The following is a 55,471-nucleotide window of genomic DNA, read 5'->3' as shown; positions in this document are numbered from 1 at the left end:
CAAGAACTTGCGTTATTCCGCAAAAGAACAGGCCTTCATGGCCTCTGTTGATATTGAACGTTTTGGACGGGTGTTCCGCTATCCTTGCGCGGTACATGGTCCGAAAAACATGGACCCGTCAGCTGTCGTGAAACGCCTGCGCCACAAAGCGCTGCAAATGTCCGACACCCAAGTCTAATTCCCTTTGATCAAAGCGACGGCGCCTGTCCTGTCCCCAAGACGCTGAAACCTGCTTGATCACAACTGGCCCGGCACATTACGCGCCGGGCCTTTTTTATCAGTCGTTAATATCCGTATCCCAGATTTTCACCTGACCGGTACGCAGGCCAAACACCTTGCGCATTACCAGATATGAAGCCAACGAAAGTATGGCAAATATCACGAGCGTCAGGGCAAGACCTTTGGCGGAAATCCCGACAAGGATGAGTAACCCCATCACTGCGGCGCCCAGCGCAAAGCCCAAAAAGATGTAACCGGGTACGAGAACTTCTAGCGTAGCAAGGACGACTGCAGCAGACATCCAAACCCACCATTGTGTCCAAAGCGGCATATTATCGTCCTTTCAACATTTTGAAGGCATCGCCAAATGCCTCGACAGCGTTCGCAGGTAACACGATTGTTTGGTTGCCTTGTTTCGATGCAACGGCTTGGAATGCCTCAACCTGCTTTAGCGCAACTTGGTACTGCGCAGCCTCTAGACCGTTTTCAGCGATCGCAACGGCAACAACTTGGGTCGCATATGCTTCAGCGTCGGCACGTACACGACGCGCTTCTGCTTCTTGTTTTGCAGCGTATAGCTCACCCTCGGCCTGAAGTTCGACGGCACGTTTGGTACCTTCGGCCTCGGTTACTTGCGCACGGCGGGCACGTTCAGCGTTCAACTGCTGCAACATCGCCGCACGGGTCGCAGCATCAAGGTTCACGTCAAGAATTTCGGCACGGGTTACTTCGATGCCCCAGTCATCAACTTGCTGGGCAACCTGTTCGCGCACAGCATCAATAAGCGTCGCGCGGTTTGCCTGCACTTGATCCAGTTCCATCCGGCCAATTTCCGAACGCACGATACCAGCAACGGTCGTCGAAATCGCACCATCAACATCGCGGATACGGTACACTGTCTTTTCAGGTTCAATGATCCGATAGAAAACCGATGTTTCGACCTGCACTAGCACGTTGTCCGACGTAATTGCGTCTTGGGTCATGGCTGGCAGCTGGCGTTCTAGAATCGAAACCTTATGACGAACGCGGTCCAGAAACGGCACGATAAAGTTGATGCCAGGCCCAAGCACGGACCGCAGACGGCCAAGACGTTCAACAACGAATTTTTGCGACTGCGGGACGATCCGCACGCCTGCCAAAATGCAGACGACGATGAACACTGCTAATAGCAGGAACAGCACGTTCTGACCGATAAATTCGGCTATTAAATCTTCACTTTGCATATGATCTATCCCTCTTTGTTATAAAGGATAGATAGTTATGCATTAGGCCGATTTCAATGTATGCTGTTGTATACCGTGGGAATTTTTCGCACGCATACGTTGTTCCACAGCGTCACCCAACAAATCCGCAGTCGCTGCTGACAAAGTCCAACCGAGGTGCCCGTGGCCTGTGTTATAAAAGACACGCGCGTGACGGCCATTTCCAACCCGTGGCATCATGTTTGGCATCATCGGACGCAAGCCAGCCCATGGCACACAGCTTTCTGTGCTGACCTTTGGAAAGTGGGATTCGCACCAATCAACAAGCGGCTTTACACGATCCGCACGGATGTCCCGGTTAATGCCGTTAAACTCTGCAGTGCCGGCAATCCGGAAACGATCACGACCCAAACGTGACGTCACAATCTTGGCCTTATCATCAAGCAGCGAAACAGTTGGCGCACCATTCTGCGACGCTTCATCACGCAGGTTCACAGTGATCGAATAACCTTTGACCGGATAGATATTCACCCGGTCGCCCAGCATCTTTGCAAACTGACGCGACGCGACACCGGCGGATACCACAATACCATCAAACCGGGCTTCGGTTGATGTCCGTACAGTGACGCCGTCATCGTCCGCTGACACCTGCTGCACATCTTCGCCCAGCGCGAATTTCACGCCTTGTGTCTGCAACCATTCAGCCAAACCAACGGTGAACTTGTGAATGTCGCCAGTGCTATCGCTTTCGGTCCAGAAACCGCCCAAGATGTCGCCGCGTAGGTTTGGCTCTTTCGCGAATACCTCATCGACGGTCAGCTCGCGGCGGTCCAATCCGCCTTGGCCCAATAGGTCATTTACGCGGCGGGCGTGATCCAGATCCTTTTGGCTTTGATAGAAATGTAAAATACCCGCCGGCGTGAAATCAAAGTCGATCCCGGCCACATCCGCCATTTCGGCCAGACCAGCACGGGCCGTGACAGCCAAACGGGCGGTTTCAATCGTGTTTGCCTTGTAACGGGGGATATTCGCCAAAAACTCGGCCATCCAGCTGGCCTTGTGCCATGTCGGTCGCGGGTTCACGGAAAGCGGCGCATCGCCTTGCAGCATCCACTTAATCCCCTTCAGGACCGTAGACCACTGGTTCCAGACTTCGGCGTTTGACGCGCTTAACTGCCCACCGTTTGCGAAACTAGTCTCCATAGCGGCATAGCGATGACGGTCAAAAACCGTCACATCAAATCCGCGTTTCATCAATGAATAAGCAGTGGTTACACCGGTAATCCCGGCACCCAGAACAGCAATCGAAGGCAAGGCATCTCTCCGCCAATGGCGCTTTCGCGCGTCGCCCCCACCGTCACTGGGCCTGAGAGATTCACCGCATCGCGGCTTGCTCCTTCGGCGGGCATTGCTGCCACTCTCCGGTGTATTGCACCCCAACCGGTCCCTACTGCCTGAGAGTTACCGGGGCGGTTGCTCCTTCGGCGACGGACCGAACCGTTCTCTCCCGGTCGGCATGTTTCCTATAAGAAACTCATAGAGCAAAAACGAAATATAGCAATCAAATTTCCTACATAATGATTATGTTCATCATAGAAAAAACCGAACCTTAATCCGGCAGACCACCAGTTTGCTGCTGCCAAAGCGCTAGTCGTGCCCCAAAAGACGGCACACGGTTCGGCAATGCAATGAAACTAGGCAGATCAAACAAGGCCCAACGCTGCCCCTCATCACCGAATTTAACCTGCGTGACTGTGTTAGCGGGCAATCTTGCGACAAAGAACGCAACCCAAGCACCGGGTTTGTAATTCGCCTCGAACTTTGCTTCCCACAAAACCGCATCCAAAGGCAAAGGCAGTCCCAGTTCCTCATTCAACTCCCGGGCCACCGTCTCAAACGGTGTCTCATCGCCCTCGCGTCCGCCACCGGGGAGGTCCCATAAATTCGGATAGGTGATGTGATCAAAATCATCGCGCAAGATGCTGATCAGCTTGTCCCCTAAAAACAGCGCAACCTTCGCACCATCATGTTGCCCTGTTGTTCTCATCCTTGCGCCCCTTTAGAATACGACCATGCCCGCCCTTTGCCGCGATTGCCTTTGCACATTTGACAGCGAATCCCGCTGTCCTCAATGCCGCAGCCCACGGGTCACGCGGCACCCAGAGCTGTTCGACCTGACCATCGCTCATATGGATTGTGACGCATTCTATGCCTCGGTCGAAAAGCGCGACAATCCTGAACTCGCTGATAAACCCGTGATCATCGGCGGCGGCAAACGCGGGGTGGTATCGACCGCATGCTATGTCGCCCGGATCAGGGGCGTCAAATCCGCTATGCCGATGTTTCAGGCGCTAAAACTCTGCCCTGATGCCGTCGTGCTAACACCACGGTTTGACGCTTATACCAAAGCATCCCGTGCGATCCGTGCGATGATGGATGAACTCACTCCGGTCGTTGAACCCTTGTCATTGGACGAGGCATTTATGGACCTCACCGGCACCGTCCGCCTGCACGGCGCGCCGCCTGCTGTCATGCTGGCCCGCTTAATCAAACGGATGAAGACTGAATTGGGATTAAGCGGATCAATCGGGCTATCGCACAACAAGTTCTTGGCAAAAGTCGCGTCAGACTTAGAAAAGCCGCGTGGTTTTTCGATTATCGGCAAGGCTGAGACGACCGAATTCCTGCGCCCTAAATCCGTACGTCTGATCTGGGGTATCGGCCCCGCCGCCCAAGTCAGTCTGAACAAGGCAGGCATCCAGACATTCGATGACCTCCTGCGCTGGGATCGCCGCGACCTGCATGATCGGTTTGGCGGCATGGGTGAAAGGCTCTATTCGCTTGCCCGAGGCGAAGATGGTCGACGGATTTCGACACACGCACCCGTTAAGACGCTATCGAACGAAACGACATTCTCAGAAGACACTGCCGACCCCGAAATCCTAGACGGGCACCTGTGGCGAATGTCGGAAAAGGTCAGCGCACGCGCAAAGGCGACCGATAAGGCAGGCCGCGTCATTACGTTGAAACTGAAAACCTCTGACTTCAAACTGATCTCAAAACGTTTAAGTCTGCATCACCCCACCCAGATGGCAGACACCATTTACCGAACCGCGCACGGGCTATTTGAACAGGTCAAAACACGTGGACCGTTTCGGTTGCTGGGTGTTGGCCTATCGGAAATCACATCAGCCGATGATGCCGACCGCGAGGGTGACCTACTTGACCCTGACGCAGGAAAACGCGCCCGTGCCGAGCTCGCAACTGATAAGATCCGCGAAAAATTCGGCAAAGACGCCATCATCAAAGGGCGGTCGCTTCGGTAGGGTGGGTCTTGACCCACCACCTGCGTCGCCGCTACGCTTCCATATCAGTCACATGCACACAACAGGAGGACACAAGCTGAACATGCGTATATTCCGCCAACTTCAGCATGGTCCCCGTACCGCCCTGCGAATCCGTTTGCAGGGCTGATCATCGGCATTTGCCCACGGTCTGCCCTTGTCGCTGCGCCATGCGCGGCCAACACGATATCTGACAAGAGACCAAAATGATCCTTTCTATAAACTCCTTAGGCGTGACGCTTGGCGATCCGCTATTTTCTGACTTGAACCTGACGATTTCCAAAGGCGACCGTATTGGGCTAGTCGCCGCAAACGGCCGCGGAAAATCAACGCTGATGGGCTGTATGGCAGGCACGGTTGAACCCACAACCGGCGAAATCACATGCGCACGCGGTCTGCGCATTGGGCACGTTGAACAGCATATCGCGCCAGAACGCCTTTCGCAGACACTATATGACTTGGTGCTCTCCTCATTGCCGCCTGACCAAGCAGATTTCGAAGCATGGCGCGTTGATGTCGTGCTGGGCGATCTGCAGGTGCCCTATGAGCTACAACAAAAACCACTGTCAGAGCTTAGTGGGGGCTGGCAACGCACAGCGTTGTTGGCGGCTGCATGGGTGACTGAGCCTGATTTGCTGTTACTTGATGAACCGACCAACCATCTGGATCTGCATCGCATCGGGTTACTGCAAAACTGGCTGGGTGCATTGCCACGCGATACGCCGGTTTTGATCACCAGCCATGACCGGGCTTTTCTAGACGCGACAACCAACCGAACGCTTTTCCTGCGGGCGGAGCGGTCACGCGTGTTTCAGCTACCTTTCACAAAGGCGCGCGTCGCATTGGATGAGGCAGACGAAGCCGACGAACGGCGCTTTGCTAACGACTTGAACAAGGCAACCCAATTGCGCAAGCAGGCCGCGAAGCTAAAGAACATTGGGATCAATTCAGGCTCTGATCTGTTAGTCACAAAGACCAAGCAGCTAACCGAACGCGCAGCCAAGATTGAAGCAGCAGCAAAACCCGCCCACCAAGACCGCAGCGCCGGCGACATCAAGCTGACCAACAGCGGCACCCACGCCAAGGCACTTATCACCTTGGATGATGTGGCGGTGACCACGCCCGACGACCGTTTACTATATACGACTGGCAAGAAATGGATCACGCAAGGCGACCGCATTGTGCTGCTTGGCACCAATGGAACCGGCAAAACCCAACTGGTTAAGATGATCCACCGCGCGTTATTGAACGAAGAACCCAGCATCAAATGCGCCCCTACCGTTGCGCTTGGGTATTCGGACCAACATCTTAGTCAGTTGGACGACGCAGACACTCCGATGACGGCTGTCGCCGGACAATTCGACGTGGGCGATCAACGTGCCCGCGGATTGCTTGCGGGTGCTGGCGTGAACATTCAGATGCAGGACACCAAGATCGGTGCGCTTTCTGGCGGACAAAAAGCACGGCTCGCAATGCTAATCCTGCGGCTACAGCGACCAAACTTTTACCTACTCGATGAACCTACAAACCATCTCGATATCGAAGGACAAGAGGCGTTGGAGGAGGAACTGATTGCCCATGGCGCATCGTGTCTGCTGGTTAGCCATGATCGCAGTTTTCTGCGAAATGTCGGAAATAGGTTTTGGCAGATCGAACGCAAGCGATTGATAGAGGTAGATGACCCAGAGGCGTTCCTAAACGCGGAACTCGGCTAAGGCACAAACTGGTCGCGAATACCGCGCATGTAGGGCACCAACATTTCACGAAACGCTGCGACCTTGGCCGAGGCCCAGATATCACGGTGCGCGACCACCCAAATCTCAGGGTAAGGCTGCGGTGGCAGCACGGGCACCTGAACCAATCCGTCACTTGCACGGCCCAAAAACAAGGGCATCCGCGCCACCCCTAGCCCCGCCTGCGCAGCGGCGCGGATCGCGACCATATCGTCGAATGTCATGCGTATCCGATGGTGGGGATAGGCCGGATCGACGTTCTTTGGCACAGTCGTATAATCAGCATAGACAATCCAATCGACCATCCCATGCGGATCGGCTTTGATCTGTGCAGCAACCTTCGGCGATGCAAAGCTAGCCGAGTATTGTGGCGTCAGCCGTAACCCCTTGAGTGTATCACCCGGATCGCGGCTGATCCGGATAGCAAGATCCGCCTCTCGACGGTTCAGATCAAGCAAATCATTGGTGGCCCGCACATGCAGATCGACATCGGGATAGGCGGCACAGAACTGATCAATCACTGGTGTGAGTATATGCGCGATCAATAATTGTGGGGCGGTGATGGTAAGCGATCCATGTAAAGCCGCGTCCTGCCCTTGCAGCTGGCGCATCAACGCATCGGTTTGATCCGCCATCCGCGCCGCGTGATCCGCAACCAGCAGCCCTGCTTCAGTTGGTCGATAGCCATCGGTCAAACGCTCAAATAGCGCGACACCCAAGGCACCCTCTGCACGGGCGATCCGGCGGGCAACAGTTGTGTAGTTCAGTCCAAGCATCTGCGCTGCGGCGGATAACGATCCAGCCCTCACGAGGCACATAACCGTGCGCATATCATCCCATGAAACCGTCATACTATGCACTTTTGCATACATATGATGCGCATGCACGCATTTTCGCACGGGCAAGCGGCGTCTAATTACATGGCATCAACAAAGGAGAAGCCAATGATCTACGCATATGCAAGCCTAACCCTGACGAACCCAGACTCACTCGCCGCCTACCGCGAAAAAGCGGCTGACGCCTTAAACAAATACGGTGGGAAGGTCGAAGCAGCGACCAACGCTGCCCGCGGCATTGATGGGACGCCACAAATCCCGGACGTCGTCGCCTTGCTTTCTTTTCCTGATGCCGATTCCGCGATGGGATGGATCAACGACCCCGCACTCGCAGAGATTCACGCGCTGCGCCGCAGCGCAGGTGGGTCGGACATCGTTTTGCTTGGCTAATTCAAGGTGGGGTGGATCAAGATCCACCCTACTCAGCCGCGACAGGTTGGTCTTTAGCGAATCCAATCGCGGCAATCATGGCGATAGCCGCGCTGATCTGCTCCTTAAACGCTGCAAAGTCGGACTTAGGCTCTAGGGTCCGCTCATCCATATAAAGTGCACGGTCCATTTCGACCTGAATCGCATGCTGATTCCGTGAAGGCCGGCCATATTGCTGAACAATATAGGCACCTGCAAATGGTGCGTTTCTCGCGACGCGTAGGCCAGCTTCGGTAAATGCGGCCTCGACCTGATCCATGATGTGCCCGGCTGCGGTGCTGCCAAACCGGTCGCCCAATACAATATCGGGGCGGGGTGCGTTTTGTAGATTCATCGTCGCCAACGCCTCGTGCGGCATCGAATGACAGTCGATTAAGATTGATTCGCCGTAGGCGCGGTTGCTTTCATCCAACAAGGTCTGAAGCTGGTCATGATAGGGCCGCCAATATGTGGCTATGCGATCGTGTGCTTCGTTCAATGAAATCTTACCGCGATAGATATGCCGGCCGTTCGCCACAACGCGAGGAATCACACCCAGCCCGCTCGCGATTCGCGGGTTGTGGGGCTTGCGACGCACCCCTTCGATCAATGCTGGATCCAATTCGTCAGGTCCGCGGTTCAAATCAACAAATGCCCGTGGCGCCAATGCCTTGATGAATGGCGCACCAAAACTGGGTGCGTCTTCATACAGGCGATCAATAAACGCATCTTCAGATGAACGGATTTCAGCAGCGTCTAAATCTGCTATACTAAGAAAAGAAGACGCGTAATCACGCCCACTGTGTGGAGAGGCGAATACAACGCTCGTGCTGCGAACAGCAGGAAGCGAAAGATCAAAGGTTGTTTCTTGCAATAAAATGCTCCTTCTGGCGAAGAGGATAGCCTGAATTTTGTTTTTTCCGAAAGCCCTTGATCCCCGGTTCGACTCCTTTTATAGACCCCACACCTGACGCGGTTTGCCCGCGTCCTATTTCGTTATAGGACGGACGCGAACACGTTGGAAAATGGATGATTAGCTCAGCGGTAGAGCACTTCGTTGACATCGAAGGGGTCACTGGTTCGATCCCAGTATCGTCCACCATGAATTCACCGGTCCATTCTGGGCCGTACTGCAACCCAAGGCGCAATCCGCGCGCCGCGACATGAAGGACACGACCATGAAGGTACGTAACTCCCTCCGCTCGCTCAAGCAGCGCCACCGCGATTGCCGCATCGTGCGCCGTAAGGGCCGCGTCTATGTTATCAACAAGACGCAACGCCGGTTCAAAGCCCGTCAGGGCTAAAACCTTCTAAAAGCAAATACTTAAAAGGTCGCACCCTTTCGGGCGCGGCCTTTTTTCTTTGGTGGCACCTGTTGGATGGGTCATGAATCGTTGACTTGATCGACATAGTGTTCTGCATTTCATGAGGAAGCCGCGTCACGTACAAATGCCTCATGCAGCAAGCATTGCTGACCTAAACCAGACTTTCTTCGCAATCGGCACATACGGCACTTTTGCAGGACGAAACGTATTTTCGCTACGCCAGCACCAATGACTGCTTCCAGAAAACCCACCGTTCAACAAGTGGTGGCTTTGGCGACGTTCCCTGTTATCGTATTCTGAGGGCTGTATACGGGAATGACGCTATGGATCGGGTGCAGATTTTTGCATATGTGTTGGGATGGATTGTTTTACTCAACACGGCATGGGTGACGTTTTACGCAGTGTTTAAGCCAGATATTTTCTACTGGATGAACAAAAACCCAGAAAACTTTTATTTATCAGACGGCTCGGCTTCCCCTTTCAGCAAAAGGCGGGCCTACATCCATATCATCGGTGCCATTATTGGTTACTTCTTGTTGTTCCTAATAATGTTTAATTTAGCATTCTCGTTCATTCCCGGTAACTGGGGCAGACTAGATGAAGATGGTGATTTTGTTGCGATGAGCGTCAGCCTTACTGGTCTTGCGTCGGTCTTTATGACTGCTTTGGTCTGGTCGACCATTGGCCACGCGGGCGCTCGTTCAGCTAATGAAATAGCCGCGAAGGAAAAACTCGATAGCGCGCTGAGTGAATTGGATGACGCGCGTAAAGGTCGTTCCCATGCTATCTTTGAAGCAGAAAGGCTGCAGGAAGAAGTAAAAGGAGCTGAGCTAAAAGCCTGGCGCGAGAAATACGAGTATGAGAATCACATCAAGAATTTGAGGTCACTTATTTCGCCTGAGGCACTTGATGAATATGACCGAATTCAGCGCGAAAAGGCCGCTATGGGTCCAAGAACTTTCTATAGCTGAGCGGACTCCCATAGCGCTCCAACAACGCTTCTTTTTGACGCGCCCGAAAATCACCTAGATTTTTGCGGTCAAAAATCCCGTTCAAAACCGAACAAGTTGGTAAACGTTTTTGGGCCCTTGATAGCGGCCATTCGTTCATCGCGCAGCATTAGTTAGACTGGGCTCAAACCCGACATTCGCGGCGCCTCGTCGGAATGTCCGGGTCTAAGCGTATAGGTCAGTTGAGGATGCAAAGCTAAGGGCCACCTGACGCTCAACACCTTACTCCCCAATGGCACCTAGCGATGCTTCGGTAGGGCATCACTCACTTTTTACCGTTTGGTCTAGTCATCAGGTTGGCATTCCGATTATCGTGACCCCGAAACGATTTTCGAAAAGCTAAAGGAACAATTTTTATGAATTTTCTGAATACTAGATCAAGCGCACTTGCGGTCGCGATGCTAGGTCTTGCTGCCCCTGCGTTTGCCCAGGACGCAATTTGCGGTGGCGCTGGCGCTGGCGGTCAATGGATCGGCGGCGACGAAGCATCCTCTGACATCGCGACTGCTGGATCTTACCAAGAGCAAATGGCGCTGGTTCTAGGTGGAAATGACTATGTTTCACTTTTCTCGCTTAGCGAAGGTGCCGACGTGCGTATCGAAGCAGCTGGTCGTGGCGCAGGCGACACTATCATTGATGTGCTTGATAGCAGCGGCGGTGTGATTATTTCGGACGATGATTCCGGTGGCAACGCGGCGTCGCGCGCTGAGACTTATCTAGAGGCGGGCACCTACTGCATGTCCCTTCGCAGCTATGACGGCGGGCCGATGACGGCGTTTGTGCGTGTTGGGTTACAAGAACATGAACCGCTCACCGAAGGTGTGATGGAAACAGCCGGCGGCAGCGATGCAGGTAGCTGTGACACCGCGACACCGATGGGTGGCCTTGGAAGCACCGTTTCTGCCCCCGTTAGCGAGACATCGAACTGGAGCTTCACTCTCGATGCGCCAGCGCAGGTCAGCGTCACTGCAGAAAACGAATCCGCTGATCCTGTGATCACGCTGTATGGCCCGAACGAGATGTACATTGATGAGAACGACGACTTTGATGGTCTCAACTCGCGTATTGATGTCACTGACACTTTGGACGCCGGTACTTATTGCATCGCAGTGTCCGCGCTTAGCGACGAAAACGCGCCGATCACTGTCAGCGTCACTGAATACGATGCCGAGGAAGCGCTTCAGTCGCTTTATGCCCGTGGCGAAGCAGCCCCACCACTGGATGGCAGCATCCCATTCACCGAGCTGGGCGTCCTGGAGTCTCGTATTCGCCAAGATGTCCAAGCGAACGATGACGTGACTTGGTTTACACTGGAAGTCGAAGATAACAGCCTATTGGTCGTCGAAGCGATCGGCGGCGGAAACAGTGACCCGTGGTTGGTCGTATATGATGACCTTGGCCGCGAAATTGGCCAGAACGATGACTACGGCGACGGCCTTGATAGCCTTGTGATGGCCCGCGTTCAGTCGGGGGTCTATATCGTCGGCGTACGCCAATACGACAGCAACAGCGGGCTGATCCGTCTGCTTGCTGAACGCTACGTACGCGCGCAATAATCAATTCGAAACGAAATACGGGCCCGGCTGCACTTCAGCCGGGCCCGTATTCTATTGAGACATCGAAATTAGCGACCGAACGTATCAGCTAGCAATCGCGCCAGCGTTGGTTCATTCAAGTAACCCGTTGCTGGCAGCCCGCTACGCGTTTGATACTGGCTGATTGCACTGCGCGTATCGCTATCAAAACGACCATCTACACGACCAGGATTGAACCCCATCTGCGCAAGGCGGCTTTCGATCAGCCGCGCGAGCACCGGGTTAATATCTAATCCCGCCTCAATCGCCGCCGCGTTTTCGTTCTTATCTTGCTCTTCCTGCTCTTCTTCAGCCAAAGCAGCCTTTGCTTCATCTGAGAAAAGCCCATCAGGGTAGCGGTTCAGATAGGCACGATAGCCAGCCGTATCGCCACGTGCGCCAGTCTCTTCCCAATATGCACGATCAAGGCGCTCCGCAGCCAAACGCTCACGCTCTTTCTCGGCTTCAATCTCGGCCTCGCGACGACTTGCTTGTGCGTCGATGCGGCTGATCTGCTCGGCGGTTAGGTAAGACGTTTGCGCAAAGCCGTTGGACTGCTGCCAATTCCGTATCGCGCGGCGACTACCCGGCCCAAAGATACCGTCAACACCACGCGTGTCATATTCCAACAACGTCAGGTTTCGCTGAATATCACGACGGTCATTGCGGGTCAGCGACAGTTCGTTCTCAGCAATCTCTGCCATGCGAATAGGATCGTTTTCGATCTCATCCAAACGGCGACGGGCTTCTTGAGCGTATGGGCTATTGGGATAGTTCAACGCAAAATCGCGGTAAGCGTCTGCAGTGTCCGCTTGCTGCGCTTCTGTCCAAAATTGCAGTGTAGGGTCAACCGTAGGGGCAGACACATTGCCTGTCTCAGACGTCACCTGCATAACTAACTGATTTGGTTGATAGCCATCCGCACGCAACCAACGCACATCACGTACAAACGCCATAACGTCCACACCTGGAACCGCAATCGCATCCTCAACCACATCATCAGTCGCGTTTGGCTCACCGTATAGAACCGTGACGCCCTGAGGGATCTCCAGATTGCCAACTCCTTCGCGCAGGAACGCCCCAATGTCACCGTCAGCGTCTAAATCGTAGCCAAGGATCAACACCGCCTGTCCCGGTGTTTTGCTAAGAACATCCAAGACACTGTCGATTGAAACTGCATTTGCTAGTCCGAAGTATGTCGGCGTTTCTGTGTCAGCGGCCAGCAGCCAGCTCCGTTCGCCATCGGTCACAAACCGCCCGGACAGTCCGACAACAAGCCGATCAGCATCCGTTGCCTTGTCAGCAAGGCGATCCAACAGGCGTGCCATATTAGCAGAGGTACCGTTTGATAATGTGCTGACGTTGTACCCCGCCTCGCGCAGGCTTTGCGCTCCATCAAGAACATCGGTCGCATTAGAGACGCGCCGCAAATTCTGATAGCGTTCCACCCCCATCAACAGCGCAGCATCCTCTGCAAATGCAGGAAGGGCAAAGGCCGAAAGGGCCGCAATCAGACTTAGTTTACGCATCGCGCGTTCCTCCAAATATCACGTCGCATCAGTTCAAGAACCAATGCTTTGTCGCGTCAAAGGTTGCGCGGATGGGGCTGCTATTCAATAGCGTGGTCGCAAACCCTTATTCAGCGGCGATTTCAGACCCAATCTTTTCAATCCGTACAGCTGCGAATTTGAATTCAGGAATTTTGCCATATGGGTCTATCGCCGGATTGGTCAGCGTGTTCGCTGCCGCCTCGACATAGGCGAAGGGAACAAAGACCATATCGGGCGATACAGCGCGATCAGCACGCGCCATAATGTCGATACTACCGCGCCGTGTTGTCAGCCTGATCATGTCACCGGGCGCCGCCCCAAGCTGCCGCAGCGTTGACGGGTGCAGTGAACAGTTTGCCTCGGGTTCGACCGCGTCCAGTACTTTGGATCGGCGCGTCATAGACCCAGTGTGCCAATGCTCTAGCTGACGGCCCGTCGTCATGATCATCGGATATTCCGCATCGGGTGTTTCATCGGGCGCGATCAGATTTGCGGGTGTGAACTTTGCGCGTCCATTTTCGCGTGGGAACCCATCTGCGAACACAATGGACTGCCCGGGATCCGTGGGCGACAGTGATGGGTACGTTACCGCATTCTCTGTCTCTAATCGATCCCAAGTGATGTTATCAAACGACTCCATCACCATCGTCATTTCCGCGAATACCTCGCGTGGGTGGGCGTATTCCCAAGCCAAGCCAAGCCGCTTTGCTAGCTCAACTGTGATCCACCAGTCTTCGCGTGCGTCACCCGGCGGCGGCACAGCAGGGCGACCCATTTGCACCTGACGATTGGTGTTGGTCACGGTCCCGGTCTTTTCCGCAAAGGCGCTAGCGGGCAGGATGACATCAGCAAAATTGGCCGTCTCAGTAAGGAAGATATCCTGCACGACCAAGTGATCCAGCTTAGCCAAAGCATCACGCGCATGATCGACATCAGGGTCAGACATCGCCGGGTTTTCGCCCGAAATATACATGCCCCGAATATCGCCGGTGTGAACGGCATCAAGAATTTCCGTGACAGTCAGCCCCTTTTCAGGGTTCACACCTTCGTCTTTCCAGACCTCTTGGAACGCGCTGCGTACACCATCATCACCGACCGGTTTGTAGTCAGGTAGGAACATCGGGATCAGACCAGCGTCAGACGCCCCTTGTACGTTGTTCTGCCCACGCAACGGGTGAAGCCCCGCGCCCGGACGACCAACCTGCCCGGTCATTAGCGCAAGGCTGATCAAACAACGTGAATTGTCGGTGCCATGAATGTGTTGGCTAACACCCATTCCCCAGAAAATCATCGCCGACTGTGCGCCCGCAAAGGTCCGTGCAACATCGCGCAAAACGTCAGCGGGAATACCGCAAATACCTTCCATCTTTTCTGGTGAAAACTCTGCCAGATGCGCTTTCTCGGCTTCCCAGTTTTCGGTGTAGGCTTCGATATATTGCTGATCGTAAAGGCGTTCTTCGACGATCACGTGCATGATAGCGTTCAGCATCGAGACATCAGCGCCGGGCCGAAATTGTAGCATGTGCGACGCAAACCGCTTTAGCGCCTGGCCGCGGGGGTCCATCACAATCAGCTTGCCACCACGTTTGGTGAACTGTTTGAAATAGGTTGCAGCAACTGGGTGGTTTTCGATTGGGTTCGCGCCAATCACAATTGCCACGTCGGCATTTTCGATCTCATTAAAGGTCGCGGTGACGGCACCCGACCCCACGTTTTCCATCAGCGCAGCGACCGATGACGCGTGACAAAGCCGCGTGCAGTGGTCGACGTTGTTATGACCAAAGCCCTGACGGATTAGCTTTTGAAACAGATATGCCTCTTCGTTGGTACATTTCGCTGAGCCAAAGCCCGCGACGCCCGTTCCGCCAATGTCTTTCAGGCCCTTGGCCGCGACTTCCAGTGCCTCGTCCCAAGTCGCCTCTCTGAAATGGGCCTGCCAGTTTCCGGGATCAACGTTTAGCCCCTTGGCCGGCGCATCGTCACGGCGGATCAACGGCTTGGTCAGTCGGTGTTCATGGTGGATATAATCGAACCCAAACCGGCCTTTGACGCACAAACGCCCTTCATTCGCTGGGCCATTGATACCTTCAACGAATTTGACCTTATCGTCTTTGACCTTAAGCGAAACCTGACAACCGACACCGCAGAATGGGCAAACGCTTTTGACTTCGCGATCATAATCCGCAGTGTCGCCAATTTGATTTTCATCAGTGACCGTCGCAGGCAGTAGTGCCCCCGTTGGGCAGGCCTGCACACATTCACCGCACGCCACACAAGACGACGCACCCATTGGGTCAGACATATCGAACACCGGATAGGCCTCATGCCCGCGCCCAGCCATTCCGATCACGTCATTTACCTGCACCTCACGACAGGCCCGGACGCAAAGACCGCATTGAATACAAGCATCCAAGTTCACCGACATCGCGACATGGCTATCGTCGAGCAGCGGAATGTGATCGGCGTCCATTGTTGGAAAACGACTACTTTCAACGCCTTGGACGGCAGCCATATCCCACAAGTGGCTGGATTTGTCATGGGCGACGGGTTGCTCTGGCTGATCTGCGACAAGCAGTTCCATCACCATTTTACGGGCTTGGACCTCGCGCGGTTGATCGGTCGTTACGACCATACCTTCGGCGGGTTCACGAATACACGAGGCAGCCAACGTGCGTTCACCTTCAATCGAAACCATACACGCACGACAGTTACCGTCAGACCGATAACCGGGCGCGGGTTTGTGGCACAGATGCGGGATCTTTAGACCGCGACCATTCGCGACCTCCCAGATCGTTTCACCCGGCTGCGCGGTGACTTCTTTGCCGTCCAAAGTAAACGTGATGGGTTCTGACATCTGATTTCTCCGCCGCTTTCGACCATACTAAAGCATTTGCCGCTGTTACGCGAAAGTACGTCGATGGTCGTAGGTCGAATTATCCAAAAGCGACACAATAGTTGACTCGATTCAATATTTCTATATTTCTAGTTATATCGAATCATTATTCAAGGCATCAAGAATGGACAACGTTACAGCAGCGCAGGGGTTTTCTGCACTTGGATCAGAATCCCGTATCGAAGTGTTCCAGACCCTTGTGAAAGCAGGCAAAAACGGGCTGCTGGTTGGGGACATCCAGCAACGCACTGGCATCCCGGCATCGACGCTCGCGCACCATCTAAAATTTCTCAGCACCGCGCAGTTGATCCTTCAGGAAAAGAAGGGGCGCACCATCGTGAACCGCGCCAATTTTGACCATCTTGAAAGCCTTGCCGCATTTATTCTTGAGGAATGCTGCTCTGAACCGGGGCCGCAGTCATGACACAGATCAACACAACACCGGCACCGCGCATCGCCGACTATCTCAAACGGCTCAAATCCCCTTGGACATTAACCCTGCTTATTCCGGTGGTGGTTGCGATCCTTGATCAACCCAATACCGTCCCGGTCATAGAATTCGCGATACGCGCACTTTTAGGTACATTACCCTACATCGTTTTTGCGGTGATCATGATTGCGAGCCTCAAGGCGGCGGGCGCGGAATCGGTCATTGCGGGCATATTCAAAGGGCGCGAAATCCGGATGATTATCCTCGCAGCATTATTTGGCGGGCTAGCACCGTTTTGTTCCTGCGAAGTCATTCCGTTTATCGCAGGCCTGCTTGCGCTTGGGACGCCGCTTGCCCCCGTGATGGCGTTCTGGCTGGCGTCGCCTTTGATCGACCCGCCGACACTCTTGATCACCGCAGGTGCGCTCGGTTGGCCATTCGCCGTTGCCAAAGCCTTTGCCGCTGTTGGCCTTGGGCTGATGGGCGGCTTCGCGATCAAACTGCTGCAATCTCGCGGTTTCTTGTCTGCACCTTTGCGCGCATCAACCGTGTCGCGTTGCGGCTGTGGTCCTGACCCTTTTAGCGGCAAACCCGTTTGGGCGTTTTGGAACCACAGGTCCCGTGTCCAAACATTTAAGCATGAGTTTGCCCACAATGCGCTGTTCTTGCTCAAATGGCTGGCCTTCGCATATGCACTCGAAGCCTTGTTGATCACTTACGTGCCTGCATCCCTGATCGCCGGCCTTGTCGGCGGTGAAGGTGTCGTGCCTATTGCAATTGCTGCATTGGTTGGTGTGCCTGCATATCTGAACGGGTTTGTTGCCCCTCCTCTGATCGCCGGGTTGATGGAACAAGGCATGAGCAGTGGATCAGCCATGGCATTCGTAATCGGTGGCGGGGTTAGCTCTATTCCCGCAATGGCAGCGGTTTGGTCGCTGGTCAGACGCCAAGTCTTTGCAGCCTACATCGGTTTGGGCATCACTGGCGCCATCTTGTCAGGGGTCGTGTTCCAGCTAGTCGTTTAACCACCGAGTTCCGCTTCGACGTGTGCCAGATTACTACGAATTTCGGGAACATCAGGGGCAATCGCGCGGGCGTGTCTTAGGGCCGCCCGCGCACCACGTAAATCCCCTTGAGCGTATAGTGCATTGCCAAGACCAAACTGCCAAAGCCAACTATCAGGCCATTGTTTTGCGCCCGTTTGATACAGCGTTTCTGCTGCACGCAGTTGATCAACACGCTCTAATGCTGCAGCGGCAGACAAGACCCGGGTCTCTGCCACACTGACAGGCAAATCATCGGGGGGTAGAACGACCAAAGCCCAATTTCCAACGCGCTGCCAAGTGCGTTGAAACAGATCAAAGGGAAGAACCATTTGGTCTTCTTGCCCGGAATTCAGGTAAACAGCATCACGTTCAAGATCATACCCTGTCACAACGCCGTAATGCCAAACGGGTGCGATCCCAAGGCCAAGGTTTTGAAACACAATAACCGGATGACCAGCGGCTACTTCAGCCAATAACTGGTCAAATGTCGAAATCTCGACGGCAAGTTGACCGAGCCTGCGACTGCTCCCAATCATATCTGCTTGGTATGTGCCCTTAGCGCGGGGGCTAAACGCGAGTTCGGCAATCTGGTCCTGTTGGATGTCAGAACCCGCCCACTGCATGACCATCGCAATTGCGGTTGGGCCACAAAAAAATGCGTCTTGCTGAATACGTGGTACGCCTTCGACGTGCGCACGGGTGGCTGCGCCCGGAAACGTGGCGATCGGGTCCATTGGGACCGCGCAACCTGCCAGCCAGCAAAACGCTAGCAGGCAGGCTAATCGGTTTAGCGTACGCAACGTGTAAAGTTGAAGATCCGCGTAAAGCAAAGGATGTCAGTGACGAGCAAAATTACGAACACGGTGAACAACGTCCCGACAATATCCGCACCGGCCGTGTCGTTCTGCATTTGCACGACAAGTGCTTCGACTTCAGCATCGGAAAGCGCCGCAAGGCGGGCCTCGGCCTCGGCCGGATCAACGCCTTCTTCGATCATTGCAGCCTGCACATCGTCACGCTGCAACGCATCCATCAAATAACCGCGGTCGGCATGCGTTGCGTATTTATCAATCGCGTTTTCAGTCGCCAGCATTTCGGCCTGCGCCATCGTCGCGGTTTGCGTCGCAAACAAAAGCTGCGTCGTCAAAACCAGCGCAACGCCTTTTTTGGAAATCCCGAGAATACCCATCCATCAAATCCTTTCGTCAGGCGGCCCCGCACCGCCTTCTATGCATTTGACATATAGTGCTCAGGAATTCCCTATCATTGCAAGCGTTTGGTCAAATACTGCGCCAAAGCCCGCGTATTGCTAGTGCAAGAATGCACCGGCGTTATTGTAGAGAAAGATGCGCAAAATCTCGAGGCCAACCAGCACAACGATTGGCGACAAGTCGACGCCACCAAGATCAGGCATAAAGCGGCGGACCCGGCTATAGATCGGCTCAAGAATGCGTTGAAGCGTGTACCAAACCTGGCCCACGAATTCTTGCCGTACATTCAGCACCTCGAAACGGATCAGCCAGCTCATGATAAAATGCGCGATCACGAAGAAGCGGACTACACTGATCAGCAAAAGTAGAGTTTGAATAATAGTTAGCATCGTCTCAGAGACCCTTTGATTGGTTTGCCCTGAATTAAGCGCTCCACCAGCAGCCTACAAGGCCGCCGTTTCCCTTAGGTCAAAGTTGACGCTAACGTCAATCTGGATCATCCCAGACGCGAAACATAATTCGAGGCGCTCATGTACCCTGTTGTTCGTGTCATAAAAGAACTGGTCACCAACCGTAAGGCGCCCAAGCTGCACCCGCTGGATACACATGTGTCGTACCATCGCTGCTGGCCGCAGGACATTGATACATATTTCGAAATGAACAATGGACGCATTCTGACGATCTTTGACCTTGGACGCACAGGCCTAGCGGCGCGTGTCGGGCTTTTAGATGTCCTAAAGAGAAACACCTGGGGCCTTACGATGGCTGGCGTTTCCGTGCGTTACCGCAAGCGCATTCGGCCCTTTGCAAAGTTCAGGATCGTCAGCAAAACTGCGGGCTGGGATCATCGGTTTGTGTATATCGACCAATCGATTTGGATAGGCGACGGATGCGCGACCCAAGCAATGTATCGTTCCGCAATCACCAGCACGAATGGCATCGTGCCACCCGATCAAGTTTTTGCCGCGTTGGGTCACGAGGGTTCATCACCCGAATTGCCTGAGTGGATCAAAAATTGGATCGACGCGGATGCGACGCGCCCATGGCCACCAACCGATAGCGGCACCTAACCGCTTGCTTTTGCCCTGCGTAACGGTGTCTTATCGCCGCAAAGAATACGCAGGGGCAGGCACATGACAGTCGAAAAGAAACGCATCTGGGGATGGATGGCTTTTGATTGGGCGTCACAGCCCTATTACACGCTTGGCCTGACCTTTATCTTCGGACCGTACTTTGCGTCTGTCGCCACCGACTACCTGCAAGGCGGCGGATTAGACGCAGACACTGCAAACGCACAGGCCCAGTCCATCTGGTCGACAGGTCAGATGGTTGCCGGGTTGTTTATCGCGCTCACCGCGCCGTTTCTTGGGGCTTTCGCTGATCATTCGGGGCGAAAAATTCCGTGGATCGCAGCGTTTTCGGTCGTATATATTATCGCCGCCTTTGCCCTTTGGGGGCTAGTGCCCGATAGCAGTTCGGTCTGGCTATACATGGGGATCTTCTTTGTCGGCTTTATTGCTGCTGAATCCGCCTTGAACTTTGTGAACGCCATCCTGCCCAGCCTTGGGAACGACGAAGACGTTGGACGCATTTCTGGATCCGGCGCTGCATTTGGGTATTGGGGCGGCGTACTATCGTTGATCCTCATTTTGCTTTTGCTTGCTGAAAACGGTGATACCGGTAAGACTCTGATTGGGCGTGATCCGTTGTTTGGGCTGAACCCCGACCTGAAGGAAGGCACCCGCGCGGTCGGTCCATTCATCGCGATTTGGTTTGCGATCTTCATGATCCCATTTTTCCTGTGGGTTCGCGACGCACCACAGCCAAAACCTGAAAAAGTGCGCCTTAGCGCAGTGGCAAGCGACTTAGGGCAAACCCTAAAAAATGTGCTCAAACGCAAAAGCCTCCGTAGCTTCCTGCTTGCCTCGATGTTTTACCGTGATGCCGTGAATGCCCTGTATGCTTATGGTGGGATTTACGCCAAATTGGTGCTGGGATGGGAAATTACCCAAATCGGCGTATTCGGCGTGATTGCCGCGATTGCGGCCGCGATTACAACTTGGGTTGGCGGGCTCGCTGACAAAAAATTCGGCCCAAAGCCTGTAATCATCACTGCCGTTTGGGCCATGATCGCTGTGTCTTGTATCATCGTCGGGATGTCCCGCGAGGCCGTCTTTGGCGTGCCTCTCGACCCGTCATCATCATTGCCTGACATCATTTTCTTTGTCTGCGGTGCGGTTATCGGTGGTGCCGGTGGCGCGGTTTATGCAGCGTCTCGTTCTCTTATGGTACGCCACAGCCACCCTGACCGCCCGGCCGAGGCATTTGGCCTATTCGCGCTATCCGGCAAGGCGACTGCGTTCCTTGCGCCAGCGCTGATCGGCCTTGTTTCATGGCTGTCTGGTAACGTACAAATTGGTTTTTCTCCCGTTATTGTACTATTCATTGTGGGGCTTTTGTTGCTACGATGGGTTAACAAAGACGGAGATCGCGCAGAATGGTCCGCATAATCGCAGCAGTATGTATGGTTCTTGGGCTGGCAGCATGTCAGCCAGAGGAACCAACAGTTTCGATTTCATCCCAAAACGCCGGTGACGGCCGTATTGCCAAACATTTGTTTGGGGCGATGCAATCCGGATCGAACCAACGGTCGCAATCGTTCGGGGGATATGCACGTGGCTGTCAGGCCGGTGCTGAACAACTCCCTGAAACCGGCCCAACGTGGCAAGCGATGCGCCTTTCGCGAAACCGCAACTGGGCACAGCCTGTCACTGTCGATTTCGTCCAAGACCTTAGCCGCTTTGCCGCCACCCAATCCGGGTGGGAAGGTCTATATATAGGCGATATGAGCCAACCGCGCGGCGGCCCAATGCTGACAGGACACGCGAGCCACCAAACCGGGCTTGATGCTGATATCTGGATGCTACCACCTGACCGTCTGAACCTGACTGCGGCTGAACGCGAAAGCATTTCATCGATCTCAATGCGGCGGAACGCCGGGGCATACACAAACGACAAATGGACGCCCCAGCATGAGGCAATCTTGCGCGCTGCGGCATCGGACCCGCGTGTTGCACGCATCTTTGTATTCCCAGGGGCAAAGGTCGCCATGTGTAATAGCGCAACGGGTGATCGTAGCTGGCTAAACAAGATTCGGCCATGGTGGGGGCATCACTATCATTTTCACGTGCGACTGAACTGCCCAGAGGGCGCGACTGACTGCACCAATCAGGCTCCTCCGCCAGCTGGTGACGGTTGCGCAGATGCTGCGCGTTGGGTGAACAACATTCTTAACCCACCGCCCCCGGATCCCAATGCCCCTCCACCCACTCCACGTGCAGAGCTGACAATGTCAAACCTGCCCGGCCAATGTGTTGGCGTACTGAGCGCGAACTAAGTGGGTTGGGTTTACGCCCTTGTGGCGATTGGTTGGGCACTACCTGCTGCGGCAGATACCAATTGGATTAATAGTTTTCACTGGAAAGTCGATGACCCGTCATTTGGCGGGTTGTCTGCGATCGAAGTATCACCAGACGGCAGTCAATTTACCGCAGTCAGCGACCGCAGCGCATTTGTCACGGGTACGTTTGTTCGGTCCGACGGTGTTATTACCGGGATCGAAGACTACGCCTTCGCCGAAATGATCGGGACTGGCGACCAAGTCGATAGCGAAGGCATTGCCATCGCACCCGACGGAACAATTTATGTCTCGTTCGAGGGTTTCCACGGCGTTCGACAGTTCAGCAACACCCAATCAGGCTCGACTCTGCTGCCCTTGGCCAGTGCATTTGACGCTATGCAAAACAATTCGTCACTTGAATCGCTTGCGATAGGGCCGGACGGCGCGCTCTATACTATTCCGGAACGATCCGGGCTCGCCACACGACCTTTTCCGGTTTACCGCTTGAAGGACGGCAGTTGGGATCAGACATTCGACATCCCTCGGCGTGGGGCATTTCTGATTGTTGGATCGGACATTGGTCCTGACGGAAACCTATACATCCTTGAACGCGACTTTGTCGGTATCGGTTTCCGAAGCCGTGTCCGGCGGTTTGATCTGACCGGAAACAACGAAAAAACCCTTCTTCAGACGCACACAATGACCCACGACAACCTAGAAGGCATTAGCGTTTGGGACGACGGAACGGGGCTAAGACTAACGATGGTTTCAGATGATAACTTTAGAGTGCTCCAGCGAACCGAGATCGTGGAATATCGGATCGACGATTGACAGGGCACGGCGCAAAGGGCTAAGGCGCTGCGTCCCCGGATGAACCGCGGGGCCAAGTGCCGCACCCTTGTCAAAACGGAAACCTGACATGACACGTATTCTTCCCGGCGTTATCGCCATGGCCACCATCGTTGTGGCGTCCAACATTCTTGTACAATTCCTGATCCTTGACGGGCTGCTCACGTGGGGGGCGTTCACCTATCCGTTCGCGTTCCTTGTGACCGATGTGATGAACCGCGTTTACGGCGTGTCCGCTGCGCGCAAGGTTGTGTTCGTGGGTTTGATCGTTGGGATCGTCTGTAGCCTTATCGGTTCGCAGATCATGCTGGAGTTCGGGCCGGCCGTTCCGGTGCGTGTCGCGATTGCGTCAGCGACGGCATTCATCATCGCGCAATTGCTGGATATCGCTGTATTCAACCGGCTGCGTGAAGGGTCTTGGTGGAAGGCGCCGCTGGGCAGCACTCTCGTAAGCTCTTCTTTTGACACGGTTATTTTCTTTTCGATTGCGTTTGCGGCGGCTTTCAATGGGTTTAGCGCGGCTGCGGCGGATCAGATTATGTGGGCGCAGGACGCTGTGCCGTTCCTGAATGCTGGGCCGCTTGTGCCGCTTTGGGTGTCTTTGGCTGTGGCGGATTGGGGTGTGAAGCTGACTATCGCATTGGTTGCTTTGGTGCCATTTCGCATCATTGTTGGGCGGATCACGCGGCAAAACACTTAAACGCGACCAGTGGTGTTTTTTTTGTTGAAATATACAAAATCTGTGCGAACCTACCTTTAGGCGAAATTTTTGAAAGGAGGTGATCCAGTGCATCATGAGGTATTGGAGAAGTGTGTCGGGACAACTTGTGGGGGTCGCAGCTAGGGCAGCCCTTGGCTGAGAAGATCACAAGGTGGAGATCCTAACCGACCCACCTCCGAAAATCAGAGAAGGGCTATCCCAACGCCGGGGTAGCCCTTTTTTATTGGTTTTTAGGCGTATGTTTGGCGTACACACGGCGTACAGACAGCGTATGTACTGCGTACGGCCAAGTAATTTGAGAACAAGCGAGGGGCCATGCGGGTCAACGATCAGATCGAAATTGCCGATTGGGAACTGACCGAAAGCTTTACGCGCGCGTCCGGGCCGGGCGGGCAGAACGTGAACAAAGTATCCACGGCGGTCGAGCTGCGGTTCGAGGCGGCGCGGTCACCCAACTTGCCGGACCCGGTGAAAAACCGACTGCGGAGGTTGGCGGGGCAACGGTGGACGAAAGACGGGGCGATTGTGATCTTTGTGCAAGAAACCCGGTCCCAAGCCCGCAACCGCGAAATCGCACGGGAACGTCTTGCCGAACTGATCCTAAAAGCAACCGAGCGGCCCAAACGCCGCGTCGCAACCAAACCGACCTATGGGTCCGTCAAACGCAGACTCGCGGGGAAGAAAGCGCGTGGAGAGGTGAAGGCGTTAAGGGGGAAGGTTGAGGAGTGAATGAATTGTGCTGCACCGAGCAACATAATGCGCGGTGCAGCACATCTAACCTAAAAACACTTTGAGCAATCGCTATACGTCTTGCGCATATTGAAAAGCATCATGCGTCAGCCAGTTTTTTCGACAACGCCATCAGACGACCTACTCTCAGACGAATGAAGTCTTCGTAAGAGAGCTGTGCATCCGTATATTCACACAGCGCCTCAGCTAAATACTTGTCACGGTTATTGGCACTAATGTCTTCGAAATACACCGAAGGTGCTTTCGCCTTTATTGAGTTGTTATCAGCTCGAATTAGAAAGCACATGTTAGCTAGAGAGTTCGCCTCTCGCGGCCCAATGCCCATACTTTCCAAGTACTTTTTAGGGAAAATGTGGTGAAACTCATGGCGACTGCCCTTCTTTAATACCTTTGTGACGTCTATTGCACCGCCGCTTAGGAACGAATGTGGACCAATATTCGCGAGCATAAGGATTAGAACTTTAGAGTTAGCTGTCCCCGCAGAGAACCTATTTTTTTCAAAGTCAATTTTAATTTCAAAAGTTCCAAAGCGGAACTCATGATTTTCATCTGCTTTTAAGCTTTTCATTTCGCGAATGTCTGCAGCTTGGCGTTCGGTAACATCTGACGAGTATCGGCGTGTCAGAGCGGATCGCCAGAACCACTTCACAATCTGGGCACGCTGTTTGTCCGAGTAAGATACGCCGTCTGCCTTTTTGCTCGCAAAATAGGCACTCAATGGCACCAAAGCCCCAGGGAAAGGCAGCATCTTGAAGTGCATAACCTTAAGCTCGCGCTTCAAGAAATCAATCGCACCCAGAATGCCATTTTCAATTAAAATGAATTGATTGCGTATATCTTCTCCTTGAAGGTCCAGAATTTTGCTTGGCGAAGTCTCACCAGTGATAATTCCGGCGCATATCCTCAATTGTAGATCTCTTTCGTTTATCAAATCTTCAAAGCCGTGTTCCGCTATTCGATCTTGAAGATCTCCAAATTTTTCAATTAAGTCGAAATCATCTGACCAACTCCAAGCGGCTAGAAGTTCAAAAAGATTCAGCTCTGTGCCTGCACGATTGATCCGCTCGAAGACAATTGCGACTTCATTTCTGTCACTGGTCTCAAATGTCTGATTTTGAATTCTATACTCATAGAATCGGGCTTGCACCGCATCTATCAATCCCGCTTGCTCATCGGTCAATGCCTTAGTTGCCTTGCGATAAGCGACGGTATCAAAAAACGTTCTTATCGGAAAATGACGTGATGGGTCATCTTCCCCTTCCGAAAATGCATAAAAGCTTGTGTCCTGCGAATTGTTAGCAGACTCCATGTCATAATAGATGTCGACCCAAGAATTATCTTCAGGTGTAAGGTCAGTTTGAAAAACACTAAAAAGACTGGTCAGACGTTGTTGCCCATCAAGAACATAATTCACCGGATAGTCTCTTTTAGGCTCAGGCAACTTGAATGCCCCAAGATGTTTTTCGGTTTTGAGACGCTCGTCTGTCTGCCAAAAAACTATCGTGCCTATCGGAAAACCTTTATAAATACTATCGATTAGGAATGCTACTTGGTCGGCTTCCCATACAAAGTCACGCTGGAAGGCAGGGATACGAATGTCACCACTGGTAACCCTATCGATCAAATTTCTTATAGTTAGATCAGCCATTAATCATTCCAGTTTTCTATAATTCGGGTTTCTAAACAAGGACATCAACCCGGTCCTGCTCTCCCACACCGAACACTCTCTTATAACGTGTGATCTCGTCAAGTGGTCCCATTGCCTTATTAGGGTTGTCCGACAGTTTCACGGTGGGGCGTCCGTTGGCCGCGACGGCTTTGCACACGAGGCTGAACGGCGCGAGCGCGTCGCCTGCGGATAGCCCTTTGAAGTCGTTGGTCATCATTGTCCCCCAACCAAAGGACACGCGCACGCGCCCTGCGAATTGGCTATGCAGTTCGAGGATCTTATCCACGTCCAGCCCATCCGAGAAGATGACGAGCTTTTTCGTCGGGTCTTCGCCACGGGATTTCCACCAGTTGATCGCGTTTTCGGCCCCGGTTGCCGGGTCTCCGCTGTCGATCCGCATTCCGGTCCAGCCCGCGAGCCAATCGGGCGCCCTATCAAGGAAACCTTTGGTTCCGAATGTGTCGGGCAGGATGATCCGTAGGTTGCCGTCGTGCTCTTCTTGCCAGTCGGACAGCACGTCGTAGGGCGATTGCAGCAGTTGCGCGTCTGTATCGGCGAGCGCGGCATAGACCATGGGCAATTCATGGGCGTTGGTGCCGATTGCTTCGATCTCTCGCATCATGGCGATCCGGCAGTTTGACGTGCCCGTAAAGCTGTTGCCGAGCCCTTCCATCATCGCCTGCACGCACCAATCCTGCCAGAGGTATGAATGCCGGCGGCGGGTGCCGAAGTCGGCGAGTTTCAGGCCCTCGATTGGTCGCAGTTGTTCGACCTTTTCCCACAGTTTCGTCATGGCACGGGCGTAGAGCACCTGAAGTTCAAACCGCCCCATGTCGCGCAGCACGGCCCGCGACCGCAGTTCCATGATCGTCGCAAGCGCGGGGATTTCCCACAGCATGACCTCGGGCCATGAGCCTTCGAAGGTGAGTTCGTACTGCCCGTCCTTTTTCTCGAGGTGATAAGGGGGGAGTTGGAGGTTCTCGAACCACTCCATAAAGTCGGGCCGGAACATTTGCCGTTTGCCGTAGAAGGTGTTGCCGCGCAGCCAAGTGGATTCACCGCGCGTCAGCCGCAGGGACCGGATATGGTCAAGCTGCTCGCGCAGTTCGCCTTCGTCAATCAGTTCGGCCAGCCGGATGGTTTTGGTCCGGTTGATCAGGGAAAAGGTGACTTGGGTGTTCGGGTGGTTGCGAAACACCGACTGGCACATCAGCAGCTTGTAGAAATCCGTATCGATGAGCGACCGCACGATCGGGTCGATCTTCCATTTGTGGTTCCAGACTCGTGTTGCGATATCGACCATGGTGGCCCCCTTTTGATTGCGCCCGTTAGATCAAATGATTGGGGGAAAGTACAAGCCTTAGCTGGACGCCGGGACCGCGAGGAGTAGATGGGTGAGCACAGCATCTAAGAGGTAAAAGGTAAAATGCGCGGTATAGGCCCAGCGGAACCCGTGTTTGACGCGCAAGTATAAGAACGGCGCGCAGAAACCAAAGATAACGGCGGCTGCGGTGAAGCGGGCGACATAGAGGGAGGTGAACCCATCCAACGCAAGGGTGAGGTGAATGCCTCCGAACATCGTCGCGAGGAGGAATGCAATATAGACGATGCGTATTTTGAGGTGATCGGCGGTGCGCACGATGGCAGCGATCATGACTTGTTGGAACAGGATGTCGGTCGACTTAGGGAGGTAATACCAAGCGGAAGAGAACATGAACTCCGGCGGGTTGGGAGGCGCACGAAAGACCGAGATATCAGGGAAGAGCGGCAGCACCAGTGTAGAAAAGAGACCGATCAGTATCAGGATCGGGAAGAGCGCGATCGCGTGATTTGCGATGCTGACGGTGGTCAGCTCACGTGCTAGGGCGCGCCGGAAGGCAAACATAGCAATAAGCGACCACGCGAGGTAATAGGTTACAAAGGTGAACGGGGCTTGATCGTAACCCCTTTCTAGACCGAGCACTTCGACGACGGCGTAATAGCCCCAGCTTGAGATCGTCCATAGGAAAGCGGCAGTCAGCAGCGTTGGGAACAACTGCGCGATGGGCGCTTGGCGCAGGGCGACGACGGCTCCTACCATGTCAGGATTGTTTCGTTAGGGTGGTCAACTGCGGCACACGCGTATCCTGACTTGATGGTTATGTGACATCAACGCCGGCGGCGCGCATCCCGTCGATGGCGGCAGCGAGGGACCCGTCAAAGTCGATGGCCCGGCAGAGGTCCATTTGGACAGTGACGTTGAACCCAAGCTTGGCCGCGTCCACGGCTGAGTAGTTAACGCAAAAGTCTGTGGCGAGCCCGACCAGTGTGAGTGTGTCGATGCCGCGTGTCCGCAGATACCCTTCGAGCCCTGTTGGTGTTTTGTGGTCGTTTTCAAAGAACGCGGAATAGCTGTCGATGGCGGGGTTGTAGCCTTTGCGGATAATCATATCGGCCCGGTCAACGGTTAAGTTCGGGTGGAAATTCGCGCCGACTGATCCTTGGATACAGTGATCGGGCCAAAGTACCTGTCGGCCGTAGGGCATTTCGGTCAGCGACATTGGTTCGGCATCATGGCTAGAGGCGAATGAAGAGTGCCCAGCTGGGTGCCAGTCTTGGGTCAGGATGACCGCGTCAAAGTCATTCATCGCAGCGTTGATCCCCGATACGATTTCATCGCCACCAGCGACGGCCAGTGCTCCGCCGGGGCAAAAGTCGTTTTGTACGTCGATCACAAGAAGGGCGTGCGTCATGTCGGGTCTCCTATTTTGTGGATAGGCTAGCAATATACGCGCGGACCTGCGAGCGGCTTTGTAGATGATGAACGGACAAATGCGGGTGTTCCGCAATTAACCTCTGAATCCTTGCGCGCGTCCGACGCCGAGAGCTGAATATCCAACGCCAAAAGGCAAAGGTTTCTTGGTGGAACACCTCTGGGCAGTCTTTTGTCATGTCGGGTCGTGTTTGCCCATAGTCACGCAGCAATCGCCGCGCGACGCGCCAAAACCGAAATATAACGGGTAGATCCAACCAAATGAGCGTATCTGCCCGGCTCGCGCGATTATCGTAGGTCGCGGAAAAGCCGCCTTCGAATATCCATGTTTCGCGCGCCTCAACAGCGCGAGCCATTTGCACGCGTTCGTCCATGTCACGCTGTACCCAACCCGGTTTCCACTGGATTTGATCCATGTGAAAGACTGGCAACTCGGTTGCATCGCCCAGTATCCGGGCGAGCGTGCTTTTGCCGGAACCCGGCCCAACTGTGATCATGACGCGCTGCATCTGCAATTGGTATCGCTGAGGTGTCACGATGGAAAGGCGTCAGTCTTCGATGCCGGTCTCATAGCTGCAAAACTGGGTGTACTGGAGCGTCACATCCCCATCCGTGAGATACAAAACGCCATAGTGCGGTGCCTCGGCAGGTGGCGCGAAACTGTCCCAATGCCATTCAGGGCGTGGCGCAGGTGCTTGGAATGAAACCGCGCCTATTGTCGCGAATGGAATGCCGCGGACTGTGCCGCAAGTTGGCCGATGCACGTGCCCCATGAACAGATGCTTTACGTTGCCGTAACGACCAATCAGATCCAAAAACTGGCCCGCATTTTCAAGCATGATTTCATCCTGAGCAGGCAAGTGTAGCGGCAGCGGCGGATGATGCATAAAGATATAGGCTGGTTTGTCACGACGCACATCTAATGTCTGCGCGAGCCATTCGCTGCGTTTGCTACAAATCTCACCTGCGTGTGATCCGAGCTTTTGCGTATCAAGACATAAGAAAGTCGCGGCGTCTGTATCGAGCACATACTGGATAAAATCCGGCATCACCTGTGGCGGCAGGGCTAGGTGCGTACGCATTCCATTTCGATCATCGTTGTTCCCAACCATCGGGTGGATCGGGATGTTTGATTTAGCGAGATAGGAGGCGATACCGGTATAGTCACCTTTGATATCATCACCAACGAGGTCCCCCGACATAATCGCAAAATCAGCGTCAGCATGGTGTGCGTTCATGTGATCAATCGCCGCCGCAAGCCGGACGCGTGGATTGAGGCCATCAATCGTGCCGTTCGCTTGGAAATGTGGATCAGACATCCAAATGATCTTGGTCATAGCGTTCGTTCCTTTTTTCCACCGTAGGATGCACCGCAGAGGGCTTGCAAGCGCCGTTTCGATGGCCTAAACGGCCCACCTTTCACTTATAAAACAGAGGTTATCATGGCGGTTTTGGGTATCGACTTTGGGACCTCGAATACGGCGGCGGGTGTGCTGGCTGGGGATCGTCCGTTTTTGATCGAGGTTGAGCCGGGGCGCACGACGCTGCCGACCTCGGTGTTTTTTGATTATGATCGCGAGGTCACGACCTATGGGTCGGTTGCGAATGCTGCATTGATTGATGGCCGCGAGGGGCGGTTCATGCGTGCGTTGAAGTCCGTTTTGGGCACCCCGCTAATGCGGGAAAAGCGTCAGGTTGCTTATGAGCGTCTGACCCTGATCGAAGTCGTCGCGCGTTTTTTGCGCATGATCCGTGAAAGAGCCGAGGCCGCTACAGGTCAAACCTATGATGTTGCCCTTTCCGGTCGTCCGGTGCGGTTTCATTCATCTGATGACGCGCGCAATGCGCAGGCCGAGGTCGATCTGCGCGAGGCCTATATGATCGCTGGCTTTAAGGACGTACATTTTATGTATGAACCCGAGGCTGCGGCGTTGGCCAGTGGTCCGCTTGATGCCGGCACGCTGGGTCTGATCGTGGATATCGGCGGTGGTACATCGGATTTCTCGGTGTTTGAGCGTGATGGCGACAATACCCGCGTGATTGCCAGCCATGGTGTGCGTGTCGGTGGTACGGATTTTGACCGTGCGATTAGCATTGATCAGGTCATGCCCTTGCTGGGTCGTGGCGCAGAGGTGCGCAATGCGATGGGCTCTGGTCGTCACATCGCGCCGAATGCGATCTTTAATGATCTGGCGACTTGGCAGAAAATCCCGTTCACCTATACGCCCGAAAACAAACGCATGGCTGCGGATTTTGCAAAGCTTGGTATTGATCCGGCGCTGTTCGCGCGGCTTCATACGGTTCTGGATATGGAATTGGGGCATGATATTGCCTTTGCCGTTGAGGCCGGAAAAATCCATATCAACAAACCGGATGTGAACGAGGCCGGGATTGATCTGCGTGTCATTGAACGCGAATTATGGGCGCGGTTTAGCAAGCCGCAGCTGGGTGCGATCCTGACGGATCATGCGGCCGAGATCAGCACTTGCGCGACTGAAACCCTGCGCATGGCGGATGTAAGCCCAAACCAGATCGGCAAGATCGTCTTTGTTGGCGGGTCGAGCCTGCTGCATGTTGTCGAGAATGCAATGACCACGATCTTTCCTCATGCAGCGCTGGAACGTGCCGAAGCCTTTACCGCTGTGGCCGATGGCCTTGCGATTGCGGCATCGCGTCCCTTGCCCTAACAAAACAACAGGATTATCTGATCCCTATGTATACAGTAGCTGCACTATATCACTTTACCCGTTTCGAAGACCCTGCCGCGTTGCAAGGGCCGCTTTTGGACCTGTGCAAATCGCAAGGGATTAGCGGCACGTTGTTGCTCGCCAAAGAGGGTATCAACGGCACCATCGCTGGTAGCCGCGCTGGGATTGATGCGGTCATCGCGCATATCCAATCCTTGCCTGGCTGTGCCAATTTCGAATGGAAAGAAAGCACCGCAAGTGTGCCGCCGTTCCACCGGATGAAGGTCCGCCTGAAACGTGAAATCGTGACCATGGGCCAGCCAGATGTTGACCCGATTGCGAATGGCACCGGACATTATGTTGATCCGGCTGATTGGAACGAATTGATCAGCGCGCCAGATGTGGCTGTGATCGACACGCGCAACGATTACGAAGTCGCGATTGGGACGTTTGACGGGGCGATTGACCCGTTGACCAAATCCTTTGGCGAATTCCCAGCATGGTGGGAAGAAAACAAGCATCGCTTTCATAACAAGCGTATTGCGATGTTCTGCACTGGCGGCATTCGTTGTGAAAAATCCACGAACTTTCTGATGGGCCAAGGTGTTGAGGATGTTTACCACCTGAAGGGTGGCATTCTGAAATACCTTGAGGAAGTCCCGCAAGAGCAAAGCAAATGGGACGGCGAATGTTTCGTCTTTGACGCCCGCGTGAGTGTTGGTCATGAGCTTAAAGAAGGCCCGCACGTGTTGTGCTATGCCTGCCGCCGCCCGATCCTGCCCGAAGATCGCAACCGCGCTGAATTCGAAGAAGGCGTCGCATGTCACCAATGTACGCATGAGACCACCGAAGAAGACAAAACCCGTTTCCGTGAGCGTCAAAAGCAGATCGCGCTCGCGAAAAAGCGCGGCACGCATCACATCGGCGGCCTGTGATCTGAATCAAGACTTGGGGTGCGGTGTTGCCATAGGCTGACATCGCACAACCAAGGAAACACGCCCTATGCCATCAGATACGACGACACCCGAGCTGCGCCGCGCAATCGGTTTGCCGCTACTTGTTCTTTACGGTCTGGGCATCACCATTGGGGCTGGCATCTATGTTCTGATCGGCGAGGCAGCGGCGGCAGCTGGTGTCTATGCCCCCGCTGCTTTCTTGGTCGCCGCTGGCGTGATGACCTTTAGCGCGCTTAGCTTTGCCGAGTTTTCAGGTCGCATTCCGTTAAGTGCTGGCGAGGCGGTTTACGTCGAAGCTGGCTTTGGCTGGTCGTGGCTCACGCTAGGTGTTGGCCTATCCATCATCTTTGCCGCGACGATTGCTGGTGCTGCGATCAGTTTGGGGTGTGCGGGATATGTGGCCGAATTGGTCCCCCTACCCGAACCTATAATTGTCACGGCGATCATTCTGACTATGGGTTGGATTGCGGCGAAGGGCGTACAGGAATCTGTCACCTTTGCCGGGGTGCTTACCGTGATTGAGATTCTGGGACTCTTGGTCATTATCTATGCCGGGTATCGCGTTGACCCCGCAATGATGGCTGAAATCAATAATGTCATTCCACCGATTTCAGACGGTTTTGCAATGACTGGGGTGCTTAGCGCCAGCCTGATTGCCTTTTTTGCGTTCATTGGGTTCGACAACGTCGTGAACCTTGCTGAAGAAGCAAGGAACCCTCGCAAGATAATGCCTTGGGCCATAGGGATTTCGTTGGCCGTTGTGACGGTCATCTATTTCTTTGTCATGCTGGTCGCCGTTCGCGCGCTGCCCCAAGAAGAGCTGATCGCGTCCAAAGCCCCAATTGGCCTTTTGTTTGAACGCTTAACGGGCATGTCCCCGTTTGCGATTACGTTGATCGCCATTGTCGCCACAATGAACGGCGTCGTGATTGAGATCATCATGGCTGCACGCGTAACATACGGCCTTGCGAAAGGTGGCAAGCTTCCAACGGTTTTAGGACGCGTCGACCCAAAGCGCCGCACACCACTTAATGCTACCATCATCATCACAAGTGCCATGCTGGTATCGGCACTGATCGTTCCGCTGGATTTTCTGGTCTCGCTGACTTCACAGATCATTCTAGCGATATTTGTGTTGGTCAACATGGCGCTGGTACGCGTTAAATGGCGCGGCGAACCCGTGCCGGACGGCATTTTTACCGTGCCAATCTTTATCCCAGTCATTGGCGCAATCAGCTGCTTGTTCTTGTTGATCGGCCCGATCTGGATCAACTAGTCCGCTGGCTTTTCATAGACTGACACATGGAATTTGCTTTCGGCAGTAAAGGCGGATTTATCCCAACCACCCCAACGGTGTTTTAGCCGCAGCCCCGCAAGCCGCGCCATCAGGTCCAGCTCTGGTGGATAGGCATAGCGCATGGGCAACGGCACCAGCTTTGTGCCGTCTTGGGTGATCCGAATGCGCTGAAATTCAAAGACCTGATTGACCGGGTCATTTGTCACGGCTTCGATCCAGACAGAGTTCATATCGAGGTGCTTTGTTTTCACCCTTTGGTTTTCTGTGAACCCTGTAAAATTCGGGACAAAGGTTTCGATCAGAAACGTGCCGCCGAGCTTTAGCCGCTTGGCCGTATTGGCAAAGCAACGTATCTGCGCCTCTTGGCTTGTCAGGCTGAACAGTGTGTTAAAAACTAAGAACGCGTGGTCGAATTCACCTGTGATATCCACATCAGCGATATCGCCAATCACTGTCCTGATCCCGTCAGACCCGGGTTTTTCCCGCATCTTCGCGACCATGTCAGGGGATCCTTCGATTCCCGTAACATCAAACCCCATTTGCGCAAGTGGCAAGGCGATGCGCCCTGTGCCAATCGCAAGTTCAAGCAATTTGCCATGCGCAGGCGCAAGCTGAACGATGAGTTCGACAGTCGCGGTCGTTGTGCCGGGATCGTGCAGCGCATCGTAATCATCTGCGTTCAGCGTACCAAACGTCGCTGGACCAAAGTTTTCCATCAAATCGTCTTTCTAAAAATACATGCACCGACTGCATAGCCGCCACACGTTGACCCTACGATACGCGCGGCATATTGCAACTGTGTACCCCATTGCCAAAAGGACGAAAAATGCCCCTGACCGATCAACGTGTTGCTGGGCTAAGCACCCAAATGCTGGCCTTGTTGATCGGGATTACTGGTGGTGTTGCGGCCTATTCGGTAGGGCTGCCGCTGCCTTGGATGTTGGGTCCGATGATCGGGAATACGATTGCGGCAATGGGCCATTTGCCCGTACGAGCGCCAGCGCGTTTGCGCCCTGTGGTCATTCCTGTGATCGGCGTTTTGCTAGGGTCTGGCGTGACTGCCGAAGTGTTCGGGCTACTTCAGTCATGGATTTTGACGCTGCTTCTGTTGCCCGTGTTTTTGGCTTGCGCGTCTGCGGCATCGTTTACTGTATATCGTCGGTTAGGCGGCTATGACACGGTGACAGCGTTTTATGCAGCGATGCCCGGCGGTATTAACGAAATGCTGATGCTGGGCGCCGAAGCGGGTGGTGACGAACGCAAGATCGCGCTCGCCCATGCCGCCCGTATTCTGGTCGTCATTGTGTTTGTTGCCCTTTTCTTTGGGCTGGTTTTGGGTGTGACAAGCGGATCACGAAGCGCGTCGAATTGGGTGCAATTGGATGCGCTGACATGGGCTGATTATGCCATTTTGGGTGTTTGCGCGGTGGCTGGCACATGGCTTGGCAACCGCATTGGCCTGCCCGCGGCACCTGTGTTTGGCCCCATGATCCTGAGTGGTGCAGCCCATATCATTGGGTGGGTCACGGTTGCACCGCCAACCCTGCTGATCATCATCGCGCAGATCACGATTGGCACGATCATCGGCACACGTTTTGCCGGTTCAAGCGTGGCAGAGGTTGGTCGCGACCTTGCGCTGGCGGCGATGGCGTCGCTTGCGATGTTGGTCGTGGCGGTGGTGTTTGCGGTGATTATTGCTTGGCCGAATGGCATCCCAACAAGCCAAGCCTTCCTTGCCTATTCACCGGGTGGCCTGACCGAGATGTCTTTGCTTGCGCTCGCGCTGGACCAAGACGTGACCTATGTGTCGGTGATGCATATCTTTCGGATCACGCTCGTCATTGCCATTGCGCCAGTTGTTTTCGCCAAGTGGCGCAAGCCCTAAGTCACGCTAGAACTGTGATCCCCAGCGCGGGTGTGTATCGTCGATAACCAAAGCGTGGGCGTGATGCCGATGACCCTGTAGATGTGGGTGATCAAGCGGAAGGTTGTCGTGGGTATGTTCCACAATTTCCGGGTCATCTGCGGGCCAAACCCGAAGTGCCACCACAATTCCTGCCGTTGCCAAACCAGCCAAAGCAATTAGCGCAGTCACCGTACCGAATGCTGCCATCAACCATCCCGAAAGCGGATAAGCAACCAACCAACACGCGTGTGACAGCGCGAACTGGGCTGCAAAAACCGCTGGACGGTCTTCGGTGTGCGCCGACCGCCGCAAGAGCCGACCCGACGATGTCAGCACGGCCGAATAGCCCAGTCCCACGACCACCCATGCGGTAAGAAGGATCGGCCACGTCAAACCGACGACGACAATCGCAACAGCCAAGCCAACAAGCGCCGCGACGAGCGTGAACGCACCCGTGATCATCACGGGGCGGTCCGGCAGGTGATCAAGCACCGATGGCAAAAGTAGCGCAGTGGTCATCGAACCCGCCCCAAAAGCAAACATCGTCCATGCCAGCGCGCTTTCGTTAAGTCCCAAATCGGACCGCACGAGGACAACTGAATTCACCAGAACCATCGCGCCTGCGCTTGATACCGCGAGGTTCAATCCCAAGAGCCCGCGAAGGCGCGGTGTGGCCAAATATATGCGAAGGCCCCGCGTTGTCCGGTCATAGATGCCGCGCGGTTCTGCGGGTTTCGGGCTGGGTAACGCAACCGAGACGACCAATAGCGCCGAAGCTGCAAAGCCTGCGACTGTCCCAAAGAAAAGCGTGTTGTAGCTCATGAGTGCGAGCAACAATGCCGCAAGCGTCGGAGATACAATGTTTTCAATATCGTAGGACAGACGAGATAGCGAAAGCGCGCGGGTATAGCGTGCTTCGTCAGGAAGGACGTCGGGAATTGTGGCCTGAAATGTTGGCGTGAAAGCCGCCGAGGCTGACTGCAGAAGGAAGATCAAAACGTAAATTTGCCAGATCTCGGTCACGAAGGGCAGGCAAAGCGCAGTACCGCCACGAACGATATCCAACCAAACAAGCAGGGCCCGCCGGTTCACCCGATCAGCGAACGCACCAGCAATCGGAGCGATACCGACGTAGGCCACCATTTTGATCGTAAACACGGTTCCCAGAACCATGCCCGCCCCTTCGCCCGCTAAATCAAAGGCAAGCAGCCCAAGCGCAACCGTCGCAAGCCCGGTGCCCAATAGCGCAACGACCTGAGACAGGAATAGGTGACGGTAGGTACGATCAGCTAGAATCTCGAACATTATGACCTCAAATGCGTCAAGCAATGCAGTTCAAATCGCGGCCGTGTTTTCCATTATAATGGAAAATATGGGGCAACGCGCAGAATCGGCGTTGCCCCAAATCAATTAGAAATCCAAATGTTCCACGTTCAGCGCGTTGTTTTGGATAAATTCGCGACGTGGTTCGACCACGTCACCCATTAGCTTGGTGAATAGATCGTCGGCTTCGGCGACATCTTCGACTTTCACTTGCAGCAGGGTGCGTGCGTCTGGGTCAAGCGTGGTTTCCCATAGCTGGTCGGGGTTCATCTCGCCCAGACCTTTGTAGCGCTGGAGCGATAGACCTTTTTCGCCCTCTTCAAGGATCGCCTTAAGCAGGTCCAGAGGTCCGTGGATCAGCTGGCTGCGGTCCTTGCGTACCAATGTTGCAGGCAGGTTGTAGACGTCTTGCAGGCTCTTGGTGAAAGTACCTGTTTTACGCGCCTCGCCCGACCGCAGCATGCCGCCGTCGAGTGTGCGAACTTCCTCGACCCCGCGCAGGATGCGGGCCAAACGCATACCTTTGTCTTGGGTGATACGACCCTGCCAACCACGTTCCCATTCCAGCGCGATCAGATCTAGGCGCGCGGCAACGCGATCTGCGGTGCCTTGCAGGTCTTGGTCAACAGCGCCGGGTACAAAGGCCCCTGCGATGGCTGCTTGTTCAAGAATATGGCGCGGGTAATGGGTTGGGAATGCATCTAACACGCGCTTAAGCTGGCGCGCCTCGTCAACGACACGGCGCAGGTCGGCACCAGCGATTTCTTCGCCGTTACCCTGACGCAGCATCGCGCCATCAATGCCTTGTTCGATCAGGTATTCATCCATCGCAGCCTGATCTTTCAGGTACACTTCGGACTTGCCGCGAGACACTTTGTAAAGCGGTGGCTGCGCGATATAGAGGTACCCGCCTTCGATCAGTTCTGGCATTTGACGGAAGAAGAACGTCAGCAAAAGCGTACGGATGTGTGCGCCGTCGACGTCAGCATCGGTCATGATGATGACCTTGTGATAGCGCAGCTTATCGATGTTGAATTCGTCGCGACCGATACCTGTACCCAGCGCCATCACCAGCGTGCCGATTTCCTGAGAGTTCAGCATCCGGTCAAAACGCGCACGTTCAACGTTCAGGATTTTACCTTTCAGCGGCAAGATAGCTTGTGTCTGACGATCACGGCCCGTTTGTGCGGAACCACCAGCAGAGTCACCCTCCACTAGGAAGACTTCGGTTTTGGACGGGTCTTTTTCAGAACAATCTTTGAGCTTGGATGCGTTAAAGTTCACATCCATCGCTGATTTACGACGAATTTCGCGGGCTTTACGTGCCGCTTCGCGGGCTGCGGCGGCTTCGACGATTTTGCTGATGATCGACTTTGCAACGGCTGGGTTTTCTTCGAACCATTCGTTCAGCTTTTCACCCATCAGGTTTTCAACGGCTGGGCGCACTTCGGAACTGACCAGTTTGTCTTTGGTCTGCGACGAGAATTTCGGATCGGGTACTTTGACGGACAGTACGCAGGTCAGACCTTCGCGGGCGTCGTCGCCTGTCAGTGAAACTTTTTCCTTTTTGGAAATCCCGGTTTCAGTCGCATATTTCGTGATCGCGCGGGTGAGTGCGCCACGGAAACCAGCAAGGTGGGTGCCACCATCGCGCTGTGGGATGTTGTTGGTGAATGGCAGAACCATTTCGTTATAGCTGTCGTTCCACCACATCGCGACTTCGACGCCGATATCGTCACGTTCGCCGGTCACATAAATGGGTTCTTCCATCAGTGGCGTTTTGGAGCGGTCGAGGTATTTAACGAATTCTTTGACGCCGCCTTCGTAGAACAGGTCCGCCTTCAAAGGCTCGGCCGGGCGCAAATCTTCGAGGATGATCCGCACGCCAGAGTTCAGGAACGCAAGTTCGCGCAGACGCTTTTCCAGCGTGTGGAATTCAAAATCGCGGTTGCTGAATGTCTCGGTCGAGGCAAGGAATGTGACCTCGGTCCCTTTGCGACCATCGGCATCGCCCATAACCTTTAGGTGTTCAGTGGTAAAGCCGCCTTCGAAACGGGCGTAGTGTTCTTTGCCATCGCGCCAAATGCGCAGCTCTAGGAAATCAGACAGGGCGTTCACAACGGAAACACCCACACCGTGCAAACCGCCGGACACCTTGTAAGAGTTGCTATCGAACTTACCGCCAGCGTGCAGCTGGGTCATGATAACTTCGGCTGCGGAAACGCCTTCTTCTTCGTGGATGCCCACAGGAATTCCGCGCCCGTTATCACCGACGGTGACTGAGCCATCAGCGTTAATTTTTACGTAAACATGGTCCGCGTGACCAGCGAGCGCCTCATCAATGCCGTTGTCCACGACTTCGTACACCATGTGGTGCAGGCCAGAGCCATCGTCTGTGTCCCCGATATACATTCCGGGGCGCTTGCGAACTGCCTCTAAGCCCTTGAGAACTTTGATCGAATCGGCGCCGTATTCTTCTGGATTTTTATTGTCGTCGACCATGTAACTTTTCCCGTGTCTTTATGCGCAAAATATATGCGGTTTACGGAAGTTTGTCACGCAAATGACACAAGATTTTGTGGTTTTCAGCCGATGCTAAGTCAGCGCGATAACGCAGGCGACTCCGATCAGTAGCCAACCCGCTGAGAGGTTCAACCGCCGCACCGCTGTGGGGGATTTTAGGAACCCGCGTACGCGGTCAACGGACACTGCCAAAATCAGGTTTCCAGTCAGTGGAACAACAAAGCTAAGCGTGCAGATCGCAATGATATCTAGCGTTGTCATTTGGGTCAGATCAAAGAACCCCGGCAGGATGCCCATGTAGAACAGCGCGGCCTTTGGGTTGCCGATAATGACCGCTAGCCCTGCTAAGAACCCAGCCCACATGCCGGGACGTGTCAGGCGGCTGTTGCTGCTGAGTGACTTGTCAGCGTTCTTAATTAGCAGAGCGCCCATGAGTAGAAAGACAATCACCGCAACCCAGCGCAACACATCCATGAAACCTGCGAATTCGGACACCAACCAGCTAACGCCCAAGACGGCGACCAACGGCCAGAGGATGTCACCAATGGCGACGCCCATCGCCAGTGGCCAAGCTGCCTGAAAACCACCCGACATTGACCGCGCGAGCAGCGCGACCCAAACCGGGCCGGGGGTCAGGAACAATACAAAGAGCGCCGAAGCATAGAGCATGAGCTCGTAAGGGCTGATCGTCATTAAAATTCATGCCCCATGAGGTCGACTTCGGCAGTGTCATCCCACTCCAAATGACCTGTGGGTGCAACCATAAAGCCGCTGTCCGGTGCTGTTATTACCCCAGACGAATGACCGTCCTTTAGGTCCAGTTGGCGTAGTTGGTTTTGCGCCGTGCGAAATCCATAGCGGTTGTAATGCGCGGGATCGCCAAAAAGTAGCGCAAACTGCGCTTGGCTGTCTTGTGCGATTTGAAGCGATTGTGTCACCAACTTGCGTGCAATGCCTTGGCCGCGATGCGTACTGGCTGTGGCGACCTCGGCCAGACCAATGATCGGGATCAACTGACCACGCGACTGTATAGCGCGGTACAGCAAGGCCACATGCCCAGCCAACACATCCCCATCACGCGCCAAAAGGCGCAGGTGGTGCCGCTGCCGATAGTAGGATCGCCCGCTAAAGCCCGTATCGAAAGCCGCACCCAACAGCGTCGCGATTTCAGCGTCGGTCTGAGGCGTCAGATCAAGTTCGTTGATGTTTTCGATGGATATCGTCATGGGGTCGGTAAGGTCAGGCTACCGTCGTCATTAAGCGGCCAGAACGGATTGTATGCAACCTCCCAAACGTGGCCGTCTGGGTCTGCGTAGTAGCCTGAGTAACCGCCCCAAAACACCTTTTCCGGTGCCTTAAGTGCAGTCGCTCCTGCCGCAAGTGCAGCAGCATACGCCGCATCAACCTCGGCTTCGGTTTCGAAATTTTGCGCAAGTGTCATGGCACCCGTGCCCAGTTTGGCGTCAGGTCGTCCTTGGTCCTTGGCCAGTGGTTCTAACCCAAAGAACCCCAGAACCATGCCGTTGATTTGGTAGAACACCACGCCTTCTGTTTCGGAATGCAGGGTCCAGCCAAGTGTGCCGTAAAATGATTTGGCCCGTTCTAGATCTGCTACCCCAAGGGTAATCAATGTCACGCGCTGCGGTGTCATAGGCTTTCCTTTCGGGTCAGGGTCGATTGCCCTTCGATTTCAGTTACTTCGGCGTATTGGGCGCGGTCGCCTAGTTCAGCAAATAGCTCTGGCCCCGTTCCGGTCATAAATGCCTGTGCGCCAACGCTGCATATTTCATCATAAAGCGCGGCTCGGCGCGTCGCGTCAAGGTGGGCGGCGACTTCGTCAAGCAGCAGGATCGGCGGCGCACCAAAATCGCGGGCAAGTGCACGACCATTGGCAAGGATCAAGCTGATCAACAGCGCCTTTTGTTCACCGGTCGAGCAATCCTTTGCGTCGACGCCCTTGTCCGCGAATATGGCGTGCAAATCAGCACGGTGTGGCCCGATCAAGGTGCGCCCTGCCGCCATATCCCGCCCGCGATTGTCTGCGAATGCCGCCTGAAGGTCATCTGGAAATGGGTCCGGGCTGGTCAGCGTCAGATCGGCGGTTGGAAAGGCTGTGGTCGTGGCCTGTTGTGCAGCGGTCAGTTCGGCGATGGCGCGCTGACGGTTGGCTTGGATCGCTGTGCCTGCCTCTGCCATTTGGGATTCGAGAGCCGTGTACCAATGTGAGTCGCGTACCATGTCCTTGAGCAGGCGATTCCGTTCCCGCATTGCCTTTTCGTATGACAGGACTGCATCGGCATGGCTTGGTTCAAAACTAAGCGTCGCGCGGTCAAGAAACCGACGTCGCCCTTCGGCCCCTTCGATCCAAAGCCGATCCATCGAAGGCACCAGCCACAAGATGCGCCCGATCCGGCCAAGCGCGACCTGCGCCGATGCCTTGCCATCAATGCGCAATTGGCGGGCGCTGCCTGCTTCGACCCAGGTTTCTAGCTCATGGGTTTGGTGCAGTGATTGCAGGACTGAGGTGACCTTCCAACCGAGCGCCTCTGGCCGGCGTGTCAGATCATCTGCCGCAGCACGACGCAGACCGCGACCGGGCGACAGCAATGAAACAGCTTCGATGAGGTTGGTTTTGCCCGCGCCGTTGGGTCCAAAAATGGCCAATGGGCGCGGATCAAGCTCTAACACCGCCCGCTTGTGCGATCGAAAGTGCGACAGCACCAGTTCTGAGATAGCGAGCTTAGTCATATCTGGCCGCAAGGGTTTGAACCAAACCCTTGCGCAATGTTTCTACGAAACCTGTCCGCTTCAAACGCGCATCGGCATGACGACGTAGACGGCAGACATGTCGTTGCCTTCGCGCATCAGTGTCGGATCACCTGAGGAATTGAACATGAAGACGGCGTTTTCGCGGTCAACTTGGCTGGCGATTTCCAGCAGGTATTTCGCGTTGAAGCCAATTTCCAGACGCTCATCACCGTAAGCTACGGCCAATTCTTCTTCGGCAGCACCGCTGTCAGGTGAGTTCACGGAAAGGATCAGGCGGTCTTCGTCGAGTGACAGTTTCACCGCGCGCGAACGCTCGGATGATACGGTTGCCACACGGTCGACGGCCTTTGCGAATTCGCTAGCGTCGACTTCCATCTTGCGTGTGTTTCCTTGCGGAATGACGCGTGTGTAGTCTGGGAATGTCCCGTCGATGACCTTTGAGATCAGCGTGATGTCAGGTGTCGCAAAGCGGATCTTTGTCTCGGACACGGACACCGCGATCTGCATGTCGTCGTCATCAAGAAGCTTGCGCAACTCGCCGACTGTCTTGCGTGGAACGATGACGCCAGCCATCTCGGCCGCACCTTCGGGCAGTTCCGCATCAATGCGTGCCAAACGGTGACCATCTGTCGCCACGCAGCGTAGCACCTTGCCGCCGTCGCCATCAGCGACGTGCATGTAAACGCCGTTTAGGTAGTAACGGGTTTCTTCGGTCGAGATGGCAAATTTGGATTTGTCGAAAAGGCGACGCAGAACTGGCGCAGGTGCCGAGAAGTTCGCAGCATATTCAGACGTTGCCATGACTGGAAAGTCTTCTTTTGGCAGCGTTGCGAGCGAGAAGTTTGAACGCCCTGCTTCGATTGTCAGGCGACCAGATGCGCTATCTTCGGTCAGGGACACGAGCGCCCCATCGGGCAATTTGCGCACGATTTCGTTCAACGTCACGGCGGACACGGTGGTCGCGCCAGCGCGTTCAACCATTGCTGGGGCGCGGTCAACGACTTCGATATCCAGATCGGTCGCGCGGAACTGGACAGAGTCACCTTCGGCTTCGATCAGCACGTTTGCCAAAATTGGAATTGTATTGCGTCTTTCGACGACCGATTGGGCTTGTGCGACGGCCTTAAGGAGGGCTCCGCGTTCGATGCTGATTTTCATGTCCCAATGCTCCGCATATCTTGGTGGCGAGAGCCACCGGGACGGAAAATGTACTGTATTTTCCGTGGGGCTCAAGCGTTTTTTTGGACTGTTGACGATGGGCGCACCGGCGTCAAGCGCTGGACTTATTCTTCCAGCGCGCGACGCAGCAATTCAAGATCGTCTGCGATCTGACTATCGGTGACTTTCAGTTCTTCGATCCGGCGCACACCATGCATGACTGTGGTGTGATCGCGGCCACCAAAACGGCGTCCGATTTCAGGCAATGAACGGCTGGTCATGGTCTTGGCAAGATACATCGCGACCTGACGTGGGCGTGCATAGTTGCGCACGCGCTTTGGCCCGATCATGTCGGACAGGCGGATGTTGTAATGTTCAGATACTTTACGCTGGATTTCTTCGACGGTGACTTTGCGATCTGATGCCTTGAGAACATCTGACAGGCAGTCTTGGGTCAGTTCCAGTGTGATTTCACGACCAACAAGCGACGCGAATGCGAACAGGCGGGTCAAAGCACCCTCAAGAACGCGCACGTTGGTTGAAATACGGTGTGCAAGGAATTCCAAAACGCCAGGTGCGATCGCCAGATCAGGATATTGCGCAGCGTAAACTTCGACTTTGGACTGCAGGATGCCCAGGCGCAGTTCATAGTCAGTCGGGTGCAGGTCAACGACCAAGCCACACTGCAGGCGCGACTTAATACGCTCTTCAAGGTCTTTGATTTCACCGGGGGCACGGTCAGCCGAGATGATGATCTGCTTTTGACCATCAACAAGCGCGTTGAACGTGTGAAAGAACTCTTCTTGAGTGCTGTCTTTACCACCGATGAACTGAACATCGTCGACCATCAGAACATCAACCGAACGGAACAGCTGTTTAAAGTCCATCATCTTGCGTTCGCGCAAAGCAGTGATGAAACGGTACATGAACTGTTCTGCGGAGAGATAAAGTACGTTTAGCTCTGGTGAGCGTACTTTGAGTTCGTGTGCGATGGCGTGCATCAAGTGGGTCTTACCCAGACCAACGCCACCATAAAGGAACAGTGGGTTGAATGTGACGGGGCCACCATCAGCAACGCGGCGCGCAGCGGCGTGGGCCAGTTCGTTGGGCTTACCAACGACAAAAGTGTCGAACTTAAAACGCGAATCAAGCGGCGAGCCCGAGATGTCTTCGGTCGCGGTTGGCTTTGGCGCAGGGGCGGCAACAGCTGCTGGGGCGGCAGCGGGCACGGCGCGCGTTTGTGTCGGCACAGTGAATTCCAAACGGCGTACAGATTCGCCCATCTGGTTCATGTGGTAAATGATCTGGTCGCCAAAGTTCTGGGACACGTAGTTGCCGATAAAGTTGGTTGGTACGTTAAAGGTCACAACACCGGCGGATAGTTTGGAAAATTCCAGTGGCTCGATCCAGCTTGAAAAATTGTTCGCCCCAAGTGCGCCCTTAAGTTTCGTCTGTACCGTTGCCCAAGTTTCGTTCGTCATCTTTATCTTCTGTCCCCAAACACATGCCGTTCTTTACACGAGGTTTGCCTCGTGCATGCGCTACACATTTCCGTGGGCAAAAGAATCCTGGTGCTTGAGCGTACCCGACTCAAACAAGATGTCTTTTACCAAATCCATAGGCCTGGATGCATTGAGCCGACCAATGTCGATCTCAGGCACCTGAGCGGCAGATAGAAGAACACAAACTGCAAAACTACCAAAGAGCAGCCCTTGGTAACCGTACAGACGCAAACCCGTTGGACAGAATTCAAGTGATGCATGAACCTGCCCGCCAGTATTGCATGAAGTTCGACAAAGAATGACCAAGTGCGCGGGCGATTGCCACGTACGCTCAACGATATTTCAATGCAAACTCTCCATGTCCCCCCGGAACGATGTGAATCGCTTGGGCAAACTAGCAAGCTCGCTGCGGACGCTTCAACAGAACATCGTACTTGACTCTAAGAATGCGCGAAAAGAATCTACGGGCCCGCAGAAAACACAACAAACAATCGTAATTTGACAACACTTGCACAAAAAAAGACGCGCCCAGAAAGGACGCGTCTTTTAGCAATATTCCGCCACCCATCGCTGGGTAGAATCGAAAAACTTAGCCGAGCGCCTTAACGCGCGATGCCAAGCGAGAGATTTTACGTGCTGCTGTGTTCTTGTGAACAACGCCTTTTGTGACGCCGCGCATCAGCTCTGGCTGGGCTGCTTTCAGAGCAGCTGCAGCTGCAGCTTGGTCGCCTGAAGCAATCGCTTCTTCAACGAAACGCAGGTAAGTACGGATGCGCGAACGGCGCATTTTGTTTACTGCAAAGCGGGCTTCGTTTTGACGGGCGCGTTTTTTCGCCTGAGGTGTGTTTGCCATTTGGTCTTTCCCTTCGTCGGGTCAAATTAAAATTCACTAGCGTAATAAGCCCCGACCGGGTTCAGAACCGGTTGATCTGGCCAAAGCGGGCCTCACACGCATGTATGAGGCGCCGCATAAGCCAGATTCCCTAGCAATGCAACGCCATTTTTGATCCGCGTTAGTACACGCGCTTTGAGTAAGCCTGATACAAGTCTTCGAGTTCTTCGACCTTATGCAGCTTTACCGCAAGCAAGTGATAGAGATTCGCGCGGTCGTCCACGCTCATCTCTGCGCCCGAAATCACGGTTTCCAGATAACCATTGATCACAGACCAGTCCGAGGCGACATGTTTTAAGTTTTCTGCGATTTCCGCCGTGGGTGCGGGCTTAATGCCCAGTTCAGGCATCCCATCAGTCAATGCGCGCATGCCCACCTCGAATTGACCGATCGTCTTTTGAAGATCTTCGATCAAGGCAGCGTTACCTTCGCCGGACCATACCCGGCATGCCTCATATGCCATCCGCTGTGTCATCATAGCCAAGCGGCCAGACACTTCTAACAACAGCATGTCAGATTGTAGCAGTTCGACAGGGTTCGAATACTCGGCCTCGATTTCGCTGAGCAGATGGTAAGTTTGATCCAACATTCGGTCGGCGGAATCGTAGACGACTTCGACCGCCGCTCGGTCACTCGGGTCGGTCAAAACGGTTAAGGCCGCATCGTAGATCGGCTCCCATGCGACGATCAGTTCTTCGATCTCTCGTGCTACTTTGAAAAGGGTCTCGGGGCCGATAATACCGCGCGTTTCATCGCCGTGCAGCAACGCGAGAACTGTCTCGTCAAACCGCGCGATGCTTTTTCCGAGAAGCTCGGACGCTTCTTCGACATCAACGTCATGATGAAGATAGCAAACCGCTGCGGGAATTTCTTGGGAAAGGGTTCGAAGCAAATCGGCAGCGATGACGCGATTTGCGGCGCCCATATCGATGATGATCTCGGTTTGCTCTGTAAGAACAACCTGATCAGTTGCAGAAGTTGATGTTTGCCCTGCGTACAGCGTGGCGGGGTGGAGGATACTCAGAATACTAGTCACAAACGCAGTTTTTTTAAGCGTCATGAAGGTCATTTCATTCCTTATCTCAGAACATGGCGTTGTGTCGAAACAATCCGTTAAGTTGATGCAAGCTATTCACTTGCAACCCTCGGATTGCATTGCGGCAAAAACAGGTAATCGATACGGCAAAATGGTGGCTAAACAGATCGCATTAGGATGCGAGGCTGGCTACCGGTCGCGGAACTGCGGTTCACGCTTCTCTAAGAACGCGGCCATTCCTTCGGATTGGTCCTCAGTCGCGAAGAGCGACTGGAACAGGCGGCGTTCATGATTCAGGCCTTCGGCCAGTGTGGTTTCATAGGCGCGATTGACTGCTTCTTTGGCCGCAATTGCGGCGATTTGTGATTTCTCAGCAATCTTTTCAGCTGCTGAACGTGCTTCGGACATTAACTTTTTCGCAGGAACGACGCGGCTCACAAGTCCGCTACGCTCTGCCTCATCGGCATCCATGAAACGCCCGGTCAGGTGCATTTCCATCGACTTTGACTTGCCGACAAAGCGCGTCAAACGCTGTGTGCCACCAATCCCAGCGATAACACCAAGGTTGATTTCAGGCTGTCCGAATTTCGCGTTATCAGCGGCAATAATAAAATCACACATCATTGCCAATTCGCAGCCACCGCCCAGCGCATAGCCTGCGACAGCGGCGATGATCGGTTTGCGGGTGCGGTTAAAACGGTCGGTTTCGTTTTCAAAGAACCGAGTCGTGTACATTTCGACAAAGCTTTTGTCGGACATTTCAGCAATATCCGCACCAGCAGCAAATGCCTTTTCGGATCCGGTAACAATGATGCAGCGCACTTTGTCGTTTGCATCGGCTTCTTCAAGCGCTGTGCACAGTTCGCGCAGCAATTGGCCATTCAGCGCATTCATCGCATTTGGGCGGTTCAGAGTGATAGTCGCTACAGAATCGCTGACTTCTACGATGATTTTCTCAAAGGCCATTCAAGTGCTTCCTGTTACCACGGACTACGCTAGTGATTAGCAAAGGCGACACATGGTGCAAGTTATCTTTGGCATTGCGGACAAAAAAAGGACGAGCGTCCCGACTGAACGATTCGCTGAATTGTCTTTTGACATCCGTCGGTTACGCATGTTTTTCCTTCTTGATCATAGACTTGAAAGACATGCTGAAAATATCCTAGCTCGCCGTCCGATTGCCGATAATCGCGCAAAGATGACCCGCCTGCGGCGATTGCTTCGGACAAAACATCGCGGATAACGGGAACTAAACTCGCCACGCGCTTGGCGCTGATTTGGCCCGCTTTTCGTTTGGGGTGGATGCCCGCGCGAAACAGAACCTCGCAAACATAGATATTGCCCAAGCCAGCGACGATTCCCTGATCAAGCAGCGCGGATTTTATTGGTGTGTTCTTACCCTTAAGCCGTTCTACCAAATAAGTTTCGTCAAATGCGTTACCCAGTGGTTCAGGCCCGATGTCGCGGATTAGCCAGTGGTCTTCTTGTGTCGCGGTATCCAGCAAATCCATCGCGCCAAACCGACGCGCATCGTTAAAGGTGATCCGCGCACCGTTTTCCATGTGCAGCACAACATGGTCATGTTTGGCAGGCACAGGGTGCGGGTGATGGAATTCACCAACCTTTACGCCAGACACCAACATCCGCCCCGACATACCAAGATGGATCAGCAGCGTCTCACCGCTATCAAGATCAGCCAAGATATATTTAGAGCGCCGCCGCAGACCCAGTATGCGTTTGCCCGTTAATCGCGCAGACATGTTTTCAGGAAACGGCCATCGCAGATCAGGGCGGTTGATATCGGCTTGTGCAATCACCTGCCCTTCCATTGCGGGGGCGATGCCAGCTTTGACGGTTTCAACTTCGGGAAGTTCGGGCATTACATCCTGTTATTCTTTGCGATTTGTTTCCTTGCATATGTAAGGAAGGGACGGATGCCGACAAGGTATTTCATCACCTCGGTCTTTCTTCCGCTCTCTAATCGCAGGACATAGGCGTACTGCCCGTTATCCCGAATCGAGAGAATATCCTGCCAGCGAAAATCGACCTCGCGCAGGAACCAATCCTTGTGAATGATGCCATGTTGATCATAGCGCAGTTCATATAGGTTCGTATAAAGCAGGCTATATGCGACAACGGCGCTTAGGCCTTCTTTCAAATATGGAACGTCGGGAATGTATTTGGTTCCAGTCAACCAAGTCATCCAAAGAATAGCACCGCCGATTACGATACTAATCAGCCGCATGCCAATTGTTGGACGCAGGATCGTTTCGTTCAGTGTCATATTTGGTTCGGCGTTCTTGCCAACCCCTGCAACAAACCCAACATCCATCGGGAGATTGCTAAGCTGTGTCTTGGCAAAACCCGTCTGTTCGACCTCTTGGCCTTCGCTGTCGCGCTGATTTGTCCATTTAGTCACACGCCGCGCGGTCAAAAACCGAAGATAATGGAAACCGAAAATGACTGCGCCGCAAAATACGAAACCCAAAACGACATATATAATATCTAGCAATGCTGTGCCGACCTCCCGTGTCACATTGACAGTTTGTCTATTGGACCAAGTCCGTATAACCCGTTTGGGACAGTATTCGGGCGAAAGAATGACATGACCGACAAGCCAGAGAACACCACCCACTTTGGGTTTGAAACCGTACCCGAGGGCGAAAAAGCAGGCCGCGTGCAGGGCGTGTTTTCCTCGGTGGCGAGCAAATACGACATTATGAACGATGTGATGTCGGTTGGTATCCACCGGGTCTGGAAAGACGCGATGATGGATTGGCTTGCCCCTCGCCCCGGCCAACGGTTGTTAGATGTTGCTGGCGGCACTGGTGATATTTCATTCCGGTTCTTGAAACGTGCGGGCCACGGGCATTCAACCGTTCTGGATATTACCGAATCCATGCTTGTCGAAGGCCGCAAACGCGCCGAGGCAGAACGCATGTCAGACAGTCTTGATTGGGTGGTTGGCGATGCGATGGCGCTGCCGTTCGAATCGAACACCTTTGATGTTTACACGATCAGCTTTGGCATCCGGAACGTCACCCGCCCCCAAGAGGCGTTGAACGAGGCTTACCGCGTGTTGAAACCCGGTGGTCGTTTGATGGTTCTGGAATTTAGCCAACTGCCGAACCCGATGATGCAGGCCGCATATGACGCTTATTCGTTCAATGTGATCCCGCAGATGGGTCAGCTCATCGCTGGGGATCGGGACAGCTATCAATATCTTGTGGAATCCATCCGCAACTTCCCAGACCAAGACACGTTCCTAGACATGGTGCGCAAAGCGGGCTTTGGGAATGCAAAGTATCGCAACCTGTCGCTTGGCATTGCGGCGCTGCATTCGGGTTGGAAACTGTAATATGCGCGGCCCCCATAATATCATTCGCCTGATCCGTACGGGCGCTACATTTGAACGCACCGGCGCGATGAAAGTCGTTCTGGAAGCTTTGGACGCTGGCCCGTTATTGCGCATGACGTTCCGCACGCTGGTCTGGCCGTTTCAATGGTTAGGCTACAAAGGCGACGTGAACATGCCCCCGGTCACGCGGGCACTGACCGCGCTGGGCCCTGCATATATCAAATTTGGGCAAGTCCTTTCGACGCGGCCGGATGTCGTTGGTGAAGATATGGCTGCGCAACTGCGCGTCCTGCAAGACAAGCTGCCACCGTTCTCAATGGAGGAAGCTAAGACCGCAATCCAAAGCGAACTGGGCGCGTCAACCGATGTGCTATTCTCGACCTTCTCGGAACCAGTTGCTGCGGCATCTCTGGCGCAGGTACACAAGGCCCATCTGGCCGACACTGGCGAAGCTGTTGCCGTCAAGGTTCTGCGCCCCGGTATCGAAAAAGCGTTCCGTAAGGATGTCGATGCATTCTATTTTGCGGCACGCGCGATCGAGGTTCTTTCACCTGCTTCCCGGCGCCTGCGCCCGATGGATGTGATCACCCATTTCGAAGGGGTCGTTGCGGGCGAACTCGATCTGCGGCTTGAGAGCTCGGCCGCAGCAGAATTCGCGACAAACACAGCGAAAGACGAAGGGTTCCAAGTACCTTTGGTGCGCTGGCATCTGTCTAGCCGCCGGGTGATGACGCTTGATTGGGCCGAAGGGTCCAGCATCGGTGAAAACGCCCAGCTTGATGCCGCAGGCCATGATCGCACTGAGCTGGCATCGCGTGTACTGCAACTATTCCTGAACCACGCGCTGCGCGATGGTTTCTTTCACGGTGACATGCATCAAGGGAACCTGAAAGTCGCTGCCAGCGGTGAAATCATTGCCTATGATTTTGGGATCATGGGCCGGATTGATGAATACACACGCCGCGTCTACGCCGAAATCCTGTTCGGCTTTATCCGCAAAGATTACCAGCGCGTTGCCGAAGTCCATTTTGAGGCGGGCTATGTCCCTGCACACCAAGATGTTGATGAATTCGCGCGCGCACTTCGGGCGGTAGGTGAACCGATCTTTGGTATGGACGCGAGCCACATTTCGATGGCGCGTTTGCTAAGCTATCTGTTCGAAGTGACCGAACGCTTTGGCATGGAAACGCGCACTGAACTGATCCTGCTACAACGCACCATGGTCGTGGTCGAAGGTGTCGCACGATCGCTCGACCCGCATATGAACATCTGGCAGGTCGCCAAGCCTGTGGTCGAAAGTTACATTAAGCAAAGCATCGGCCCCAAGGCCCTACTGCGTGATCTTGGAAAAACCGCGATGGTGTTGTCGCGGTTTGGTCCCCAACTGCCCCGCCTCGCGGAACAGGCCCTAATCCGGCAGAACAATCCACAACCGCAACCTAGGCCGACATCATTGGCTAATCAGCTGGGCTGGATGGCTTTCGGTGGTGCGCTTGTCGGCGCGGGTGTTTGGTTAAGCGCGCTGCTTTAGAGTGATCGATCACGCAGCGCGCTCACTTGCGATGTCGCGACAGCCACACCGCCGTCAAGGATCAGGATCGTTTCACCGTTTTGGGCGCGCACTTCGGTTACTGTGGCGTATAGCTCGACCGGGTCTTCGGTCAGCACCTCGCCCTCTAGCGAACTGACCAGTTCGAATGAATACAGCCCCTCTGGGAAGGGGTATCCACCAATGTCCACACCAGCCCACTCCACGGGTTCCGCACTGATCGGAACGTCGAACCGTTGAACTTCGACACCCAAATCGTTACGCACAATCACCTCTGCCTTGTCGGCCACTAATGCTGGGTTCGGCGCCAATGTTATCGGCTCGCCATCAAAATACGCAGGCGTCGCGGCGCGTGCTTCTTTACCGACCCACGCCGCCATATCCGCAAGCCCGCCCGAAGCCAGTTGGCTACTGAGTGACTTCAGCAGGTCATTTGTCATGACTGCCTGTTCAACGCCCGAAAACGTAGCAAGTTGCGTGGCATAGTCGGTCGAATCAACTGGATTGAGCGGGTCCTGATTTTGCATCTGTACAGTCAGCATCTGCAAAAACATCTCAAAATCGCCGCTTGCGCTCGTGGTGGCCTGTGCGGTTTGTGTTGTGGTCGCTGAGTTTACGGCGGTTACATCCATACCATTCTCCTAAAGTCTAATATCCAAACCGCTTTTCAACAGCATCTGCGTGGTCCGCCCCGGCGAGCCATCGTTATGATCCTCTGGGTGGTCATTCCCTGAGCCAAACTCCGTCGGGCTATCATCATCGGGCCTGTCGCCTTGACCAAATGAGAACGAGATATCGCTATAGCCAAGGTTCCGGAACTCGTTCACCAACGTATCGATATGCCGACGTAGCAAATCTGACGTTTCTTGTCGTTCGGCGGAAATGCTAACGTTGATCGCTCCATCCACGACAGACATGCTTAGCCGCACCCGGCCCAATTCTTCTGGATTCAAAGCGATTTCAGTTGCCTTGCCGGGTTGTTCGGTCACCGCAACCGCAAGCTGGTGTGAAGCATGGCGCGCGGTTTCAACTGTCGCCGTCTGGGGCGCAGTGGCCGACGTTTGCAGTTGTGACACTGCAGCTTTTTCGTAGGGAAGTGGTAGAGGTGGATCGCTTGTTAGCACCGGATCGTGGACGATCAAAGCTCCATCGCTAACTGCCTTGGTTTTCTCTATCGGAGGGGTTGCAACGCCAAGGCTAGTCACACTTGTCCGCGCTACGTCTGAGCTACGCTGGCTCTTAGCCACAACCTCTGGATCATCGAATTTGCGCTCAACTTTGTTTGTAAACTCTACCTGCTTTCTAGCGTCTGGCCGCCGCGCCTCAGGTTCATGCATAGGCTTCATTTCTTCCCGCGGAAGTACCCCATTATCATTCACTTGCTTCGCCATTTCGGGAACAGCTTCCGAAGACTTCGCCGGTTTAGGTATCTGCATTTCCAAAATCGTCTGCGCGACGCTTTCGCGAATCGACACCGCTTTGGTCGGGCCGGTTTTCTCAATTTCATTGGCTGCCTTAGACATCGCCACATCGTCCTTCAGTGGCAGCTCATTGTGTTTCGACAAGGCAATTTGACTATTAGGTGCGCCATCCGTTTCAACATGTGTCTCAGCAACCGGCGCGTCAGATTTCGACTTTGCAGGCAACAATTCATCTATGGCGACTGCATCAACCGAAACTTTTTCGATATCCTCTTCAGGCACATTAGCTGGCATCTCCTCATCGGTGATGCTGTCCAATATGTCTGCGAACGCAAACTCTGGTTCAGCATCAGCGAGCTTCCCAAGCGCGATCGCGGGTTCCGTCGCGTTTGACGTATCGAGCAACAACAAAGGTATCATCGGTTCTCCGAAAGAATCTGCGAATACCCGTCTTTTGAACGACAAAGCTTACTGATTGTTTACCGCTACCTGAAACAAGGAACGTCGACACAGACCGGAGAACCCGATGACGACTATCCCTGTTTTACCCCCGCCACGCGCCGCGGCATCACTACCCGACTATATTCAGAACGACGAAAAACTGCGGGTTGCTGCGCAAAAACTCGAGGCCTCGTTTTTTGCAGAAATGTTGAAATCCGCCGGTGTCGGTGAACCGCTTGAAAGTTTCGGCGGTGGCGCAGGAGAGGAACATTTCGCATCGTTTCTTCGTGAAGCACAAGCAAACGAAATGGTGAAATCAGGGGGCATTGGTTTGGCAGAAGCTTTGTTCGAAGCGATGAAGGTAAAGATGCATGCATGAAACGATCACACAAAAACTCCTAACAACACTGAATGCCGAAAAAGCGGCGTTGTGTAGTGGCAGCTTCGACGCTTTGGATGAACTAAGCCATCAGAAGTACCAACAATTTGAAGCATTCTCTGCAACACAACCAACGGGCCCTGAATTGCAGAAAATTCAGCGTCTTCTGTCAGAGAACCAGACCCTGATTTCGGCTGCAATTGCGGGCGTACAAGCAGCGCGCGCGCGCGTTGACGCTCTTCAAAACGTTCGCTCTGGGCTAAGTGTTTATGATCAGTCCGGCGCATTGGCCCGGGTTTCGATCTGTCGGCCTGACGTCGAAAAGAAGGCGTAATTTGGATAAAATTTGCGACGTTTCGACAAGCCGCTTTAACCCCTTGTTCAGCCATTTTCGAACAATCTAACGACATCGCCAAAACGGCTAGTCGTCCCTGCCCAGGCAAGGATGATGACCACCGTCAGAATGACGTTTCATTCCGTGGGTCCTCCACGGTTTCCTGAATCAACATGGCGCAAAGCGCCTCCAACAAAGGACCATGAAACATGTCCAGCATTCTGACAAACAACAGCGCAATGGTTGCGCTTCAAACCCTCAAATCCATCAACGGTGATCTGTCCAAGACACAGTCGATGATTTCGACTGGTAAAGAAGTCAGTTCGGCCAAAGACAATTCGGCGATTTGGGCGATCTCTAAGGTGATGGAATCTGATGTCGCTGGCTTTAAGGCCATCTCAGACAGTCTTTCACTGGGTGAATCTACGGTTGCAGTCGCCTCTGCGGGTGCCGAACAAATCGTTGAAACACTAAAGGAAATGAAGCAGCTGGCGGTTTCGGCACAATCCGAAAACGTGGACTTCGCAAAAATCCAGGCTGACATGGACGAAAAGGCCGCGCAGGTCGCATCAGTTATTGGCGCGTCCCAATTCAACGGTGCAAACCTTTTGGCAACTGACGTGGACGGAAACGGTGGAACTGGGCTGAATGTTCTTTCGTCGCTTGACCGGGTCGGAAACACGGCACCAACGCCATCGCTGATTACAGTCGACAGCGTCAACTTTGAGGCCAACATCGATCTCGTCACGAACCTGACTGCGATCACTGACACCACCACGGCTGCAACCGCGCTTGGAGAGCTTGAGACCTTCCTTACAACAGCGATCGACGGTGCTGCACAGCTTGGCGCGTCCTCAAAACGTATCGACAGCCAAAATGACTTTATCGGTAAACTGTCGGACTCGCTGAAATCCGGGATCGGCACGATGGTTGATGCCGACATGGAAGAAACATCAGCGCGACTGCAAGCGTTGCAAGTTCAGCAGCAGCTTGGTGTTCAATCGCTATCGATTGCGAA

General features: G+C 54.2%; 57 protein-coding genes, 1 tRNA gene and 1 riboswitch (2 of these 59 only partly in view). Of the genes, 25 read left to right on the top strand and 33 right to left on the bottom strand.

The window, feature by feature from the left end:
* Positions 1-178, top strand: partial view of an orotidine 5'-phosphate decarboxylase gene (locus tag ACHUEV_RS14435; RefSeq protein ID WP_394181041.1) — the 3' portion only. It extends 8 nt beyond the left edge of the window; 178 of the gene's 186 nt are visible here — the last part of the coding sequence; its start codon lies off the left edge, out of view; its stop codon occupies positions 176-178.
* Positions 179-277: 99 nt separating this feature from the next.
* Here ACHUEV_RS14435 and ACHUEV_RS14430 read toward each other — a convergent pair whose 3' ends face one another.
* From ACHUEV_RS14430 to ACHUEV_RS14415, 4 genes are all read right to left on the bottom strand, one after another.
* A complete protein-coding gene (locus ACHUEV_RS14430; protein ID WP_394181039.1) occupies positions 278-550 on the bottom strand; it encodes an NfeD family protein in 273 nt (90 codons plus the stop codon).
* Position 551: 1 nt separating this feature from the next.
* Complete coding sequence (locus ACHUEV_RS14425) at positions 552-1,442, bottom strand: SPFH domain-containing protein (RefSeq protein WP_106746795.1); 891 nt, start codon at positions 1,440-1,442, stop codon at positions 552-554.
* Between the two features lie 42 nt (positions 1,443-1,484).
* Entirely contained in the window at positions 1,485-2,735 is a 1,251-nt protein-coding gene (locus tag ACHUEV_RS14420) for a D-amino acid dehydrogenase (RefSeq protein WP_394181037.1), read from the bottom strand.
* A gap of 30 nt (positions 2,736-2,765) precedes the next feature.
* Positions 2,766-2,856: riboswitch (glycine riboswitch) on the bottom strand.
* A 174-nt stretch (positions 2,857-3,030) separates the two neighbouring features.
* Positions 3,031-3,468: an NUDIX hydrolase gene (locus ACHUEV_RS14415; RefSeq protein ID WP_394181035.1), complete on the bottom strand. Its 438-nt coding sequence runs from the start codon at positions 3,466-3,468 to the stop codon at positions 3,031-3,033.
* 25 nt (positions 3,469-3,493) lie between these two features.
* Here ACHUEV_RS14415 and ACHUEV_RS14410 point away from each other — a divergent pair, with 25 nt between their 5' ends.
* Both ACHUEV_RS14410 and ACHUEV_RS14405 read left to right on the top strand, forming a co-directional pair.
* A complete protein-coding gene (locus tag ACHUEV_RS14410; protein WP_394181032.1) occupies positions 3,494-4,747 on the top strand; it encodes a DNA polymerase IV in 1,254 nt (417 codons plus the stop codon).
* Between the two features lie 224 nt (positions 4,748-4,971).
* On the top strand, positions 4,972-6,480 hold the full coding sequence (locus ACHUEV_RS14405; RefSeq protein WP_394181030.1) for an ABC-F family ATP-binding cassette domain-containing protein: 1,509 nt from the start codon (positions 4,972-4,974) through the stop codon (positions 6,478-6,480).
* On the opposite strand, the gene ACHUEV_RS14400 is transcribed toward ACHUEV_RS14405, so the two are convergent.
* Positions 6,477-7,349, bottom strand: a complete 873-nt coding sequence (locus ACHUEV_RS14400) for a LysR family transcriptional regulator (RefSeq protein ID WP_394181028.1) — start codon at positions 7,347-7,349, stop codon at positions 6,477-6,479. The genes ACHUEV_RS14405 and ACHUEV_RS14400 overlap by 4 nt on opposite strands.
* A 93-nt stretch (positions 7,350-7,442) precedes the next feature.
* On the opposite strand from ACHUEV_RS14400, the gene ACHUEV_RS14395 reads away from it, so the two are divergent.
* Positions 7,443-7,724, top strand: coding sequence for a DUF1330 domain-containing protein (locus ACHUEV_RS14395; protein WP_394181026.1), 282 nt, complete (start codon positions 7,443-7,445; stop codon positions 7,722-7,724).
* 28 nt (positions 7,725-7,752) lie between these two features.
* Here the strand turns inward: ACHUEV_RS14395 and ACHUEV_RS14390 are convergent, their stop codons facing one another.
* Entirely contained in the window at positions 7,753-8,616 is an 864-nt protein-coding gene (locus ACHUEV_RS14390; protein WP_394181024.1) for an N-formylglutamate amidohydrolase, read from the bottom strand.
* Positions 8,617-8,769: 153 nt separating this feature from the next.
* Between ACHUEV_RS14390 and ACHUEV_RS14385 the strand changes: the two genes are divergently transcribed.
* The 4 genes from ACHUEV_RS14385 (at position 8,770) to ACHUEV_RS14370 (ending at position 11,633) form a co-directional block, all read left to right on the top strand.
* Positions 8,770-8,844, top strand: a tRNA-Val gene (locus ACHUEV_RS14385).
* 76 nt (positions 8,845-8,920) lie between these two features.
* The gene (gene ykgO / locus ACHUEV_RS14380; protein ID WP_008231708.1) at positions 8,921-9,046 is read left to right on the top strand and encodes a type B 50S ribosomal protein L36; all 126 of its coding nucleotides are present in this window, start codon (positions 8,921-8,923) and stop codon (positions 9,044-9,046) included.
* 212 nt (positions 9,047-9,258) lie between these two features.
* Positions 9,259-10,038 carry a hypothetical protein gene (locus ACHUEV_RS14375; RefSeq protein WP_394181022.1) on the top strand — a complete coding sequence of 260 codons (780 nt, stop codon included), beginning with the start codon at positions 9,259-9,261 and terminating at the stop codon, positions 10,036-10,038.
* A 395-nt stretch (positions 10,039-10,433) separates the two neighbouring features.
* Positions 10,434-11,633: an ABC transporter substrate-binding protein gene (locus tag ACHUEV_RS14370; protein WP_394181020.1), complete on the top strand. Its 1,200-nt coding sequence runs from the start codon at positions 10,434-10,436 to the stop codon at positions 11,631-11,633.
* Between the two features lie 68 nt (positions 11,634-11,701).
* Here ACHUEV_RS14370 and ACHUEV_RS14365 read toward each other — a convergent pair whose 3' ends face one another.
* On the bottom strand, positions 11,702-13,180 hold the full coding sequence (locus ACHUEV_RS14365; protein WP_394181018.1) for a peptidoglycan-binding domain-containing protein: 1,479 nt from the start codon (positions 13,178-13,180) through the stop codon (positions 11,702-11,704).
* Between the two features lie 106 nt (positions 13,181-13,286).
* On the bottom strand, positions 13,287-16,055 hold the full coding sequence (gene fdhF, locus ACHUEV_RS14360; RefSeq protein ID WP_394181016.1) for a formate dehydrogenase subunit alpha: 2,769 nt from the start codon (positions 16,053-16,055) through the stop codon (positions 13,287-13,289).
* A 163-nt stretch (positions 16,056-16,218) separates the two neighbouring features.
* Between fdhF and ACHUEV_RS14355 the strand changes: the two genes are divergently transcribed.
* Positions 16,219-16,518 carry an ArsR/SmtB family transcription factor gene (locus ACHUEV_RS14355; RefSeq protein WP_394181014.1) on the top strand — a complete coding sequence of 100 codons (300 nt, stop codon included), beginning with the start codon at positions 16,219-16,221 and terminating at the stop codon, positions 16,516-16,518.
* Positions 16,515-17,549 carry a permease gene (locus tag ACHUEV_RS14350; RefSeq protein ID WP_394181012.1) on the top strand — a complete coding sequence of 345 codons (1,035 nt, stop codon included), beginning with the start codon at positions 16,515-16,517 and terminating at the stop codon, positions 17,547-17,549. The genes ACHUEV_RS14355 and ACHUEV_RS14350 overlap by 4 nt, the downstream gene beginning before the upstream one ends.
* On the opposite strand, the gene ACHUEV_RS14345 is transcribed toward ACHUEV_RS14350, so the two are convergent.
* From ACHUEV_RS14345 to ACHUEV_RS14335, 3 genes are all read right to left on the bottom strand, one after another.
* Complete coding sequence (locus ACHUEV_RS14345) at positions 17,546-18,304, bottom strand: PA2778 family cysteine peptidase (RefSeq protein WP_394181010.1); 759 nt, start codon at positions 18,302-18,304, stop codon at positions 17,546-17,548. The genes ACHUEV_RS14350 and ACHUEV_RS14345 overlap by 4 nt on opposite strands.
* A 53-nt stretch (positions 18,305-18,357) precedes the next feature.
* A complete protein-coding gene (locus ACHUEV_RS14340) occupies positions 18,358-18,759 on the bottom strand; it encodes a PA2779 family protein (RefSeq protein ID WP_106357029.1) in 402 nt (133 codons plus the stop codon).
* Between the two features lie 120 nt (positions 18,760-18,879).
* Complete coding sequence (locus ACHUEV_RS14335; RefSeq protein WP_394181008.1) at positions 18,880-19,170, bottom strand: YggT family protein; 291 nt, start codon at positions 19,168-19,170, stop codon at positions 18,880-18,882.
* Positions 19,171-19,311: 141 nt separating this feature from the next.
* Here ACHUEV_RS14335 and ACHUEV_RS14330 point away from each other — a divergent pair, with 141 nt between their 5' ends.
* From ACHUEV_RS14330 to arfB, 6 genes are all read left to right on the top strand, one after another.
* On the top strand, positions 19,312-19,851 hold the full coding sequence (locus ACHUEV_RS14330) for an acyl-CoA thioesterase (RefSeq protein ID WP_394181006.1): 540 nt from the start codon (positions 19,312-19,314) through the stop codon (positions 19,849-19,851).
* A 63-nt stretch (positions 19,852-19,914) separates the two neighbouring features.
* Entirely contained in the window at positions 19,915-21,291 is a 1,377-nt protein-coding gene (locus ACHUEV_RS14325; RefSeq protein WP_394181004.1) for an MFS transporter, read from the top strand.
* Positions 21,279-22,178: a penicillin-insensitive murein endopeptidase gene (mepA, locus tag ACHUEV_RS14320; RefSeq protein WP_394181002.1), complete on the top strand. Its 900-nt coding sequence runs from the start codon at positions 21,279-21,281 to the stop codon at positions 22,176-22,178. Before ACHUEV_RS14325 ends, mepA begins: the two co-directional genes overlap by 13 nt.
* The gene (locus ACHUEV_RS14315; RefSeq protein WP_394181000.1) at positions 22,179-23,012 is read left to right on the top strand and encodes an esterase-like activity of phytase family protein; all 834 of its coding nucleotides are present in this window, start codon (positions 22,179-22,181) and stop codon (positions 23,010-23,012) included. It begins immediately after the preceding gene.
* 88 nt (positions 23,013-23,100) lie between these two features.
* On the top strand, positions 23,101-23,730 hold the full coding sequence (locus tag ACHUEV_RS14310; RefSeq protein ID WP_394180998.1) for a queuosine precursor transporter: 630 nt from the start codon (positions 23,101-23,103) through the stop codon (positions 23,728-23,730).
* 336 nt (positions 23,731-24,066) lie between these two features.
* The gene (gene arfB / locus ACHUEV_RS14305; RefSeq protein WP_106357044.1) at positions 24,067-24,480 is read left to right on the top strand and encodes an alternative ribosome rescue aminoacyl-tRNA hydrolase ArfB; all 414 of its coding nucleotides are present in this window, start codon (positions 24,067-24,069) and stop codon (positions 24,478-24,480) included.
* A gap of 100 nt (positions 24,481-24,580) precedes the next feature.
* Here the strand turns inward: arfB and ACHUEV_RS14300 are convergent, their stop codons facing one another.
* The 6 genes from ACHUEV_RS14300 to ACHUEV_RS14275 are packed head-to-tail and all read right to left on the bottom strand — an operon-like array spanning position 24,581 to position 30,259.
* Complete coding sequence (locus tag ACHUEV_RS14300; RefSeq protein WP_394180995.1) at positions 24,581-26,149, bottom strand: GmrSD restriction endonuclease domain-containing protein; 1,569 nt, start codon at positions 26,147-26,149, stop codon at positions 24,581-24,583.
* A 31-nt stretch (positions 26,150-26,180) separates the two neighbouring features.
* Complete coding sequence (pncB, locus tag ACHUEV_RS14295; protein ID WP_394180993.1) at positions 26,181-27,473, bottom strand: nicotinate phosphoribosyltransferase; 1,293 nt, start codon at positions 27,471-27,473, stop codon at positions 26,181-26,183.
* A 57-nt stretch (positions 27,474-27,530) separates the two neighbouring features.
* Positions 27,531-28,250, bottom strand: a complete 720-nt coding sequence (locus ACHUEV_RS14290; protein WP_394180991.1) for a hypothetical protein — start codon at positions 28,248-28,250, stop codon at positions 27,531-27,533.
* 58 nt (positions 28,251-28,308) lie between these two features.
* Positions 28,309-28,902 carry a bifunctional nicotinamidase/pyrazinamidase gene (gene pncA, locus ACHUEV_RS14285; protein WP_394180989.1) on the bottom strand — a complete coding sequence of 198 codons (594 nt, stop codon included), beginning with the start codon at positions 28,900-28,902 and terminating at the stop codon, positions 28,309-28,311.
* Between the two features lie 10 nt (positions 28,903-28,912).
* Complete coding sequence (locus ACHUEV_RS14280) at positions 28,913-29,419, bottom strand: P-loop NTPase family protein (protein ID WP_394180987.1); 507 nt, start codon at positions 29,417-29,419, stop codon at positions 28,913-28,915.
* 51 nt (positions 29,420-29,470) lie between these two features.
* Complete coding sequence (locus tag ACHUEV_RS14275; RefSeq protein WP_394180985.1) at positions 29,471-30,259, bottom strand: metallophosphoesterase; 789 nt, start codon at positions 30,257-30,259, stop codon at positions 29,471-29,473.
* Between the two features lie 105 nt (positions 30,260-30,364).
* Between ACHUEV_RS14275 and ACHUEV_RS14270 the strand changes: the two genes are divergently transcribed.
* The 3 genes from ACHUEV_RS14270 (at position 30,365) to ACHUEV_RS14260 (ending at position 33,841) form a co-directional block, all read left to right on the top strand.
* Positions 30,365-31,609: an Hsp70 family protein gene (locus ACHUEV_RS14270; RefSeq protein ID WP_394180983.1), complete on the top strand. Its 1,245-nt coding sequence runs from the start codon at positions 30,365-30,367 to the stop codon at positions 31,607-31,609.
* Between the two features lie 26 nt (positions 31,610-31,635).
* The gene (gene trhO, locus ACHUEV_RS14265; protein ID WP_394180981.1) at positions 31,636-32,544 is read left to right on the top strand and encodes an oxygen-dependent tRNA uridine(34) hydroxylase TrhO; all 909 of its coding nucleotides are present in this window, start codon (positions 31,636-31,638) and stop codon (positions 32,542-32,544) included.
* Positions 32,545-32,611: 67 nt separating this feature from the next.
* Complete coding sequence (locus ACHUEV_RS14260; protein ID WP_394180979.1) at positions 32,612-33,841, top strand: APC family permease; 1,230 nt, start codon at positions 32,612-32,614, stop codon at positions 33,839-33,841.
* Here ACHUEV_RS14260 and ACHUEV_RS14255 read toward each other — a convergent pair.
* Entirely contained in the window at positions 33,838-34,578 is a 741-nt protein-coding gene (locus tag ACHUEV_RS14255; RefSeq protein WP_394180977.1) for a class I SAM-dependent methyltransferase, read from the bottom strand. The two genes, ACHUEV_RS14260 and ACHUEV_RS14255, sit on opposite strands and share 4 nt — an antisense overlap.
* Before the next feature lie 110 nt (positions 34,579-34,688).
* Here ACHUEV_RS14255 and ACHUEV_RS14250 point away from each other — a divergent pair, with 110 nt between their 5' ends.
* The gene (locus tag ACHUEV_RS14250; RefSeq protein ID WP_394180975.1) at positions 34,689-35,747 is read left to right on the top strand and encodes an AbrB family transcriptional regulator; all 1,059 of its coding nucleotides are present in this window, start codon (positions 34,689-34,691) and stop codon (positions 35,745-35,747) included.
* Positions 35,748-35,753: 6 nt separating this feature from the next.
* Here the strand turns inward: ACHUEV_RS14250 and ACHUEV_RS14245 are convergent, their stop codons facing one another.
* From ACHUEV_RS14245 to ACHUEV_RS14185, 13 genes are all read right to left on the bottom strand, one after another.
* Entirely contained in the window at positions 35,754-37,073 is a 1,320-nt protein-coding gene (locus tag ACHUEV_RS14245; protein ID WP_394180973.1) for an MFS transporter, read from the bottom strand.
* Positions 37,074-37,178: 105 nt separating this feature from the next.
* Positions 37,179-39,593, bottom strand: a complete 2,415-nt coding sequence (gene gyrB, locus ACHUEV_RS14240; protein WP_394180971.1) for a DNA topoisomerase (ATP-hydrolyzing) subunit B — start codon at positions 39,591-39,593, stop codon at positions 37,179-37,181.
* Between the two features lie 93 nt (positions 39,594-39,686).
* The gene (locus tag ACHUEV_RS14235; protein WP_394180969.1) at positions 39,687-40,307 is read right to left on the bottom strand and encodes a LysE family translocator; all 621 of its coding nucleotides are present in this window, start codon (positions 40,305-40,307) and stop codon (positions 39,687-39,689) included.
* Positions 40,307-40,840: a GNAT family N-acetyltransferase gene (locus tag ACHUEV_RS14230; protein WP_394180967.1), complete on the bottom strand. Its 534-nt coding sequence runs from the start codon at positions 40,838-40,840 to the stop codon at positions 40,307-40,309. Before ACHUEV_RS14230 ends, ACHUEV_RS14235 begins: the two co-directional genes overlap by 1 nt.
* The gene (locus ACHUEV_RS14225) at positions 40,837-41,265 is read right to left on the bottom strand and encodes a VOC family protein (protein ID WP_394180965.1); all 429 of its coding nucleotides are present in this window, start codon (positions 41,263-41,265) and stop codon (positions 40,837-40,839) included. The genes ACHUEV_RS14230 and ACHUEV_RS14225 overlap by 4 nt, the downstream gene beginning before the upstream one ends.
* Entirely contained in the window at positions 41,262-42,362 is a 1,101-nt protein-coding gene (recF, locus tag ACHUEV_RS14220; protein WP_394180963.1) for a DNA replication/repair protein RecF, read from the bottom strand. The genes ACHUEV_RS14225 and recF overlap by 4 nt, the downstream gene beginning before the upstream one ends.
* A 60-nt stretch (positions 42,363-42,422) precedes the next feature.
* Entirely contained in the window at positions 42,423-43,541 is a 1,119-nt protein-coding gene (gene dnaN, locus ACHUEV_RS14215; protein ID WP_106357083.1) for a DNA polymerase III subunit beta, read from the bottom strand.
* Positions 43,542-43,666: 125 nt separating this feature from the next.
* Positions 43,667-45,022 carry a chromosomal replication initiator protein DnaA gene (dnaA, locus tag ACHUEV_RS14210; protein ID WP_394180961.1) on the bottom strand — a complete coding sequence of 452 codons (1,356 nt, stop codon included), beginning with the start codon at positions 45,020-45,022 and terminating at the stop codon, positions 43,667-43,669.
* A gap of 610 nt (positions 45,023-45,632) precedes the next feature.
* Positions 45,633-45,896: a 30S ribosomal protein S20 gene (gene rpsT, locus ACHUEV_RS14205; RefSeq protein ID WP_394180959.1), complete on the bottom strand. Its 264-nt coding sequence runs from the start codon at positions 45,894-45,896 to the stop codon at positions 45,633-45,635.
* 160 nt (positions 45,897-46,056) lie between these two features.
* Complete coding sequence (locus ACHUEV_RS14200) at positions 46,057-46,995, bottom strand: type IV pili methyl-accepting chemotaxis transducer N-terminal domain-containing protein (protein WP_394180957.1); 939 nt, start codon at positions 46,993-46,995, stop codon at positions 46,057-46,059.
* 165 nt (positions 46,996-47,160) lie between these two features.
* Positions 47,161-47,937 carry an enoyl-CoA hydratase gene (locus tag ACHUEV_RS14195; protein WP_394180955.1) on the bottom strand — a complete coding sequence of 259 codons (777 nt, stop codon included), beginning with the start codon at positions 47,935-47,937 and terminating at the stop codon, positions 47,161-47,163.
* A gap of 62 nt (positions 47,938-47,999) precedes the next feature.
* Positions 48,000-48,851, bottom strand: coding sequence for a bifunctional DNA-formamidopyrimidine glycosylase/DNA-(apurinic or apyrimidinic site) lyase (gene mutM, locus ACHUEV_RS14190; protein ID WP_394180953.1), 852 nt, complete (start codon positions 48,849-48,851; stop codon positions 48,000-48,002).
* Positions 48,851-49,483 (bottom strand): hypothetical protein, encoded by a 633-nt coding sequence (locus ACHUEV_RS14185; protein ID WP_394180952.1) that lies wholly within the window; start codon positions 49,481-49,483, stop codon positions 48,851-48,853. Before ACHUEV_RS14185 ends, mutM begins: the two co-directional genes overlap by 1 nt.
* Before the next feature lie 93 nt (positions 49,484-49,576).
* Between ACHUEV_RS14185 and ubiE the strand changes: the two genes are divergently transcribed.
* Positions 49,577-50,329 carry a bifunctional demethylmenaquinone methyltransferase/2-methoxy-6-polyprenyl-1,4-benzoquinol methylase UbiE gene (ubiE, locus tag ACHUEV_RS14180; protein ID WP_106746751.1) on the top strand — a complete coding sequence of 251 codons (753 nt, stop codon included), beginning with the start codon at positions 49,577-49,579 and terminating at the stop codon, positions 50,327-50,329.
* A gap of 1 nt (position 50,330) precedes the next feature.
* A complete protein-coding gene (gene ubiB / locus ACHUEV_RS14175; RefSeq protein WP_394180949.1) occupies positions 50,331-51,860 on the top strand; it encodes a 2-polyprenylphenol 6-hydroxylase in 1,530 nt (509 codons plus the stop codon).
* On the opposite strand, the gene ACHUEV_RS14170 is transcribed toward ubiB, so the two are convergent.
* Both ACHUEV_RS14170 and ACHUEV_RS14165 read right to left on the bottom strand, forming a co-directional pair.
* Positions 51,857-52,510, bottom strand: coding sequence for a flagellar hook capping FlgD N-terminal domain-containing protein (locus tag ACHUEV_RS14170; protein ID WP_394180947.1), 654 nt, complete (start codon positions 52,508-52,510; stop codon positions 51,857-51,859). The genes ubiB and ACHUEV_RS14170 overlap by 4 nt on opposite strands.
* 9 nt (positions 52,511-52,519) lie before the next feature.
* Positions 52,520-53,719, bottom strand: coding sequence for a flagellar hook-length control protein FliK (locus ACHUEV_RS14165; protein ID WP_394180945.1), 1,200 nt, complete (start codon positions 53,717-53,719; stop codon positions 52,520-52,522).
* A gap of 106 nt (positions 53,720-53,825) precedes the next feature.
* Here ACHUEV_RS14165 and ACHUEV_RS14160 point away from each other — a divergent pair, with 106 nt between their 5' ends.
* The 3 genes from ACHUEV_RS14160 to ACHUEV_RS14150 all read left to right on the top strand — a co-directional run.
* Complete coding sequence (locus ACHUEV_RS14160) at positions 53,826-54,119, top strand: rod-binding protein (protein ID WP_394180943.1); 294 nt, start codon at positions 53,826-53,828, stop codon at positions 54,117-54,119.
* A complete protein-coding gene (locus ACHUEV_RS14155; protein WP_394180941.1) occupies positions 54,112-54,453 on the top strand; it encodes a flagellar protein FlgN in 342 nt (113 codons plus the stop codon). The genes ACHUEV_RS14160 and ACHUEV_RS14155 overlap by 8 nt, the downstream gene beginning before the upstream one ends.
* Positions 54,454-54,662: 209 nt before the next feature.
* Positions 54,663-55,471 carry the 5' portion of a flagellin N-terminal helical domain-containing protein gene (locus tag ACHUEV_RS14150; protein WP_394180939.1) on the top strand. Its footprint extends 37 nt past the window's final position, so the window shows 809 of its 846 coding nt (coding positions 1-809); the start codon lies at positions 54,663-54,665; the stop codon falls past the right edge of the window.

The sequence above is a fragment of the Yoonia maritima genome (assembly GCF_043641945.1).
In the GTDB taxonomy this organism is placed as follows: domain Bacteria; phylum Pseudomonadota; class Alphaproteobacteria; order Rhodobacterales; family Rhodobacteraceae; genus Yoonia; species Yoonia maritima_B.
The sequence above is the reverse complement of the archived record's forward strand: the minus strand, read 5'-3'. Positions and strand labels throughout refer to the sequence as shown.

What these genes read in the sequence shown, in the direction of transcription:
- ACHUEV_RS14430 (WP_394181039.1), bottom strand. Translation starts at nt 550, where the DNA reads ATGCCGCTTTGGACACAATGGTGGGTTTGGATGTCTGCTGCAGTCGTC.
- ACHUEV_RS14425 (WP_106746795.1), bottom strand. Translation starts at nt 1,442, where the DNA reads ATGCAAAGTGAAGATTTAATAGCCGAATTTATCGGTCAGAACGTGCTG.
- ACHUEV_RS14415 (WP_394181035.1), bottom strand. Translation starts at nt 3,468, where the DNA reads ATGAGAACAACAGGGCAACATGATGGTGCGAAGGTTGCGCTGTTTTTA.
- ACHUEV_RS14410 (WP_394181032.1), top strand. Translation starts at nt 3,494, where the DNA reads ATGCCCGCCCTTTGCCGCGATTGCCTTTGCACATTTGACAGCGAATCC.
- ACHUEV_RS14405 (WP_394181030.1), top strand. Translation starts at nt 4,972, where the DNA reads ATGATCCTTTCTATAAACTCCTTAGGCGTGACGCTTGGCGATCCGCTA.
- ACHUEV_RS14400 (WP_394181028.1), bottom strand. Translation starts at nt 7,349, where the DNA reads ATGACGGTTTCATGGGATGATATGCGCACGGTTATGTGCCTCGTGAGG.
- ACHUEV_RS14395 (WP_394181026.1), top strand. Translation starts at nt 7,443, where the DNA reads ATGATCTACGCATATGCAAGCCTAACCCTGACGAACCCAGACTCACTC.
- ykgO (WP_008231708.1), top strand. Translation starts at nt 8,921, where the DNA reads ATGAAGGTACGTAACTCCCTCCGCTCGCTCAAGCAGCGCCACCGCGAT.
- ACHUEV_RS14370 (WP_394181020.1), top strand. Translation starts at nt 10,434, where the DNA reads ATGAATTTTCTGAATACTAGATCAAGCGCACTTGCGGTCGCGATGCTA.
- ACHUEV_RS14365 (WP_394181018.1), bottom strand. Translation starts at nt 13,180, where the DNA reads ATGCGTAAACTAAGTCTGATTGCGGCCCTTTCGGCCTTTGCCCTTCCT.
- fdhF (WP_394181016.1), bottom strand. Translation starts at nt 16,055, where the DNA reads ATGTCAGAACCCATCACGTTTACTTTGGACGGCAAAGAAGTCACCGCG.
- ACHUEV_RS14355 (WP_394181014.1), top strand. Translation starts at nt 16,219, where the DNA reads ATGGACAACGTTACAGCAGCGCAGGGGTTTTCTGCACTTGGATCAGAA.
- ACHUEV_RS14350 (WP_394181012.1), top strand. Translation starts at nt 16,515, where the DNA reads ATGACACAGATCAACACAACACCGGCACCGCGCATCGCCGACTATCTC.
- ACHUEV_RS14345 (WP_394181010.1), bottom strand. Translation starts at nt 18,304, where the DNA reads ATGGACCCGATCGCCACGTTTCCGGGCGCAGCCACCCGTGCGCACGTC.
- ACHUEV_RS14340 (WP_106357029.1), bottom strand. Translation starts at nt 18,759, where the DNA reads ATGGGTATTCTCGGGATTTCCAAAAAAGGCGTTGCGCTGGTTTTGACG.
- ACHUEV_RS14335 (WP_394181008.1), bottom strand. Translation starts at nt 19,170, where the DNA reads ATGCTAACTATTATTCAAACTCTACTTTTGCTGATCAGTGTAGTCCGC.
- ACHUEV_RS14330 (WP_394181006.1), top strand. Translation starts at nt 19,312, where the DNA reads ATGTACCCTGTTGTTCGTGTCATAAAAGAACTGGTCACCAACCGTAAG.
- ACHUEV_RS14325 (WP_394181004.1), top strand. Translation starts at nt 19,915, where the DNA reads ATGACAGTCGAAAAGAAACGCATCTGGGGATGGATGGCTTTTGATTGG.
- mepA (WP_394181002.1), top strand. Translation starts at nt 21,279, where the DNA reads ATGGTCCGCATAATCGCAGCAGTATGTATGGTTCTTGGGCTGGCAGCA.
- ACHUEV_RS14310 (WP_394180998.1), top strand. Translation starts at nt 23,101, where the DNA reads ATGACACGTATTCTTCCCGGCGTTATCGCCATGGCCACCATCGTTGTG.
- arfB (WP_106357044.1), top strand. Translation starts at nt 24,067, where the DNA reads ATGCGGGTCAACGATCAGATCGAAATTGCCGATTGGGAACTGACCGAA.
- ACHUEV_RS14300 (WP_394180995.1), bottom strand. Translation starts at nt 26,149, where the DNA reads ATGGCTGATCTAACTATAAGAAATTTGATCGATAGGGTTACCAGTGGT.
- pncB (WP_394180993.1), bottom strand. Translation starts at nt 27,473, where the DNA reads ATGGTCGATATCGCAACACGAGTCTGGAACCACAAATGGAAGATCGAC.
- ACHUEV_RS14290 (WP_394180991.1), bottom strand. Translation starts at nt 28,250, where the DNA reads ATGGTAGGAGCCGTCGTCGCCCTGCGCCAAGCGCCCATCGCGCAGTTG.
- pncA (WP_394180989.1), bottom strand. Translation starts at nt 28,902, where the DNA reads ATGACGCACGCCCTTCTTGTGATCGACGTACAAAACGACTTTTGCCCC.
- ACHUEV_RS14280 (WP_394180987.1), bottom strand. Translation starts at nt 29,419, where the DNA reads ATGATCACAGTTGGGCCGGGTTCCGGCAAAAGCACGCTCGCCCGGATA.
- ACHUEV_RS14275 (WP_394180985.1), bottom strand. Translation starts at nt 30,259, where the DNA reads ATGACCAAGATCATTTGGATGTCTGATCCACATTTCCAAGCGAACGGC.
- ACHUEV_RS14270 (WP_394180983.1), top strand. Translation starts at nt 30,365, where the DNA reads ATGGCGGTTTTGGGTATCGACTTTGGGACCTCGAATACGGCGGCGGGT.
- trhO (WP_394180981.1), top strand. Translation starts at nt 31,636, where the DNA reads ATGTATACAGTAGCTGCACTATATCACTTTACCCGTTTCGAAGACCCT.
- ACHUEV_RS14260 (WP_394180979.1), top strand. Translation starts at nt 32,612, where the DNA reads ATGCCATCAGATACGACGACACCCGAGCTGCGCCGCGCAATCGGTTTG.
- ACHUEV_RS14255 (WP_394180977.1), bottom strand. Translation starts at nt 34,578, where the DNA reads ATGGAAAACTTTGGTCCAGCGACGTTTGGTACGCTGAACGCAGATGAT.
- ACHUEV_RS14250 (WP_394180975.1), top strand. Translation starts at nt 34,689, where the DNA reads ATGCCCCTGACCGATCAACGTGTTGCTGGGCTAAGCACCCAAATGCTG.
- ACHUEV_RS14245 (WP_394180973.1), bottom strand. Translation starts at nt 37,073, where the DNA reads ATGTTCGAGATTCTAGCTGATCGTACCTACCGTCACCTATTCCTGTCT.
- gyrB (WP_394180971.1), bottom strand. Translation starts at nt 39,593, where the DNA reads ATGGTCGACGACAATAAAAATCCAGAAGAATACGGCGCCGATTCGATC.
- ACHUEV_RS14235 (WP_394180969.1), bottom strand. Translation starts at nt 40,307, where the DNA reads ATGACGATCAGCCCTTACGAGCTCATGCTCTATGCTTCGGCGCTCTTT.
- ACHUEV_RS14230 (WP_394180967.1), bottom strand. Translation starts at nt 40,840, where the DNA reads ATGACGATATCCATCGAAAACATCAACGAACTTGATCTGACGCCTCAG.
- ACHUEV_RS14225 (WP_394180965.1), bottom strand. Translation starts at nt 41,265, where the DNA reads ATGACACCGCAGCGCGTGACATTGATTACCCTTGGGGTAGCAGATCTA.
- recF (WP_394180963.1), bottom strand. Translation starts at nt 42,362, where the DNA reads ATGACTAAGCTCGCTATCTCAGAACTGGTGCTGTCGCACTTTCGATCG.
- dnaN (WP_106357083.1), bottom strand. Translation starts at nt 43,541, where the DNA reads ATGAAAATCAGCATCGAACGCGGAGCCCTCCTTAAGGCCGTCGCACAA.
- dnaA (WP_394180961.1), bottom strand. Translation starts at nt 45,022, where the DNA reads ATGACGAACGAAACTTGGGCAACGGTACAGACGAAACTTAAGGGCGCA.
- rpsT (WP_394180959.1), bottom strand. Translation starts at nt 45,896, where the DNA reads ATGGCAAACACACCTCAGGCGAAAAAACGCGCCCGTCAAAACGAAGCC.
- ACHUEV_RS14200 (WP_394180957.1), bottom strand. Translation starts at nt 46,995, where the DNA reads ATGACGCTTAAAAAAACTGCGTTTGTGACTAGTATTCTGAGTATCCTC.
- ACHUEV_RS14195 (WP_394180955.1), bottom strand. Translation starts at nt 47,937, where the DNA reads ATGGCCTTTGAGAAAATCATCGTAGAAGTCAGCGATTCTGTAGCGACT.
- mutM (WP_394180953.1), bottom strand. Translation starts at nt 48,851, where the DNA reads ATGCCCGAACTTCCCGAAGTTGAAACCGTCAAAGCTGGCATCGCCCCC.
- ubiE (WP_106746751.1), top strand. Translation starts at nt 49,577, where the DNA reads ATGACCGACAAGCCAGAGAACACCACCCACTTTGGGTTTGAAACCGTA.
- ubiB (WP_394180949.1), top strand. Translation starts at nt 50,331, where the DNA reads ATGCGCGGCCCCCATAATATCATTCGCCTGATCCGTACGGGCGCTACA.
- ACHUEV_RS14170 (WP_394180947.1), bottom strand. Translation starts at nt 52,510, where the DNA reads ATGGATGTAACCGCCGTAAACTCAGCGACCACAACACAAACCGCACAG.
- ACHUEV_RS14165 (WP_394180945.1), bottom strand. Translation starts at nt 53,719, where the DNA reads ATGATACCTTTGTTGTTGCTCGATACGTCAAACGCGACGGAACCCGCG.
- ACHUEV_RS14160 (WP_394180943.1), top strand. Translation starts at nt 53,826, where the DNA reads ATGACGACTATCCCTGTTTTACCCCCGCCACGCGCCGCGGCATCACTA.
- ACHUEV_RS14155 (WP_394180941.1), top strand. Translation starts at nt 54,112, where the DNA reads ATGCATGAAACGATCACACAAAAACTCCTAACAACACTGAATGCCGAA.